Source organism: Pseudomonas neuropathica (assembly GCF_051174785.1).
Taxonomy (GTDB): domain Bacteria; phylum Pseudomonadota; class Gammaproteobacteria; order Pseudomonadales; family Pseudomonadaceae; genus Aquipseudomonas; species Aquipseudomonas neuropathica_A.
The window spans coordinates 2,536,194-2,592,598 of the sequence record NZ_CP195111.1 but is presented as its reverse complement, the minus strand read 5'-3'; the positions used below and the strand labels follow the sequence as shown (position 1 = coordinate 2,592,598).

Sequence of the window (56,405 nt, the reverse complement as noted above, 5' to 3'; positions counted from 1 at the left end):
GGCCGCGACCATTTCCGGGGTCAGGCCGGGGGCGAGGGCGCGCAGGCTGGTTTCATCGGCGGCGTCGCTGAGAAGCCAGTCGCGAAAGCCGCCCACCGTGAGGTGGCTGACCACGGTGAAGGCCTGTTTGTCGTGAGTGTCGATGATCAGTCGGGTAACTTCATCGGTCTCGTAAGGAATCAGCGCTTCCTGCAGGAAATGCGTGAGCGGGATGTCGGCCAACGCCATTTGCGCGGCCACCCGCTCGCCATCATTGAGCGCAGCAACGCCGGCGAGAAAGTCGCCGGAACGCGCCGGGCTGGCCTTGGCCATGACGTCCTTGAGGCTGTCGAAACGATAGGTCTGGGCGCCGACCGTGTGAGCGAAACTGGCCATACACAATTCTCCGTGACGGCGCAGACCGAGCCTGCGCCGGGATTGTCGGCACTCAGTGCAAGGCTTGCTCAGCCTTCTGGATCGCCGCGAACTCTTCTTCCGGCGTGCCTGCTACCAAGTGATGTCGACTGTAGAACGCAAAGTAAGCAATTAACACTCCATAGATGACGGCGGCACCGATGACCACCCGTGGATCGACCAGGAAGCCTGCGACCACGGCGATGCACGCCAGCACCAAGGCCACGCCGGAGGTGAAGATGCCGCCCGGTGTGCGGTACGGCCGGTCCATTTTGGGGCGGCGAATCCGCAAGGTGATGTGCGCGGCCATCATCAGCACGTAGGAAATGGTTGCGCCGAACACCGCCACCAGAATCAGCAGATCGCCCTGGCCGGTCAGCGACAGGCCGAAACCGATGATGCCGGGAATCACCAGCGCCAGGACCGGTGCCTTGCTTTTATTGGTTTCGGACAGTTTGCGTGGCAGGTAGCCGGCCCGTGACAGCGCGAAAATCTGCCGCGAGTACGCGTAGATGATCGAGAAGAAACTCGCGATCAGTCCGGCCAACCCTACGAGGTTGACGAAACTGCCCATCCAGGTCGAGCCGCCATAAGCTTTGCTCAACGCTTCGACCAACGGGTTACCGGAGGTCAGTAGCGAGTTGGCGCCCGCACCGCCGGGGCCGACGATCAGAATCAACAGGGCAAACATGAGCAGCACCAACATGGCGCCGATCAAGCCGCGCGGCAGATCACGTTTGGGGTTCTTGGTTTCCTCGGCGGCCAGCGGCACGCCTTCGACGGCAAGGAAGAACCAGATCGCATAGGGAATCGCCGCCCAGACGCCGACATAGCCGAATGGCAGAAACGAACTGGCGCCCGCTGCGGCGGTGACCGGAATGTCGAGCAGATTGGCGACGTCGAAGTGCGGCACCATCGCCACCAGAAACACCCCCAGCGCCAACGCGGCGACGGCGGTGATGACGAACATCAGCTTGAGCGCTTCGCCGACCCCGAATATGTGGATGGCAATGAAAATGATGTAGAAGGCCAGATAGATCATCCAGCCGCCGATGCCGAACAGCGATTCGCAGTAAGCGCCGATGAACACCGCAATAGCCGCAGGGGCAATGGCGTATTCGATAAGGATCGCGGTGCCGGTGAGAAACCCGCCCCACGGCCCGAATGCGCTGCGGGCAAAACCGTAGCCACCGCCAGCGGTGGGGATCATCGAAGACAACTCGGCCAGAGAAAAGCACATGCACAGGTACATGGTGGCCATCAGCAGCGTCGCCAGGAACATGCCGCCCCAGCCACCCTGAGCGAGGCCGAAGTTCCAGCCGGCATAGTCACCGGAAATCACGTAGGCAACGCCCAGACCCACCAGCAGTACCCAGCCGGCGGCACCTTTTTTCAGTTCGCGTTGTTGAAAGTAGTCCGATCCGACTTTTTCAAAGTCGACGGAGGCGCCGGTCGCCGGAGCGCCAGCCGGGGATTCGCTAGGCATAGGTTTCACCGTTCTTATTGTTTTATTGGCCCGATTGTTCCGTCAGGAACCATGGGGTTGAAAGGCACACCGCTTTGGCGAGCAGGCTTGCTGCCACATTGGAGTTGTGTCGAGTCGAACATTGCAGGTGCACGCAATTCCCTGTGGGAGCGAGCCTGCTCGCGAAAGCTATCTGAGGGGCGATGCAGAAACGACTGCCTCGCCCCTCATCCGCTTAGAAGAAGCCCAACGGATTGATGTCGTAGCTCACCAGCAGGTTTTTCGTCTGCTGATAATGATCGAGCATCATCTTGTGGGTCTCACGCCCAACGCCGGACTTCTTGTACCCGCCAAATGCAGCGTGCGCCGGGTACAGGTGGTAGCAGTTGGTCCACACGCGACCCGCCTTGATCGCGCGGCCCATGCGATAGGCGCGGTTGATGTCGCGAGTCCACAGACCGGCACCGAGGCCGAATTCGGTGTCGTTGGCGATCGCCAGGGCTTCGGCTTCGTCCTTGAATGTGGTGATGCTCACCACCGGCCCAAAGATCTCTTCCTGGAACACGCGCATCTTGTTGGTGCCCTTGAGCAGGGTCGGCTGGATGTAATAGCCGGTCGACAGATTGCCTTCGAGTTTTTCCACTTTGCCGCCGGTCAGCAGCTCGGCGCCTTCGCCTTTGGCGATTTCCAGGTACGAAAGAATCTTGTCGAATTGCTGCTCGGACGCCTGCGCGCCGACCATGGTGTCGGTGTCCAGAGGATCGCCACGTTTGATTTGCAGGACTTTCTTCATCACGACGGCCATGAACTCGTCGTAGATCGATTCCTGCACCAATGCGCGGGAAGGGCAGGTGCACACTTCGCCCTGGTTGAAGAACGCCAGCACCAGACCTTCAGCGGCTTTCTCAATGAACGTCGGCTCGGCCTGCATGATGTCTTCGAAGAAGATGTTCGGCGATTTGCCGCCCAGCTCCACAGTGGACGGAATGATGTTTTCGGCGGCGCATTTCATGATGTGCGAGCCAACTGGGGTCGAACCGGTGAAGGCGATCTTGGCGATGCGTTTACTGGTCGCCAGTGCTTCGCCAGCTTCTTTGCCATAGCCCTGAACAATGTTCAGTACGCCCGGTGGCAGCAGGTCGCCGATCAGCTCCAGCAACACGGTGATGCCCAGCGGAGTCTGCTCGGCAGGCTTGAGCACGACGCAGTTACCCGCCGCCAGGGCCGGCGCAAGTTTCCACGCCGCCATCAGGATCGGGAAGTTCCACGGGATGATCTGGCCGACCACGCCCAGTGGTTCATGAATGTGATAGGCCACGGTGTTGCCGTCGATTTCTGCAGCGCTGCCTTCCTGGGCGCGCAGGCAACCGGCGAAGTAGCGGAAATGGTCGGCGGCCAGCGGGATGTCGGCGTTGAGGGTTTCGCGGATGGCTTTGCCGTTGTCCCAGGTTTCGGTGATCGCCAGCAGTTCGAGGTTCTGTTCGATGCGGTCGGCGATTTTCAGCAGGATCAGCGAGCGTGCCTGCACGGAGGTCGCGCCCCACGCGTCGGCAGCGGCGTGGGCGGCGTCCAGTGCCTTGTCGATGTCTTCGGCAGTGGAACGGGGGAATTCGGCAATTGGCTGGCCATTCACTGGCGAGGTGTTGGTGAAGTACTGACCTTTGACAGGCGCGACGAACTCGCCGCCGATGTAATTACCGTACTTGGCTTTGAACGAGACTTTGGCGCCTTCAGTACCGGGGTGAGCGTAACGCATGATGATGTTCTCCTTGGCTTTGTACTTATTAGAGAAACGCGCAAGTGCGCTTGCTATAAGCGTAGAGCAAAGGTCGGGCCACTGCCGTGCAGGGCAGGTAAATCAAGGGGTTGGCAGGTTTTTGTCGGACGAGTGGATTTTGTCTGTGGCGGTTTCGGTACAGGTGGGATGACAGTTTGTACCGCTTTTGGCACAGCTGGTGACCGGGCAGTCTTGCCAGCATTGCAATGCATCGAAGGCTGGGGGATGCTGGGCGTCACCTCAGCATTGGGCCGTCGAGCCTCGGGGAGAACAATAAGAAATGCACGACAACCATTTGAGTCGCCATGCCCGACAGGTTCTCACCGCAACCCAGGGCAAACCGCACCTGCACGGGCCCGGTGCCGATCCATCGATTGCCCGTTCGTGGCTGCGCTGTCTGGAGGACTACCACCTCGACCCGGCGTTGAGCATGGCGCCAACCGTGCTCGAACACGGCCGGGTACTGGAAAGCCGCGAACGTCTGCAGCAGGTTCTACAGATCGCTGGCAATGAAATGAGCAGCCTGCATCAACAACTCTCCGGCGCCGGCCATGCAGTGCTGCTGACCGACGCGCGCGGGGTGATCCTCAACTGCGTCACCGCGCCGGCCGAACGCAAGATCTTCGAGCGCGCCGGCCTCTGGCTTGGCGCTGACTGGAGCGAAGCCTGCGAAGGCACCAACGGCATCGGTACGTGTCTGGTCGAGCGCCAGGCGCTGACGATTCATCAGGACGAACACTTTCGCGGTCGCCACACCGGCCTGACCTGTTCGGCGAGCCCGGTATTTGACCCGCACGGCGAACTGCTGGCAGTGCTCGACGTGTCTTCGGCGCGCCACGATGTCTCGCGGCAAAGCCAGTTCCACACCATGGCGCTGGTCAATCTGTCGGCGAAGATGATCGAGAGTTGCTACTTCCTGCGCTGTTTCGATAACCAATGGTTGCTGCGTTTTCATTTGCAGGCCGAATCGGTCGGGTTGTTCAGCGAAGGTTTGCTGGCGTTTGACGGTGAAGGACGGATCAGTGCGGTGAATCAGAGTGCACTGAACCTGCTTGGGCATATTCGTGGCGGCTTGCTGGGTAAACCAGTGGAGGCGTTTTTCGATTGTTCGCTGGATGAGTTGCTTGGCCGCGCCAGTGCGAATGCCAGTGCCAGTTGGCCGCTGCGCACCCGTGACGGCCGGCATTTGTTTGCCGTGCTGCGCGGTGAATCGCGCAAGCCTTTACCGATGGTATCAGCGCCGGTCGTGGCTGAAGCACCGCGCCTGTCGGGCATCTGCCTCGGTGATGAGGCGCTGCAGGCAGACTTCCGCAAAGCCTTGCGCGTATTCGAGCGGGATGTGCCCTTGTTGATCAATGGCGAAACCGGTTCGGGCAAGGAGGCCTTCGCCAAGGCTGTGCACCAGGCCAGCCAGCGTTCGAACAAAGCCTTCGTCGCGCTCAATTGCGCGGCAATCCCCGAGAGCCTGATCGAGAGCGAACTGTTCGGCTATCGCGGAGGCAGCTTCACCGGTGCGCGCAAGGACGGCATGCGCGGCAAGTTGCAGCAGGCCGATGGCGGCACGTTGTTCCTCGATGAAATCGGCGATATGCCGCTGGCCTTGCAGACTCGTCTGTTGCGAGTACTGGAGGATCGTCAGGTGGTGCCGATCGGCGGCGAGCCGGAATCGGTCAACGTGCGGATCATCAGTGCCACCCACCGCAATCTGCTGGAGCGGGTCGCGGATGGCAGCTTTCGCGAGGATTTGTATTACCGGCTCAACGGGCTGGAAGTGGCGTTGCCGGCATTACGCGCCCGCAGTGATAAATCGCAGTTGCTGGATTTTCTGCTGGCCGAAGAGGCGGGTGGCGAAGCGATCCTGATCGACGAGGCGGCGCGTCAGGCTTTGCTAGCGTTCAATTGGCCGGGCAATGTGCGGCAGTTGCGCAATGTCCTGCGCACGCTGGCGGCGTTGTGTGATGAGGGGCGGATCGGGGTTGAGGATTTGCCGGTGATGATTCGGCAGGGGAGTGCGGCAGTATTGGCGGTTAAGGAATCCGATCATCCTCTGGAAGACGCCGAAAGGTTGGCTCTACTCAATGCGCTGGAGCAAACCCGCTGGCACATGACCCATACGGCGCAGCAATTGGGTGTCAGCCGCAATACTCTTTACAGAAAGCTGCGTAAGCATGGCATTGAGCGTCGTGTCAGTTAGAAGGCCCTCACCCTAGCCCTCTCCCAAAGGGAGAGGGGACTGACCGCGGTGTTCTGCCAATTTACGCCGACCTGAAATATCGAGCCGAACTGAGGATTTGAAAGCAACCGAGATCGGCTCCCTCTCCCGCGGAAAAGTGGACTGGCCGAGTAGACTTACTGATCTACGCCGACCTGAAATATCGAGCCGAACTCAGGATTTGAAGGCAACCGAGATCGGCTTCTGATCGAAGTGTTTTGGCGATTTGCGCCGACCTGAGTTACCGAGTCGAACTCAGGATTTGAAAGCAACACAGATCGGCTCCCTCTCCCTCTGGGAGAGGGCTGGGGTGAGGGTGGCAGTCTGCAGTCGATTCGAGGTGTTAAGACCCACCCACCCGGCCCAATCACCTAAAGAGTGCGATTTCCCCCTCCCTACGCTAACCTGCGGCCATGTTTTACGAGGTCGACTATGCACATTCATATTCTGGGTATCTGCGGGACTTTCATGGGCTCGATGGCGGTGTTGGCCAAAGAGCTGGGCCATCACGTGACCGGCTCCGACGCCAACGTCTATCCACCGATGAGCACACAGCTTGAAGCCCAGGGCATTCAGCTGACGCAGGGCTATGACCCGGCGCAGCTCGATCCGGCGCCGGATCTGGTGGTGATCGGCAACGCCATGTCCCGCGGCAACCCGGCGGTGGAATATGTGCTGAACAAAGGCCTGCCGTACGTGTCCGGCCCGCAGTGGCTGGCGGATCACGTGCTGCAAGGTCGCTGGGTACTGGCGGTAGCCGGTACGCACGGCAAAACCACCACCAGCAGCATGCTCGCCTGGGTACTGGAACATGCCGGCATGAGTCCGGGCTTCCTGATCGGCGGCGTACCGCAGAATTTCTCGGTGTCGGCACGTCTGGGCGGCACGCCGTTCTTCGTGATCGAGGCCGACGAATACGACAGCGCCTTCTTCGACAAGCGCTCGAAATTCGTTCACTACCGTCCGCGCACCGCGATTCTCAACAACCTTGAGTTCGATCATGCGGATATCTTCCCGGATCTGCCGGCAATCGAGCGGCAATTTCATCACTTGGTGCGCACCATCCCGAGTGAAGGCCTGGTCATCCACCCGACCACCGAGCCAGCCTTGCAGCGGGTGATCGAAATGGGTTGCTGGACCCCGGTGCAAACCACCGGTGCTGGCGGCCAATGGCAGGTCAAACTGCTCAGCGAAGACGGCTCGGCGTTCGAAGTGATGTTCGAAGGCGTCTCGCAAGGCACCGTCGAGTGGGAGCTGACCGGTCAGCACAACGTTGCCAACGCCTTGGCGGCGCTGGCGGCTGCGCGTCATGTTGGCGTGGTGCCGTCGATGGGCATTGCCGGCCTGAGTGCATTCAAGAACGTCAAACGCCGCATGGAGAAAGTCGCCGAAGTACGCGGCATCACCATCTACGATGACTTCGCCCACCACCCGACGGCGATTGCCACCACTCTCGACGGCTTGCGCAAGCGCATCGGCGACGCACCGCTGATCGCCATCATCGAACCGCGCTCCAACTCGATGAAGCTCGGCGCGCACCGTGACGGTTTGCCGGATAGCGTGGTCGATGCCGACCAAGTGATCTGGTACGCCCCGGCCAACCTCGGCTGGGATCTCGCCGGCACCGCCGCGCTGTGCACGGTGCCGTCGATTGTCAGTGATTCGCTGGAAGGCATCATCGAACGCGTGAAGAGCCAGGCCCAGCCCGGCACGCACGTGGTGATCATGAGCAACGGCGGCTTCGGCGGTCTGCACGGCAAACTCGCCGAGGCGCTGCAATGAACACTCGTTTTGAGAGCAATGGCCCGGAACGCATCACGCTGGCCATGACCGGTGCCTCCGGCGCCCAGTACGGTCTGCGCCTGCTCGATTGCCTGGTGCGGGAAGATCGCGAGGTGCACTTCCTGATCTCCAAGGCTGCGCAACTGGTGATGGCTACCGAGACCGATGTCACGCTGCCGCCGAAGCCGCAAATGATGCAAGCCTTCCTGACCGAATACACCGGGGCTGCCGCCGGGCAGATTCGCGTGTATGGCAAGGAAGACTGGATGTCGCCGGTGGCCTCGGGGTCTGGCGCTCCGGCCGCGATGGTCGTAGTGCCGTGCTCGACGGGGACGCTGTCGGCGATTGCCACGGGTGCCTGCAACAATCTGATCGAACGCGCCGCTGACGTAACCTTGAAAGAGCGTCGGCAGTTGATTCTGGTGCCGCGTGAAGCGCCGTATTCGAGCATTCATCTGGAGCACATGCTCAAACTGTCGAACATGGGCGTGACGATTCTGCCGGCCTCGCCGGGTTTCTATCACCAGCCGCAGACCATCGATGACTTGATCGATTTCGTCGTGGCGCGGATTCTCAATCTGCTCGGCATTCCTCAGGACATGCTGCCACGTTGGGGTGAGCACCATCTGAGCAGTGATGAATAAGCTGCTGGCGATTTTGCTGGCGCTGCAACTGACCGGGTGCGCCACGGCGCGCACTCTCGACGCCGCCAAACCGGGCGCGCCGGTGGTGTATTCCGGCACGCGGCTGGACTTTTATGCACTGAATGGCGGGTGTTGCGCGATGGATCGGTTCGGGGCTGAGGCGCCGAGCTATCCGGGGCTGGATCTGCCGGCGAGTGCGTTGCTCGATACGCTGTTGTTGCCGTTGTCATTGCTGACCGTGATAGGTGTGAGTTTTCAGGCGACTGGCGGATTGTAGGGGAGTGCTGCGCACTGCCTTCGCGAGCAGGCTCGCTCCCACAGGGGGACGCGGTGCAATGGTGGGAGCGAGCCTGCTCGCGAAAGCTTTCTTCCAGGCGCTATAGATTATTTGCCCAGCTTGCGCAGCTCATCCGACTCGATCACCCGCACGCCATCCTGCTCTTCCAGCGCCAACCGCCACATCGCTCGCGCCAAATGGCAAGCTTCGATGCCACGGTATTTACCCGGAATCAGCTTCGACAACGGTCCGGCGAGCTGCTCGGCCAGACGCGGTTCAGTCCGTTCACCCAATAACAGCGATGGCCGGCAAATGGTCAGTTGTGGCCAGTCCTGCGCGCGCAAAGCCTGCTCCATTTCGCCTTTGACCCGATTGTAGAAAACCGACGATTTCGGATCCGCGCCAATTGCACTGATAACGATCAGATGCCGCGCGCCCATCTCCCGCGCGCGTTTGGCGAACGCCACGACCATGTCCAGATCAACCGCGCAAAACGCCGCTTCCGAGCCGGCCTGCTTGATCGTGGTGCCGAGGCAGCAGTAGGCGATATCGACCCGGCCACTGAGCTGCGGCAGAAATGCCTGTGGATCACCCACGGGATTTTCCAGATGCGGATGTTCGGCCAAGGGGCGACGGGAAGGGGCGAGCACGCGAGAAATTGTCGGCTCGTTGAGCAAACGGTCGAGTAGATGTTCACCGGTCAAACCGGTGGCTCCGGCAAGCAATACGTGCTGAGGCGTCAAGTACATAGTGTCTCTCCCTTGATACTGTTCAGCTTAGTTGCTCTTTATCGCTCCGTCGTTCAATGCAGCACTTTGCAAAGCTTTTCTGGCTTGCTGTTTGCGCAGCAGTTGCCAGTGCGAGAGCACGGTTTTCGGCGCCCAGATCTGCGGCTCCGAGGCTTCGAAATTGTCCGCCAGTTCCCGTTCGGCGACGGTGGCCTTGGCCAGTTTGAAGGCCTGTTCCAGATCATCGGTCTGGTTCAGCGCCTGGGCGAACAGGGCGTCGCCGAAATAGGTGAAGTTGGCTTCTTCCGAGCAGCCGAACGACACCCGATCCGCGCGCGAGGCGGTCATGATCAGCGTGCGTTCGTCTTTCAGCGCCGGGATGAAACCGCCGGAGTAGCACGAGGAAATCACGATGATCTTGTCGCGGTTTTTCAGCGGTGCCAGCACGGCAGCGAGTTCGTCGGCAGGCAGGTCGGCCAGCTCCATGCGCGGCTGGTCGAGCACCAGTTCGTGCTCGGCGGTGCCGTGGCTGGTCAGATAGATGAACAGCAGGTCTTCCGGGCCGCTGCGTTCGGCGAGGGTTTGCGCGGCGCGGCGCAGGTTTTCGCGGGTGGCCATCGGGCGGTCGCCGAGGTGATCGCGGTGGTTGACCAGACGGATCTGGCCATAGGCGCCGAAGCGCGTATGGAGCATATTGGCCACGTAGTCGGATTCGCGCAGAAACACGCTTTGCTTGCCGTCGCCACCGAGTGTCAGGGTGTACAGCTCGACCGCCGGCGTCGAAGCAGGGATGGCGGCCAAGGCGTCATCGAGCAACCGACCCTGAGCGAGCAAGCCGAGTTCGAGGGTATCGGGCAACAACTTGCCGTCGGCGTCGCGCACGCGCTGGCCGTTGATCCAGGTGCCGCTCATCACGCTGCCATCGGTCAGCACCAGGGTGCCGCGTCCGGCGTAGCTGTCGTTGTCGAAGCCGCCGATGTAGAAGCTGCCATCAGGCAGGTTCAAACGGCCCTGACCACTGAATCGCCAGTCGCTGAACGTGCCGATGTAATGGCTGCCATCGGCGCCGATCAGTTCACCCTTGCCGCTCAGCGCGCCTTCCTTGAACTGGCCGAGCCAGACATCGCCGTCGGCGTTTTCGTAGCGGCCCTTGCCGTGCAACTGATTGTTCTTGAAGCCGCCGACGTAGATATCGCCGTCAGCGCTGTTGAAGGTGCCGTTGCCTTCCAGCTGACCGTTGACGAAATGTCCGCTGAACGTGTTGCCACTGGAGTCGCCGCGCTGGCCTTCGCCGTTGGGTTTGCCGTGGGCGAACTGGCCTTGATAGGAGCTGCCGTCGTCCATTTCCAGACGACCGAGCCCGGAATACTGGTCGGCCTTGAATTCGCCACGGTAGGTCATGGCGTTTTCTTTCAGGGTGCCTTCACCTTCGCGGCGTCCCTGCTTGAAGCCGCCGGTGTAGCTGCTGGCGTTGGTGGTCAGGCTGCCCTGACCGTCGAACAGGCCTTGCTGGAACTGCCCGCGATAGATCTCGCCATTGCTGCCATGCCATTCGCCCTGCCCATGCCACTGGCCCTTGTCGAACTGCCCGGCATACCAACTGCCGTTGGGGTAGTCGACGCGGCCCTGACCTTGCAGCAAGCCATCGACCAGTTCACCGCGATAGCGTCCGCCGTCGGGCAGGCGCGCATCCGGCGGCAACAGCGATTCGCCGTCGCCGCAAGCGGTGAGCATCAGGGTCAAGGCAAGGGGTGCAAGACGTGCAATTGAGCGCATAGCGGGATCCGGGCAATTAGGCGACCGAGTATGCCGCAGCTATGCGTCGCATATATAGAGACGTGACGCGAAACAGCGTGAGCTGCTTCGCATCCGGAACCATCAGACGAAACAGAGCGACAGTGGCTCGGCAATATAGGCCGGTTTGTCCGAGCCTTCTATCTCCAGTGTTGCGGTGGCTTTGAGCAGCCACTGTCCGGGTTTTTTCTCGGTGACTTCACCCAGATCGACCTTTAGGCGAACCTTGGAATTGACCTTCACTGGCTGGATGAAACGCACGCTGTCCAGACCGTAGTTGACCACCATTTTCACGCCTTGCGGCAGGATCAGGATGTCTTCCATCAATTTCGGGATCAGCGACAACGACAGGAAACCGTGGGCAATGGTGCTGCCAAATGGTGTTTGCGCGGCTTTGACCGGGTCGACGTGAATGAACTGATAATCACCGGTGGCTTCGGCGAACAGGTTGATGCGTTCCTGATCGATGGTGAGCCATTCGGAACGTCCGAGTTCCTTGCCGACATAATCTTTGAGCTCTGCAACTGGAACATAGGGCATTGAGACTCTCCTTGGGTTCATCGGTTTTATAGTTTTTCAGGTGGGGGGATTTGACCTCCCTGCGAACCACTGTAGATCATCATGGCGATTTGCTCCGGTCAACCGACCATGCTTTTGGCGAATGCCGATCCATAGCGCGGGCATGCTTATAATGCGGGCGACTTGTGGGGGAGATGTCTGATGTTGCTACGTGGCCTGACCATGCTGGTGCTGTTTCAATTGCTCGGTACGGCGCTCAATCATTTGCTGTTGCCGGTGCTGCCGGGGCCGATCATCGGCCTGCTGCTGTTGCTGGTCTTCCTGATCATTCGCGGTGAAGTCGGCGAACCGCTGAACCTCGCGGCCGGCAGTCTGCTGCGTTATCTGCCGCTGCTGCTGGTGCCGCCGGCGGTGGGCGTGATGGTTTATGCGAGCGACATTGCCGCCGATTTCTGGGCAATTGTCGGTGCGTTGGTGCTGTCGTTGATTCTGTCGATGGCTTTTGCCGGCGTGCTGATGCAACGCCTGGTCAAACGTCACGCGCCTGCGTCGGAGGAGGAGTCCTGATGCTTTTCGACTGGCAGGGCGCCTGGGCTTCGGTCATTCATCATCCGCTGTTCGGCATCGGCATCACCCTCGGTGCCTATCAACTGGTGCTGGCGGCTTTCGAGAAAACCCGCTGGATCTTTCTGCAACCGGTGCTGGTCTCCATGTTGTTGGTGATCGGCGTACTGGTCGGCTGCGGCCTGACCTACGCCGAATACCGCAAGAGCACCGAGATCCTCAGCATTCTGCTCGGGCCGGCAACTGTAGCGCTGGCCGTGCCGCTGTATCTCAACCTGCGACGTATTCGGCAATTGTTCTGGCCGATTTTTACTACGCTGGTGATAGGCGGGGTAGTCGCCACAGGCATGGGTGTGTTGCTGGGCTGGTGGTTCGGTGCCGAGCACATGATCCTGATGACCATGGCGCCGAAGTCGGTGACCTCGCCGATAGCGATGCTGGTGGCTGAACAGATTGGCGGCGTTGCGGCGCTGGCGGCGGTATTCGTGTTGATCACCGGGGTGATTGGCGCGATCTTTGGTCCGACGCTGTTGAACCGCCTCGGTGTGCACAGCCCCGAAGCGCGCGGCATGGCGCTGGGCATGACCGCCCACGCGGTCGGCACGGCGGTGGCCATGCAGGAAAGTGATGAGTGCGGCGCCTTCGCGGCGCTGGCAATGAGTCTGATGGGCGTGGCCACGGCGGTGTTCCTGCCGTTGGCGGTGTCGATGGTGGTGTAAGGAAATGTCTATGAGTCTGCCGCTTTTCCCGCTGAACACAGTGCTGTTTCCCGGCTGCAACCTTGACTTGCAGATCTTCGAAGCGCGCTACCTGGACATGATCGGCCGCTGCATGAAGCAGGGCGGTGGCTTTGGTGTGGTGTGCATCCTTGACGGCCACGAAGTCGGGGTCGCGCCTGAGGGTTTCGCGCTGGTCGGCTGCGAAGCACGGATTACTGATTTCCAGCAGCAGGACAATGGCTTGTTGGGGATTCGCGTGCAGGGTGGGCGGCGCTTCCAGGTGTTGCGTACCGAAGTGCAGCGCGATCAATTGATCCTCGCCGACGTCGAGTGGCTGGATGACGAACCCGAGCAACCGCTGCAGGACGAAGACGCTGACCTGGTGGCGTTGCTCAAGGCCTTGGCCGAGCATCCAATGGTGGAAGCGCTGAACATGGGTACAGATGCGCTGGGTCAGCAATCGCTGGCCAATCAACTGGCCTATCTGCTGCCGTTCGCCGAAGAGGACAAGATCGACCTGCTGCAACTCGACGATCCCCAGCAGCGGCTGGATGCGATTCAGGCATTGCTTGACGAGCTACAGGGTGAATTGTTCGCCTAGTTGTACTTTGAATTAACTCACTGCATCTGCCAGCATTGTTTTGCTTTTGTCTTTGTCTTAATTTCAAGTTGTCCGCAGGAAGCGGAAGACTTGAATAAAAATAAGGATGAAAGCATGACTGTATATGAAGATGAATGGACGTTTTGGGATGATATTGCCGGCAAGTATATTTTGAAGCATGCCGAGACGGATCATAACGTTAGCCACGTTATCGAGGCAGCATCCAATTATGCGGACCGGATGGTCATAGCCCGACGTAAACGCAAATCTGAAAAAGTCCCTGTCGGCGAAGTCCCGCGGATGTCGGCAACAGCCTCAACGGTGGTGACCGCGACTGCCGTTTGATTCTTTCCCTTTTTCAGCATTGCCTGCCGTTGCAGTTCATTGACGGCGGGGTGTTTACAGGTGGGTTACCCCATGGCTTCAGCGAAAATAAACAATCAGACCTTCACGGCGCATCTTTATCTCGATGGCCGGCCAGTAGTACTTAATCAACAACGATTGCAACAGGTTCTGCGCGACCTGCGGATAACCAACGGCGAAAAGCTGGATGCCGAAGTGGGGCTGGCGGATTCGCGTGTATCCAGTTTCATCACGCTGGCTGAGCATGAGGATGATGAACCGCTGCTGTTGAAGTTCGTCCCTGAAGGTAATGAGTATGCAGTCAGTCTTGAGCTTGCCGGAACGTTTAAAGGTGCGCGGTTATTTGTAGAGGACAAGACTCATAACCTGCTGGCCAGTACCAGTGCTCCGCCGCAGTATTTTTCAATCAGTACATATGGTGCGTCGAAGGCCTCCTTCAGCAATATCGAATCCGGACCTGCTTATCTCGAGTTGATCTGCGAACCAGGCGACAGGTCCTTGTATCGTCATATCAGCAGCGCAATGAGCACCTTTGTCGATGCAGATCCTAACAGGACGGGGCATAACGCTTTCAATAACAAACCGGCAACGTTCGTGATCAAGGTGATCAAATAGTGTCCAGCCGCTTTTAATAAAAAGGCGCCATTCATTTTCGAGTGAATGGCGCCTTTTGTCAGGCTCGGTAATGCTCGGGCACTGGCCAGGTTACATCGTTGGAGTAGGTGTTTTCGCCTTTAGACAACTTCAATACGACGCCGCCGGCGCGGGCTATTCGATTGATCAAATGGTCATAAGCAGTGGCGCCATGCCGCATGAAATCGGCCCCGTTGGTACCTGCCCACGTGGCTTTCTCGATAGCTTCCGCGTTGTCACCGGCCTTGCGCAAGATATCCTCGACTCTGGCCGCTTGGCTCAAGTCCGAGCTTACCAACCAGATCCTCTCTGCACTGATACCGCGCGTAGGCATTGATATCCGGCCTTCCAGTGTGTCCCCGTCAAAATCCTTGTCGTTCAGGTAAATGTTTTCCACTCGCGGGACCACTTCGATACCACGGGTGTCAATGACATACAGAAAACCCAGCGTTTGTTTGCGACGGAGCAATGGGTAGTCGCGTGAGTTGTCCATTTCAAATGAGGTGTCCGACTCCTCAGCCGAATTGTGTCGATACCCGCTCGACGAATCGCTATCGGAAAAATGCCCTGGATAGCGGTTGGCCTGGCTGTTGTAGTGCCGAGGGTTGGAGTAGTAATCAAATCCCATGTAGCTCAAGGCATTGGCCGCACCGAATGTCGCGCTGAAAGCCGATTTGGTCGTGGAGTCGGAGGGGTTGCCGCGTAGTTTTACCAAGCGTTTGTCCCGAGCCAGTTCAAAAGGCGTACGCAAATCGGCGCGGAACATGGCCGGGATGTCTGTTCGATAAATGTAGTCATGCTGATTGCGCTTGTAGCCGGCATATTCCAGATAACTCTTCAGAAAACTTTCTTCATAGCGTTGTTCAACGGGATGTGAGTCGAAATCGTCGTTTTCGCCTTCATTTCTCATTTTTAGAATGAGTGGCTCCAGTTCGTCTGCAATCTGCTCAAAGCGTGAGTCGTCCAACGTGTTCTGAGTCAAGCGTTTGTACTGTTCGGCCCAATCGGGGAACCGTCCATGTTCCATGTCTTGTCGCAAACGATTTTGCTGAGCCATGCTCAAGTTGTAGCCGCGCAGGATTTGCGCACGTTCAGTCTCGGACTTATGTGGATAAGACCATCTCGATGAGTCGATCAAAAATTTGTGAGTATCCGGCTCGTTGAAACGCGTAGCCCAGTCAGGTGCTTTTCCAAGGGCTTCTGCTTCGATTCGAAATACCAAGGCCTGCGCGCCCTCCAGACGGTACGCGTTCCAGATATCCCCATCGCTCCAATGTGCAAGTTTCAGCGGGACAGATGTATCGCCCCGTGCCTCGTTCGGATCAACTCGAATCAAGCGTCTCTTCTCGTCGGCAAAGGCGAAACCTGCCTCTCTTTTCACCACTCTGAATTCAAACCACTTGCCATACGGGCCAGAGTGCTCAATCGCCAAGTGTTCGTGAACTGAGTAGTATCCCCGCGCATCCGCGGTATGAGACGAGGCAAAGTGCATGGGGTCGTAGTATTCGATCGGCTTCTTCAGGCTCCAGACGTTACTGTCGGCCACTCGATAAAGCGGAGGCCCTGATGGCACCCGCTCACTGGGTAACCTGGCCCGGTAGGCCTTGATCAAATCGTGGAACCCCACCATCACCGTCATCCCGCCGGCGGAACCATCATCGTTGGCGATGTCCGCGAATTTGCGCCCCTTGAACACTTTCAGCCCGTCTGCATCGTGGCGCAAAGACGCGTCGACGTTCTGTAAATAGGGTTCCAGAGGCGACGTCGCTGTACGCGGCCGGGGCGTCTGCGTCTCGGGCATCTGCGTAATCGTTATGCCCGGCTCTACTTTCGTGGTGCTGCTGTGAGGGGCGTCGGCGTTAGTCCCCGGCGACTCGTTCGAGCCATCCGGCCTGACGCGACCAGGCAATCGGGAATCCAGGTCGATGGGCCGATCGTAAGGCGCAGGACGAGAGGTCGGGGTGTCAGGTGTATCTGCTGTTGGCGATGGGCGCAGCGGCCCGGGTTTTTGACGCATAAAGGTCACTCCATGTGGTTGAGTCAGCCATCCGCTGGCTGAATGAGTTCAAGGTCGGTCATGCTCGGGAACCGGCCAGACGATGTCATCGGCGAACGTCTTGTCGCCTTTGGGCAGGTCAAGTATCAGGCCGCCTGAACCGGCAATTTCATCGATCAGGCTGTCGTAGGCGTTGCCGCCAAAGTAACCCGCCGCTCGGCTGTCGGTGCCTGCCCAGGTGGCTTGTTCGATAGCCGCGACATGCTCACCCGCCTGCGCCAGCACATCCCTGACCCGGGCGGCACGCGTCAGGTCGGAACGCACCAGCCAGAGCCGCTCGGCACTGATGCCGCGTGTGGGCGTGGAGATATGACCCTCCAGGTCGTCGAAGAAGAATTTGCCGTTAGCAGGGTTGAATGCCTTGTTCTCTGCCCCGGGAACCACTTCCAGGCCTCGGGTATCGATGGCGTAGACAAATGACGTGGTTTGCTGGCGGCGTGTGGATTCATAACCTTTCGAGTCATCGAAAACGAAAGAGCTGTCAGAGTCGGTTTCGTTGCCGGTTCGTTTACCCTCCGACACTGAGCTGCCCCCCGAATCAGAGGAGTCGCCGGTTCGCCCTTTCGAGCTTTGAGGATTCACGCCGGGAAAACGATTGGCCTGCGAGTTGTAATGCAGCTCGTGATAGAAGCCACCCTTGGTCGCCGCGTAGGCGGTGGCGTCAAGCAGTCCGAACGTTGCACTCAATGCGCGTTTGTTCGTGGTGCCTGTGGGATTGCCTTTGCGGTACATCATCCGACCATCCCTGGCCAGTTCGAATGGCAATCGGGTTTCGCCTCGAAACATCGCCGGAATGTCGGTGCGGTACAGCATGTTGTGTCTGGTTCGCTGGTAGCCGAGATGGGTGGCGTAGTCAGCTAGAAAAACATCGCTGTAGCGGGTGGCGGGCCAGTGATGGTCGAGGGCCAGCCCTTGGCTTCTCAAGTCTTTAACGTAGTGCTCCAGCTCTTCACCGATCAGTCTGAAACGCTGGTCATTGATCGGGTCGAGGGTCAGGCGTTTGTGCTGTTCAGCCCATTCCGGTATCTGGCCGTCACCCGACTCTGTACGTAGCCGACACAGTTGATCCTGGGTCAGGTTGTAGCTGCGCTGTAATTCCAGACGCTGGGCCAATGGCATTTGTGGATGCAGCCACTTCAATGACTCGGCGACAAATAGAGGGTCTTCGGTGTTCTGTGCTCGAGGTGCCCAGTCCGGCGCCTTGCCGGTCGCTTGCGCTTGCATGCGGAAGTCCGGAATCCGTGCGTCATCCACAATGTACATACGCTGGATGTCCTGGTCCGACCATTGCGCAACAGCTGAGCGTCTGTCCCTCGCTCGCGCGGGATCGATGGCAATCCAATGATGCTCCGGGTGCTTGAAGGCATAGCCGAGGATGGCCGCGCCACTGCTCGATCCGAGCGCACGAAACGCGTAGTAGCCATCAGCATCCGCTGTCGCTGAAAACGCATAGTCATCGCCGTTCAGAAAAGTGAGGTGTCGATCCAGACTCCACAGATTGCCCTGCATGGTTCGGTATATCGGTGGGCCAGGCGCCAGGCGCCTGAAGGACATTACCCGATACGCCCTGAGGTCGGCATCGTACTGAACGCAAACGTGTTGCCGGCCTTCGGTGCCAGGCAGGTGCACATCGACCCAGTCCTTGGCGAGATATCGCTTGATGCCGGATTCATTAGCCTTTGGCAGATCGCCAAAGTACGGATGCACGAAATCTTCCAGCGACGTCAGCGAGAAAGCGGGTGTGTCTGAGGTGAACCTCGGTACGACGCTCACTGCGATGGGTGAGTTTTTGGGTTGTGAGGTCCCGGGCCCTTCCACGCGAGGTCGCTTGGGTGAAGAGGGGGCCTCGATCGGTAGATGACCCGGAATGCTTTCCGGGGTGGGGAGAATCGGGTTTCGCGCTGAATGATCCACAGGCTGCGATGCTGAAGCTGCCGGTGTGTCGACTGTCGGTGATTTGGGGCGTGGGCCCGGTTTTTGGCGCATGCATAAACTCCGTTTTTGCGAGTCAGCCTGTCCGTAGGCTGAAGTGAGCAGGTGCCCGTGTGGGCGTCAGATCCACACGGGCACGTCGATGAAACCGGGTAGCGCGGTCAGGTCTTGTTGCTTGAAAAAAACAGATCTTCGGGTTTGATCCGCGCCTGTGGATCGCTATTCAGGCCCCAGTATTTGCGCACTGAGTTGTAAACCACCGTGCCGATGGTTCCTGCTTTGACGCCGATGTGGGTTACATGAACCCTGCCCGCCAGTTCGTTTCGCTGTTGGTGCGTATCGATTTCGGCCAACAGCGCTTCGACGCTGGCGTAGCCACGTGCATCAATGAGGTAAAGCTGCAGCACTTCAAACAGCAGGGAAACCTCATAAATATTGCCGGCCGAGGTCGCCACGTTGATGGACTCCACGGGGGCGTCGTCCTCGATATCGGGTAATTCAATCGTGACACTGGCGATGCGCAAGCGGTTGCCGTCCAGCTGGATGTCCGCGCGGGTGACGGATTCCTTCAGCGTGTGGGTATACAGAGTCCAGGTCGAAGCATCGGCGGTTTTGGCCGCAGCGCCTGGCGTTGAAAGGCGAATGATGGTGTTGCTGGCAAGGTGGACGTCGTAAGTCGAACTCTGCCCTTCGAGCACATAAATGCCGGTGTGCGAACCGGTATCGATCGTAATGCGGCTGGGTTCTGCTGTGATCAGCGTCTTCACGCTGGCCAACGGTCTGACAAAGCGATAATTGCCATTGCGTTGTTTGAGGCAACTGCGGGTACTGCGTACGCGGATACCGGGCTGCTTCGCATCGTCTTCATAGTCCAGCTGTGGAATTTGCAGCCGGTATGAAGTCTGGTCCTGCATGATCAGCACAACGTTTTGTTGCAGGCGTGGCGTGGTGACTTTCAGGCTGTTTCTGCCGCTGTAACCGGTGGCCGCTGCGATGGGCTGGACGACGCCTTTGAACATCACGACCTTCGAAGGCAGCCTGACCGACAGGGTAAAGTCTTTGTAATACAGGTGGGTATTGCCCGAGATGCCTTTGCGCACCTGTACTTCATAGCTGACTTGCACGTCGATGATTTCAGCGCTGTCGAACTCCAGGTAAACGCTGCGGGAGGTTTCGGCGGTGCTGCGCTGGGCAACGAATTCCACCTCACGGTCGGTGCGAGAAACAAAGTGCCGCTTCAAGCCCTGTTCGGCGATCTCGATCGTGCCGCCATTGACGATTTGCGGCGCGGCTGCCGGTTGGCCAATCACGACCACGGCGGGCTTGATATCCACAGGCGTCGCCTCGCCCGGCTGCTGAGGTAACTGAGCCAGCAGCTCGTAACCATCCTGGGTCTTGAAGCGCAATCGATCATTTTTCAGCTGACGTTTGCCATCGATCCATTGGTAGACATTTTCAACGGTCAATACATGCTCAGGGTCGTCGCCATCCTCGCCGCGCAATGAGCTGACCACCAGCGCAGTGTTGACGATCTGCCAACGCTGGATGACATCCGCCGGCCAGCCGAACTCGATCAGGCTCGACTGTTCACCGTCCTCGATAATGGTCGTTCGCGCGTTGCTGCTGGCGATGTAATAACGATCCGCGCCGCTGCCGCCTTCCACCCGACAATCCCATCCGTACAGCGCAATGGTGTCGTCGCCGCCGCCAGCGTTGATGCGGTCGTAGCCATTGGCGGAAATCTGGTTGGCCTCGTCGTTTCCGCTGACACGGCTGGTGCCTTTACGCAGTGTCGAGACGTTTTCGATCGAGGTGAGTTGCGCGACCTCAACGGCATCGACGGCAGGATCAAGACCGCGCAGCGCGACTTTGCCGCTGTGCAGGTTGATGTCGTGGCCAGTGTGGCGAGTGTCACTGAGCGGGCGGCTACCTTCGAAGGCCAGTGTGTCGGAGCCTGCACCGCCATCCAGTACATTGAGGTGCGCCGGTTTGCTGATCCGGTTCAATTCCTGCTCGGTGATGTCTTGATAAAAAGCATCGCTCCGGTCGCCCCCGGTCAGTGCCTTGTGATCTGCGCGATAGGTGAACAGATTGGGCTTGTCCCGGACCCCGATGACCCGGTCATTGCCGTCACCCAGGCGCCAGAAAATGCCTTTATCGTCACCGGGGCTGCCCGATACTTTGCCTTTGAGATTGGCGGGCAGGCCGTTGCTGGCATCGATCACGTCGTCGCCGCCGACAACCACTGCGTGGCTATCGAGTTTGAACGGGCGTTGGCCGGCGCTTTCGTCCCATTGGTAGCGCCAGATTTCAACCGGCTTCAATTCAACCCGGAAGGCGCCATTGAGCACGTGTTCGATGGAGTGTTTGTAGGCCCCCTCCAGCATGTCCTTGGCCGACAAATCGAGCTGCTGCTGGTGGTCGCGATAACCCTTGGAAAGCTTGAAGCGATCCAGTACGTCCTGATCCAGTTCCTTGTTGGTGAAGGCGAACCAGCCGGAGCGCAGGCGTTCTTCAAAGGTCAGTTCGATGTAGTCATCGATGTCGTCCACCACTCGGGCAGCCTGATAGATCATCGAAGCAGCGATGAGCAGTCCGGCAGCGACGAGCCCGACCGGCCCGGCGACGCTGCCAAAGCCGGCCAGCGCAGCAACGCCCAGCACCAGACTGATGCCCGCACCCGCTACGCTCAGACCGCCACTGACGTAGTGATCCTGAGCCACTTTGCCCTGCGTCGCGGCGGCAGCATTGAACGATTTGATAGCGTCCGCGATATCGAAGGGCAGGGTGATGGCGCTGGCGAACATCCCGGCGCCGCGGCTCATGTATTTGCCCACCGACGTCAGCGGGAAATACTTCAGCGCAGTCCCGCCATTCCTGAGCATGGCTTCACCGGTCTTGGTCAGCCCTCGCTCGATGATCAACGAACCGAATTCGGCGGCGATCGAGCCACCCTGAAAAACCGCTTCCAGTGTGTCGCCATGTTTGATCGCATCGATCATGGCCTTGTAGCCGCTGTAGATGCCGAATGCCTGCATGCCGACGCCGGCGCCACTCATCAGATAGCTTTTGTTCTTGCTGATCCAGCCGGGTGCATTTTCCAGCGCGTCGGCGCGATGGATATCCAGTTTTTGCGCAGCCTTGCCCAACTGATTCAGGCGATCCACTGCACTGCCGGAGGCGATGGTTGTATCGGCGACGAAGAGGGCCCCGGCGTTGACCGAACGCTTGCAGGCGATTTCATAGAACAGCATCGCCGCCACATTGCTGTCGGGGGTGTCCACGGACATCAAGCGCGCCTGCACCCGCTCTGCGTCGAAATTGAGCCCGTCGAGAAAGCTTTGATCCACGCGCTGCATGCCGGCATTCGCCGGGCTGATGGGCTGACCATGCACGATCGCGCCCAACGTCTGAAGTTCGACGCGGCTGGTGAGCATTTCGCCAATGCGCAGGGGGCCGAAATGTTTGTCGAGGGATTTCAGCGTGCGTCGATAGGGGGCATCAGCATCGTCTGCCGGCGTTGCGCCGTTGAGCGTGCCCGCCTGCGGTGCATGAGGGTTGGCCGAGGCGCTGAGGGGAATGACCTGGATGGGGCTGATATCGGGTATTTGCAAAGGCGGAGCGATAAGTTTTGACATGTCATTAATCCTTTAATGAAAACGCATGGCCGGTGTCCCTACCGGTGTGTCACTGATGTTGAGCGGTCGGCGTTGCCGATTCGGGCCAGCTGATGTCGTAGGCGAATTCCTCGCCGTTGCCCGACAGCCTGAGCACGGGTTTTCCCGCAGCTTCGGCTTTGTCGATCAACAAGTCGTACTCGAATTTGTTCTGGCGTCCGGCATGGGTGGCACCTTCAATGCGCTCAGCGCTCGTGCCTGCCTGCTCCTTGATGTCATCGATCCTCACCGCTTTGGTCAGGTCTGAGTTCAGCAGCCAGATGCGCTCGGCATCCAGTCCGCTGCGGCTGACCGATATCAGCCCTTCGAAGTCATCGTCGGGAAACCAGGTGGGAGGCGTGTCGCGGGCCGCTGAATTGAAACTCATGTTTTCTTCATGAGGTACGACTTCCAGGTGGCGGGTATCCAGCACATACAGAAACATTTCCTGCTGGCGTGTACGCGTTGATTCATAGCGGCGATCGTGATCCCACGGAACAGGACTTGCGGCATCGGACCATTCGGACGATGTGGTGCTTTCTGTGTCACTGGCATCGCTGCCCGAATCGCTTTCCCCAGCATCCCGGCCCGGGTGTTTGTTGGTCTGGCTGTTGAAGCGCAAGTATTCCGGATCAGGCTCTCTCGCGTACATCTGCCCTTCTTTGAGGCTGAAGGTCGCGCTCATCGGTTTATGCGTGGTGGCACCGGGTTTGTGCTTGTATCGCGGCAGCATGAAGCCGTCATTGGCGAGTTCGAATGGTGTGCGCTCATCGCCACGGAACAACCCCGGAATGTCCGTGCGGTACAGGCAATTGTTGGTGTTGCGCAGATAGCCGAGTTTGTTCAGCAGTGCTTCGCGCACTGGCGCGGTCATGCTGGTTTCAAGGCTGTACCAGTCATGCCGGGCATCGCGCTTGAGGTTGAGTTCCTCGGCGGCGTCCCGGCTCATTTGCTCGAGGCGCTGCGGATTGTCGTTGTCATCGATCAGGCGTTTGTGGGCTTGTGCCCATGGCGGCATTTTCGCGTCGTTCTTCATGTCCTGCTGCAAGCGGGTCAACTGACCGGGCAGCAGATTGTAGGACTGCAGAAATGCCTCGCGTTGCGCGAGGCTCATGGTCGGGTGCAGCCAGCGCAGGGCATCGCGCAGCAAGTCGCTGTGCGGATTCGTGACTGTGGGTTCCACCCACTGCGGGCGCGTGCCGCTGGCCACGGCATCGGTGCGAAAACGCAGGAGATCCTGGCCGTGTATATCGTACGTCTGCCAGATTTCCTGGTCGGTCCAGTGCTTCAGGTGTGTGGGCTGGGCAGCGAATCCGCCGGCCGGTGGATCGACCGGGAACCAGCGGCCGAAGTGGTCTTTGAAGGCATATTGCGTGACCGCGTTATTTACCCCGAATGCAGGTGTCAATTCGTAATAGCCTTGGGCATCCGGTGAACGCATGGAGGCCTTGTACAGATTCGAATCGAGGTGCGCAGGTCGAGGCTGTTTTGCTGCGTGAGCGATTCCGGACGGCGCAGGTCGTTTTGTCGAGGCCATGGTGGGCGCCGGATGCTCCGTCAGGCGCCAGGTCAATCGGCCTTCGTTCCGGTAAAGCACCGGCCCGGACGCTGATCGCTCAGTGACCAACTTGCAGCGATAAACCCCGGCGGCATCCTGGCCAACATGGGTAGTGCGCACGCCTGCGTCATATTCGACGTCGACAAACTGGCGTCCGACGATCCAGCGAAAACCGTCATCCTCGGCCGGTTTCATGCCGCGCAGAAAGTCGTCGCGCAGCCAATAAGTGTCCGGCGAATGATCGCTGGAGAGGCGGGCAGGACTGGTAGCGGGCATGGCCTGGATGACAACGGCAGGCGGGGTGGTATCCATGACCGGACGGCCGCCAGCGGAGTGGGCGGGGATCTGGCCACTCGGTAAACCCGGTAAGCGGAAAATGGAAGGCTCGCCTGTAGTGAACGGAGTATCGGCCCGCAGGGGCGGGAATGTGCCCGGGTCAGGTTGTTGCGTTGAAGGCAGGGGTGGTTTACGCGGTATCTTTGGACTCATGGAATACTCGAAATCAGTTGATGTATGAAACCCTCGCTTCATAAGTTGAGTGGATTGTTTTGCAGGCAAGTGCAAGCCGTGTCACTTAATAGCGAGAATTTGCCGAAAGGGTTTCAAAGGTTGCGGATTTAATCTAACTGGTTTTTCAAGTTATGGAAGGCGTTGTTGTGGTGGTTTACAGGTGATGTGTAACTTCTATTGTTTTTGTTTTCAAGTGTAGGAAGTTGCAGTTTGGTAAATAAGAAGTTTTACCTTGGATGAGTAAGTTTTGCTAAGGGAACAGCGCTGCTCATGTCGGACATTTCCTAAAAGAGCAGCGCGAAAGTAATAAGGCTTGTCTATCGCCTCATTCAATAGGCGTAACGCAACAACGTATGAGGCAAATGTCGCAGGACGAAAAAGCCGAACAGCGCCAGCATGGCCGGCAGGATCAACCACCAGATCTTGAACGGCATGGGATTGAGCGCGGTTTTGCGCTGACTCAGCCACAGCGCGGCTGCGCAGACACAGGCGGCGAGCATGGCGCCGGCCAATACGTCAGTTGGCCAGTGAGCGCCCAGATAGACCCGTGACAGCGCGATGGAAAGGGCCGGAATACAGGCGATCAGCAACCAGGTCAGGCGCATGCGTGGTGGTTGTCCGCGACCCGCCAGCACCGCCAGGGTCAGAAACAGCGCAAATGAACCTGATGCGTGGCCGCTGGGCATGCTGTAAGTGGTCAGTGGATCGGTCAGCACCTCCGGGCGCACCCGGGCGAAGAAGTACTTGGTCCCGGTATTGGCAAGTGCGGTCACCAGCAGCGTGCCGCCGGCGAAGATTGCCTGACGCCATTGCCGGCACAGCAGCAACAGACCCGTCAGCAAGACACTGAAGAGCAGCATGTTGCGGAATTCACCGATCAGGGTCAGCGTGACCGCAATTTCATCCAGCACCGGTTGGCGATGTTCCTGCACCAGCGTCATCACGCCTTGATCGAGTGCTGTCAGATACGGATAGCCGATGAACAGACCGATCAATATCAACAGGCTCATGCTGCTGATCCAGATCGTCGCGCGGCGGTGCCGGCGCAAACTGCTGTTCACGCTGAGGCCGACCATTACCGCGATGCTGCCGGCGACAATGCCGGCTTCCAGCCAGAACCCTTCAGGCAATGGCAGGCGGAAGGCCGCGCCGGTGGCCCAGCCCGGCAGCAGATAAGCCAGACTCCAGCCAGCGGCGGCCAATAGACTGACAGCGGCGAAACGCGGGAAGGGCATGTCGCACATACCGGCGACCATTGGCAGCATCGGCCGCAACGGACCGATAAAGCGACCGACCAGCAGGCTGGCGATGCCATAGCGCTGAAAGTAAGACTCGGCGCCCGCCATCCATTCCGGATGATGGCGCAGCCCAGGCAGGCGCCGGATGTTCTGGTGGAAATGGCGACCAAGGAAATACGAAACGGCATCGCCGAGAATCCCGCCGAGAAAACCCAGCAACAACGTTTCGCTCAGCGACAGTGCGCCGCTGCCGGCGAGAACGGCGACGGCAAACAGCAGCACGGTGCCCGGCACGATCAAACCGGCAATCGCCAGGCACTCCACAAAGGCAACAATGAACACCGCAGCAGTCAGCCACTGTGGATTGGCTGCCAGCCAGCCGGTCACGCTATCGAGCCATGGGCCCATACAGAAAAAACTCCAAACCGTTGATGATCCCTATTCAGGAGCTGCCGAAGGTTGCGATCCTTTGATCTTGATCCTTGACACAAAGTCAAAAGATCGCAGCCCTCGGCAGCTCCTGCACAGTTTTGTGTTTACAGCAGAAAATAATCCCGGCCTTCGACCTGACCGCGACGCAGCGGGTTCCGCGTGCACCATTGCGCATAGGTCGCGTCGACAAAGCGGTACATCAGATGCTCGTCACGGCCATGGGGAATGCCCAAACGTGTGGTTTGAATGATGTGCGAAGGCGCCGGCCCAGTGTCTTCCACCAGCAGGACTTCATGATCGAAACGCTTGGCGTCCCACATCGGCACTTTCAGCCCCAGCGCTTTACACAGCAAGGTTTGTCCGGCGCAAAGCTTTTGCGAAGGCCGCGCACGTCCTTGCGCGTCCGGATTGTTCAGCAGCATTTGCGCCAGGCTCGCCGGCCCACTGATTTCATCGATCCACGGATAGGCGGATTTGATCAACACCGCATTGCCCGGCCCTTGTGCGCTGAAGTTCAGCGAATCACCGCCACGGGCGTAATACATATAGATGTGCCCACCATCCAGAAACAAAGCCTTACGTTTTTCTGTGTAGCCCAACGAGGCGTGGCTGCCTTTTTCTGCGCAGTAATAGGCTTCGGTCTCGATGATCCGCGCGCTCAGCCACAGATCGCCAACCCGGTGACGAATGACTTTGCCGAGCAGATCCTGCGCCAGTACTTGCGCATCTCGGTCGAAAAAGGCGTCCGGCAGCCCCAGCGGCAGGCGTTCGGCGCGGTTGCGAACGGTCAGATTGGACATGGCAGGCAACGTTTATCCAGGCTCAGGAGGTCGTGATGATAACAACGCACGGCTTAATTGGGCCTGAACGCCGGTGAATCAGCGTTCATTTCGACCATCCGCCCGTCACCGCTGTTAGTCCCGGGACGCGACAGCTATAATCTGCCGCTTTCCTCTTTGCCAAGACCCCAGCAGACCATGACTGAGTCCGTTCTTGACTATATGACCCGATTGGGTCGCGCCGCCCGCGAAGCCTCCCGGGTCATCGGCCGTGCCAGCACCGCGCAGAAGAACCGCGCCTTGCAGGCCGCAGCCAATGCCCTGGACGCTGCGCGTGCCGAGCTTGCCGCAGCCAATGAACAGGATCTGGCCGCCGGTCGCGCCAATGGTCTGGAGCCGGCACTGCTGGAACGTCTGGAACTGACCCCGGCGCGCATCGACGGCATGATCGTGGGTTTGCGTCAGGTCGCTGCACTGCCGGATCCGGTCGGAGCGATCCGTGACATGAGCTTCCGTCCGTCGGGGATTCAGGTCGGCAAGATGCGTGTGCCGTTGGGCGTGATCGGGATCATCTACGAATCCCGGCCCAACGTGACCATCGATGCCGCGAGCCTGTGCCTGAAGTCCGGCAACGCGACCATCCTGCGCGGCGGCTCCGAGGCGATTCATTCCAACCGGGCGATTGCTGCGTGCATTCAACGCGGTCTGGCCGAGGCCGAGTTGCCCGCCGCCGTGGTGCAAGTGGTTGAAACCACTGACCGTGCCGCCGTGGGCGCGATGATCACCATGCCCGAGTACGTCGATGTCATCGTGCCGCGTGGTGGCCGGGGTCTGATCGAGCGCATCAGTCGTGATGCCCGTGTGCCGGTGATCAAGCATCTGGATGGCATCTGCCACGTTTACGTCAGTGCTCATGCCGATTTGCCGAAAGCCCAGCGCATTGCCTTCAATGCCAAGACTTATCGCTACGGTATCTGCGGTGCGATGGAGACCTTGCTGGTCGATCAAACGGTTGCCAAGGATTTCCTGCCGTCGATGGCGGCGCAGTTCCGCGAAAAAGGCGTCGAGCTGCGCGGTTGCGAGCGTACGCGGGCGATCATCGATGCTGTTGCCGCCAGTGAAGATGACTGGAATACCGAGTACCTGGCGCCGATCCTGTCGATCCGCGTGGTCGACGGTCTGGATCAGGCCATTGAACACATCAACCATTACGGCTCCCATCACACCGACTCGATTGTCAGCGAAAACCTCGCCGACACCCGTCGTTTCGTGGCCGAAGTCGATTCGGCGTCGGTGATGATCAACACGCCGACCTGCTTTGCCGATGGATTTGAATACGGATTGGGTGCCGAGATCGGCATTTCTACTGATAAGCTGCACGCCCGCGGCCCGGTGGGCCTCGAAGGACTGACCTGCGAGAAGTACATCGTGGTCGGTGATGGCCAGTTGCGCGGCCAGGCGCCGGTCTGACTTGACCGACCTCGACCTGACAGCGCCGCAACCCGGCAGCGAAACCCGTCCGCGGCGCATTGGCGTATTGGGCGGCACGTTCGACCCGGTGCACATCGGCCATTTGCGCGGTGGGCTGGAAGTCGCCGAAGCGCTGGCGCTCGATGAGTTGCGCTTGATGCCGAACGCGCGGCCGCCCCATCGCGGTACGCCGCAGGTATCGGCGCAGGATCGGCTGGCGATGGTCGAGTGTGCGGTGGCCGGAATGCCGCCGCTGGTGGTGGACGCCCGCGAATTGCAGCGGGACAAGCCGTCCTGGACCATTGATACCCTGGAGTCGATGCGCGCTGAAATGCCCGCCGAGACCCAGGTTTTTCTGCTTTTGGGCTGGGACGCATTTTGCGGCCTGCCCACTTGGCACCGCTGGGAAGAGTTGCTCCAGCATTGCCACATCCTGGTGCTACAGCGCCCGGACGCCGACAGCGAACCGCCGGATGCCTTGCGCAACCTGCTGGCAGCGCGTTCGGTGAGCGACCCGCTGGCCCTGAAAGGGCCGAGCGGACAGATTGCATTCGTCTGGCAGACACCGCTCGCGGTCTCCGCCACCCAGATCCGTCAACTGCTGGCCAGCGGTAAGTCGGTACGTTTCCTGGTGCCCGACGCGGTCCTGGCCTACATCGATGCGCACGGTCTGTACCGTGCGTCGAACTGAACAAGGCGTGCTTCACTGATACGAATCCACGTGTCGCCAAGCCGCCGAATATATGAGCAAAACGAGTTTTATATGACTGACAAAGACCAAACCAAAGTAAAGCGCAAAGGCACATTCAAGAGCGCCCCGCTGCCAGAGCCGGTCAACACCAACGAGCCGCTGAAAGGTGACGAACTGGTCAAGCTGGCTGTAGCCGCGCTGGAAGACGTCAAGGCGCAAGACATCCAGATCATTGATGTTCGCGACAAGCAGAGCATCACCGACTACATGATCATCGCCACCGGTACCTCCAATCGCCAGATCAACGCGATGCTCGACAAGGTTCGCGAAGAAGTCAAAAAGCAGGGCGCCAAGCCGCTGGGCGAAGAAGGCAAGGGCGACAGCGACTGGGTGCTGTTGGACCTGGACCTGGTGATCGTGCACATGATGACCGCCTCGGCACGTCAGTTCTACGATCTGGAGCGCCTGTGGGCCGGTGCCGAGCAAAGCCGTGCGGCCGACGCCAAGCACCACAGCCCGGAAAACACCCACGAGCATTTCACCAAGCTCAACAAAGACCAGCTGTAAGGGATTGCTGTGCGACTGCGCCTGATCGCCGTCGGTTCACGCATGCCCAAGTGGGTGGAAGAAGGCTGGCATGAATATGCCAAGCGTCTTCCGTCCGAGCTGGCGCTGGAACTGGTGGAAATACCGCTCAATACCCGTGGCAAGAATGCCGACGTGGCCCGTTTCATCCGCCAGGAAGGCGAAGCCATGTTGGCCAAGGTCGGGCAGAACGAACGGATTGTCACGCTGGAAGTCCACGGCAAACCCTGGAGCACCGAGCAACTGGCGGTCGAACTTGACCGTTGGCGGCTGGATTCGCGCACGGTCAATTTCATGGTCGGTGGCCCCGAAGGGCTGGCGCCGGAAGTCTGCGCTCGTGCCGATCAGCGCTGGTCGTTGTCGCCGCTGACGTTGCCGCACCCGTTGGTGCGGATCCTGATCGGCGAACAGTTGTATCGTGCCTGGACCGTGTTGTCCGGTCACCCTTACCACAAGTAATCCAGCCCTCATGTCTCAGCCGATCCGCATCAAGGACCACGAAAAGGACGCACGCCTGGTGCGTAGCCGCGTCGTGTTCGGGGCCATTGCGATCATGCTGTTGATCGGCGTGTTGATCGCGCGGCTGTATTACTTGCAGGTGATCCAGTACGAGTACCACTCGACGCTGTCGGAAAACAACCGCGTCCATGTGCAGCCGATTCCACCGACCCGTGGGTTGATTTTCGATCGCAACGGCGTGGTGGTGGCGGACAACCGCCCAAGCTTCAGCCTGAGCATGACCCGCGAGCGCTCCGGCGACTGGCAGCAAGTGCTCGACGTGATCGTCGAAGTGCTCGAGCTGACGCCCGAGGATCGGGTGATCTTCGAGAAGCGCATGCGTCAAGGGCGCCGGCCGTTCGAGCCGGTGCCAATCCTGTTCGAGCTGAGCGAAGAGCAGATTGCCCGGATCGCCGTGAACCAGTTCCGCTTGCCCGGCGTGGAAGTGGTTGCGCAGCTGGTGCGTCACTACCCGCAGGGCGCGCATTTTGCGCACTCGGTCGGGTACATGGGGCGGATCAACGAGAAAGAGCTGAAGACCCTCGACCCGGTCAACTACAGCGGCACCCATCACATTGGCAAAACCGGTATCGAGCGTTTCTACGAGCCGGAGTTGCACGGTCAGGTCGGTTACGAAGAAGTCGAGACCAACGCCCGAGGCCGCGTGCTGCGCGTGCTCAAGCGCACCGATCCGATTCCCGGCAAGGACATCGTCCTGAGCCTCGACATCAAGTTGCAGGAAGCCGCCGAAGCAGCGTTGGGCGGCCGTCGTGGTGCAGTCGTCGCGCTCGATCCAAAGACCGGCGAGGTGCTGGCGATGGTCAGTCAGCCGAGCTTCGACCCGAACCTGTTCGTCACCGGGATCAGTTTCAAGGCGTACGCCGAGTTGCGTGATTCGATCGACCGGCCATTGTTCAACCGCGTACTGCGTGGTCTGTATCCGCCGGGTTCGACGATCAAGCCTGCGGTGGCGATTGCCGGTCTCGATTCCGGTGTGGTGACAGCGTCCAGTCGAGTGTTCGACCCGGGTTACTACATGCTGCCCAATTACGATCACAAATACCGTAACTGGAACCGCACGGGTGACGGCTTCGTCGACCTCGACACGGCCATCATGCGTTCCAATGACACCTACTTCTATGACCTGGCGCACAAGCTCGGCATCGATCGGTTGTCGGCCTACATGAACAAGTTCGGCATCGGCCAGAAGGTCTCGCTGGACATGTTCGAAGAATCCCCCGGCCTGATGCCGTCCCGCGAATGGAAACGCGCGACGCGCAAACAGGCGTGGTTCCCCGGCGAAACCCTGATCCTCGGGATCGGCCAGGGCTATATGCAGTCAACGCCGCTGCAACTGGCCCAGGCGACTGCCCTGGTCGCCAACAAAGGCATCTGGAACCGTCCACATCTGGCCAAATCCCTCGAAGGGGTGAAGCCGATAGACGAAAACCCGATGCCGGATATTGTCCTGCGCGACCCGTCGGACTGGACCAAGGTCAATCACGGTATGCAGCAGGTGATGCACGGCGCTCGCGGCACCGCGCGCAAAGCCGCTATTGGTGCGCAATACCGGATTGCCGGCAAATCCGGCACGGCTCAGGTCGTCGCGATCAAGCAGGGTGAGAAGTACGACCGTTCCAAGGTTCAGGAGCGCCACCGCGACCACGCCTTGTTCGTCGGTTTTGCTCCGGCCGACGACCCGAAAATTGTTGTTTCGGTGATGGTCGAGAACGGTGAGTCCGGTTCCGGCGTTGCTGCGCCCGTGGTACGGCAGGTCATGGACGCCTGGCTGCTCGATCAGGACGGACGTTTGAAGGCCGAATACGCCAGCCCAATCAGTGCGGAGGCTACGGCCCGTGATGAATAACTTTGATCGCATGCTCTCCAGTGAGGATGTGATGCGTCGCCGCGCGACGTTGCTGCAAAGACTGCATATCGATGGTCCTTTGTTGATCTTGCTGCTGATCCTCGCCGCCGGCAGCCTGTTTGTACTGTATTCGGCCAGCGGCAAAAGCTGGGATCTGCTGGCCAAACAGGCCACTTCGTTCGGTATCGGTCTGGTCTCGATGATCATCATCGCCCAGTTCGAGCCGCGTTTCATGGCGCGCTGGGTGCCGCTCGGCTATGTGATCGGCGTGGTGTTGCTGTTGGTGGTGGACATCATGGGCCACAACGCCATGGGCGCCACACGCTGGATCAACATCCCCGGGGTGATCCGCTTCCAGCCATCGGAGTTCATGAAGATCCTGATGCCGGCGACCATTGCCTGGTATCTGTCCAAGCGCACGTTACCGCCGCAGCTCAAGCATGTCGGCATCAGCCTGATGCTGATCGGCGTGCCGTTCGCGCTGATCGTGCGCCAGCCCGATCTGGGCACTTCGCTGCTGATTCTGGCGGGCGGTGCGTTCGTCTTGTTTATGGGCGGGCTGCGCTGGCGCTGGATTCTCAGCGTGCTGGCGGCGGCGATTCCGGTGTCGGTGGCGATGTGGTTTTTCATCATGCACGACTACCAGAAGCAGCGAATCCTGACCTTCCTCGACCCGGAAAGCGATCCGTTGGGCACCGGCTGGAACATCATTCAGTCGAAAGCCGCCATCGGTTCCGGCGGCGTGTTCGGCAAAGGCTGGCTGCTCGGCACCCAGTCGCACCTGGACTTCCTGCCGGAAAGCCACACCGACTTCATCATTGCTGTACTCGGCGAAGAATTCGGCCTGGTGGGCATTTGTGCGCTGCTGCTGATTTATCTGTTGCTGATTGGCCGAGGGCTGGTGATCACCGCTCAGGCGCAAACGCTGTTCGGCAAATTGCTCGCCGGTGCGTTGACCATGACGTTTTTTGTTTACGTTTTCGTCAACATCGGTATGGTCAGTGGCCTGTTGCCAGTTGTAGGTGTGCCGTTGCCGTTCATTAGCTACGGAGGAACTTCGCTGGTGACGCTGCTGTCAGCGTTTGGGGTTTTGATGTCGATCCATACCCATCGCAAGTGGATCGCACAGGTTTGAATAAGGTGAAGAGTTCAATGCAAGTAATGCGTGGCTGGGCGACTCGATGCGCGCCGTTGGTAGGCCTGATGGGCCTGCTGGGCAGTGTGCAGGAGGCGCTGGCCGGCGAATACGAAGGCTCACCTCAGGTGGCCGAGTTCGTCGGTGAAATGACCCGCGACTACGGTTTCGCCGGTGAGCAACTGATGGCGGTGTTCCGTGAGGCGCAGCGCAAACAGGCGATTCTCGACGGCATTTCCAGACCCGCCGAGCGGGTCAAGCAGTGGAAAGAATACCGTCCGATGTTCATCACCGACGCGCGCATTGCACGCGGTGTCGACTTCTGGCGGCAGCACGAGGCGACGCTGGCCCGTGCCGAGCAAGAATATGGCGTACCGGCGCAAGTCATCGTGTCGATCATCGGCGTTGAAACCTTTTTCGGACGTAATACCGGTAATTACCGGGTGATCGATGCCTTGTCCACGCTCGGTTTCGACTATCCTCCCCGTGCCGAATTTTTCCGCAAGGAGCTGCGTGAGTTCCTGCTGCTGGCCCGTGAAGAGCAGGTCGATCCATTGACCCTCAAAGGCTCGTACGCCGGGGCCATGGGCCTGCCGCAGTTCATGCCGAGCAGCTTTCGCGCTTACGCGGTGGATTTCGACGGTGACGGCCATATCAATATCTGGAACAACCCCGATGATGCGATCGGCAGCGTCGCCAGTTATTTCAAACGTCACGGTTGGGTCGCCGGTGAGCCGGTGGTCAGCCGCGCCGATGTCCGTGGCGAGCAGGTCGATGAAGGCCTGACCACGGGCATCGAACCGACGAAAACCGTTGGAGAGTTGCGAGCGCTGGGCTGGTCAAGTCATGATGCGCTGCGCGATGATATGCCGGTTACTGCATTTCGCCTCGAAGGCGACAACGGCCCTGAATACTGGATGGGCCTGAAGAATTTTTACGCGATCACGCGTTATAACCGCAGCGTGATGTACGCCATGGCCGTACATCAACTGTCTGAACAGCTGGTACAAGCACGGGGCGTCAAGTAATGCGGGCATTGCCTAACAATAAACCCCTGAAGCTGGTGGCATTCGCTGCGTTGGCGGTATTGGTCGCCAGTTGCACGACCAGCCGTTCCCCGACGCCGAAAACCTCCAATACTGCTGTGCGAGCGCAGCCGGGCCTGGACATCAACCGCGCGCACAAAGACGGCGCGCCGTGGTGGGACGTTGACGTGTCCCGAATCCCCGATGCCACGCCGACCCTGCACACCGGTCCGTACAAGGCCAACCCTTACACCGTATTGGGCAAAACCTACTTCCCGTTGCAGGAATCCAAGACCTACGTCGCCTCCGGCACGGCGTCCTGGTATGGCACCAAGTTTCACGGTCAGAACACCGCCAATGGCGAGGTTTACGACCTGTACGGCATGAGTGCCGCTCACAAGACATTGCCACTGCCAAGTTACGTTCGGGTGACCAACCTGGATAACAACCGCACAGTGATCCTGCGGGTCAACGACCGTGGGCCGTTCTATTCCGATCGCATCATCGATTTGTCCTACGCGGCGGCAAAAAAACTCGGTTACGCCGAAACCGGTACTGCGCGGGTCAAGGTTGAAGGCATCGATCCGCAGCAATGGTGGGCCGCCAAGGGGCGTCCGGCGCCGTTGATGCTCAACGAGCCACAAGTCGCGCAGAATAGCGCCCCGGTAATCACGGCCTCGGCCGGCACTGTTGAGCAATGGACGCCACCGCCGCAGCAACATGCCTCCGACACCGTCCCCGTGCCGATGAGTGCAAAAAAAAACGCTTCTGCAACAGCGTCTGGCCAGTATCTGCAGGTGGGCGCGTTCGCCAACCCGGACGCTGCAGAACTGCTGAGGTCGAAGCTCAGCGGGATGGTGAGCGCTCCGGTGTTCATCAGCTCGATCGTGCGCAATCAGCAGACTCTGCACCGGGTACGCCTGGGGCCGATCGGCTCGCCGGGTGAAATTGCCCAGGTGCAGAACAGCGTGCGCCTGGCCAACCTTGGTTCGCCAAGTGTGGTCACCGAGTAATACGTAGAACTTGATTGACGATTCACCAGCGATTGGGGGGTGAATCAGGTTGTTGGCTCGTCGAAGAACAAAAGCCCGGCAAGGGTGACTGGAGTGAGCAACTGAACACGCGATGGCTCGTTAGAAAGTCATCTGATTAAATTTTGTCCGCAAGGACAGTTTCCATTAGCGATTTCGAGAGACGGATGAACATCACCACCTTTGCCAAACGCCTGTGTCTGCTAGTCCCGCTGCTCCTCTCGCCAGCCGCCTTCGCGGCCGAGATGATGCCGTCGCCACCGCAACTGGCCGCCAAAGCCTACGTTCTGATGGATGCCAGCAGCGGCAACGTGCTGGTCGAGAACAATGGCGACCAGCGTCTGCCACCGGCCAGCCTGACCAAGCTGATGACCGCGTACATCGCGACCCTGGAAATCCGTCGTGGCCAGATCGGTGAAAACGATCCGGTGACCGTCAGCGAAAACGCCTGGCGTACCGGCGGTTCGCGGATGTTCATCAAAGTCGGCTCGCAGGTGACGGTCAGCGACTTGCTGCACGGCATCATCATCCAGTCCGGCAACGACGCCAGCGTCGCGCTGTCCGAGCACATCGCCGGCAGCGAAGACGCGTTCGCCGACTTGATGAACAAGACCGTGACTGATCTGGGCATGACCAATTCCCACTTCATGAACCCGACCGGTCTGCCGAACCCTGAGCACTACTCGTCGGCTCACGACATGGCGATCCTGGCCCGCGCGATCATCCACGAAGACCCGGCTCACTACGCAATCTACTCGCAGAAAGAGTTCTTCTGGAACGGTATCAAACAGCCTAACCGCAACCTGCTGCTGTGGCGCGACAAGACCGTTGATGGTCTGAAAACCGGTCACACTGACGAAGCCGGCTACTGCATGGTGTCTTCGGCAGTACGTGATGGTCAGCGTCTGATCGCCGTGGTGTTTGGCACCAACAGCGAAGTGGCTCGCGCCGCTGAAACCCAGAAGCTTTTGACTTACGGCTTCCGCTTTTTCGAAACCCAGACCTTCTATCAGAAGGGCACCGAACTGGCTCAGGCCCCGGTGTGGAAAGGCACCACCAATCAAGTCAAGGCCGGCCTGGCTGAAGACCTGACCATGACCCTGCCAAAAGGCCAGCTGAAGAAGCTCGCTGCCAGCATGACCATGAACCCGCAACTGACCGCGCCAATCGCCAAGGGCGACGTGATCGGTAAAGTCGAAGTCAAACTGGAAGACAAGGTGGTGCACAGCGCTGACCTGATCGCTCTGGATGGCGTCGAGGAGGGTGGTATCTTCCGCCGCATGTGGGATAGCATCCGTCTATTCTTCTACGGCTTGTTCAACTGATTTGTGTTGACCTGCATGGCCCCGCCCCGATCCGGTGCGGGGCCATGTGCGTTACCACGGCTTGCGCTCTAGAGGCCGTTACGCCATGACCGATACCGAAGTAAAGGCGCCAAAGATCGAATTTCCCCAGACTGATTATCCGATTAAGGTGATCAGCGATACGGGCGTCGGCAACAAAGACAAGATCATCGACATCGTCAAGAAACACGCGACCATCAATGATGAGCGTATCGACGAGCGTCAAAGCACCAATGGCAAATACACCACCATTCAGTTGCATATCGTCGCGACCGATCAGGATCAGCTGTACAACATCAACAGCGAACTGCGGGCGACCGGCTTCGTGCACATGGTGTTGTGATGTCTGGCACGCTGGGCTTTCGTGAGCTCGGCCAGATGGCGTACGAGCCGGTCTGGCATGCCATGCAACGTTTTACCAACGAACGCGGCAGCGATGCCGCCGACGAAATCTGGCTCGTCGAACACCCGCCGGTGTTCACTCAGGGCCAGGCCGGCAAGGCCGAACACCTGTTGCTACCGGGCGATATCCCGGTAGTGCAGGTCGATCGCGGTGGGCAGGTGACTTATCATGGTCCCGGCCAGTTGGTGGCCTACCTGCTGCTGGACGTACGCAAGCTGGGTTTCGGCGTACGTGATCTGGTCAGCCGCATGGAGCTTTGCCTGATCGAACTGCTGGCCAGTTACGGCGTAACCGCCGCGGCCAAGCCAGACGCTCCCGGCGTGTACGTCGACGGAGCGAAAATCGCTTCTCTGGGTTTGCGGATTCGCCACGGTTGTTCCTTTCATGGCCTGGCCTTGAACGTGGATATGAACCTGGAACCGTTTCGACGGATTAATCCCTGCGGCTATGCCGGGCTGGCGATGACCCAGCTGAGCGATCACGCAGGATCGATTGAATTTGCCGAGGTAAGTGCCCGGCTGCGTGCGCAGCTCGTCAAACACCTCGACTATGCTGAGCAGACGACCCTGACGGGCGGAATCGACTGATATGACTACTGATGCAGTGCAAACCATGATCCCGACGCTCGACGTGACCGAGCGCCCGGCCCCGCGTCCCAAGGTTGAAGCCGGCGTCAAGCTGCGCGGCGCCGAGAAGGTTGCACGCATCCCGGTAAAGATCATTCCGACCACCGAATTGCCGAAAAAACCTGACTGGATTCGTGTACGCATCCCGGTTTCGCCGGAAGTCGATCGCATCAAGAGCCTGCTGCGCAAGCACAAGTTGCACAGCGTTTGCGAAGAAGCGTCCTGCCCGAACCTCGGCGAGTGCTTCTCCGGCGGTACCGCGACCTTCATGATCATGGGTGATATCTGCACCCGTCGCTGCCCGTTCTGCGACGTCGGCCACGGTCGTCCGAAGCCACTGGATGTCAACGAGCCGGAAAGTCTGGCCATCGCCATCGCCGACCTCAAGCTCAAGTACGTGGTGATCACTTCGGTTGACCGCGACGACCTGCGCGACGGCGGTGCCCAGCACTTTGCCGACTGCATCCGCGAAATCCGCAAACTGTCACCCAACGTGCAGCTGGAAACTCTTGTTCCGGACTACCGTGGCCGCATGGACGTCGCCCTGGAAATCACTGCGGCCGAGCCGCCGGATGTGTTCAACCACAACCTGGAAACCGTGCCGCGTCTGTACAAGGCTGCGCGTCCGGGTTCGGATTACCAGTGGTCGCTGACCCTGCTGCAACGCTTCAAGCAGATGATGCCGCACATTCCGACCAAATCCGGCCTGATGCTGGGTCTGGGCGAGACCGACGAAGAAGTCATCGAAGTCATGAAGCGCATGCGTGAACACGACATCGACATGCTGACCCTCGGTCAGTACTTGCAACCATCGCGCAGCCACTTGCCGGTGCAGCGTTTCGTGCATCCGGATACCTTCGCCTGGTTCGCCGAGGAAGGCTACAAGATGGGCTTCAAGAACGTTGCCTCGGGCCCGCTGGTGCGTTCTTCGTACCACGCCGACGAGCAAGCCAAGCTGGTCAAGGCCGAGCTGCTGGGTTCCTGAGCCCGCGTTGAATGAAAACATGCCCGCCGAGGCTTTAACGCCCGGCGGGCATTTTTTTGCCCGGATTACATTCGCTGCTGATTTTTCCTTCAATTCCCGGCGTGCTGACCCTCTTCTGTTTGCCGCCGTTCCTGACTACTGTGTGTGCATGACTTCACAGGGAGATCCAAGGATGACCGTTCGACCGACCCACACACTTTGCCCGCACAAAGCCGTGCCTGCGCTGCCGTCGGAAGGGCTGATCGGCGTTATTGCGCCTGCCGGCCCCGGTGCGCTGGACACCGAAAAGGCGGTGCAATGGATGCGCGCCCGTGGCTATGGGCTGAAGGTGTTTCCCGGTGTCTATGAGAAGGACGGCTATCTGGCCGGCAGTGACGATGTGCGCTTGCGCGATCTGCACGCAGCGTTCTCTGATCCCGAGGTCGACGCGATCATCTGCCTGCGCGGCGGCTATGGCACGCCGCGCCTGCTGGACCGGATCGACTACGACCTGCTCAGTCGCAACGCCAAGCCATTTGTCGGCTACAGCGATATCACCGCGCTGCACTTGGCCATCAGCCGTTATGCCGGATTCGTGACCTTTCACGGGCCGCTGCTCAACGCCGACCTGCTGGGCGACAAGGAGCCGCCGACGGTGACTTCGTTCTTCGCCATGCTGCGCGGGCAATTGAAGGCGGGTAGTGTGCTGAGCCATCCGGTGGCTTATCCGTTGACCGCAGTAGAGCCTGGCATTGCCCACGGGCGCTTGCTTGGCGGCAATCTGGCGATGATCGCTGCAACCTTGGGCACGCCTTACGAGATTGATGTCGAAGGGGTGATTCTGCTGATCGAAGACATCAACGAGCCGCTGTATCGCATTGATCGCTTGCTGACCCAGATGCGGCTGGCCGGCAAACTGGCCAAATTGCGTGGCGTGCTGGTTGGGGACATAGCAGGCGTGGATGTCGTGGCATTGAACCGCTTGCTCAAGCAGACTTTCGAGCCGTTGCGGATTCCGGTGTTGTCGGGATGGCGTAGCGGGCATTGCGATCCGAACCTGACCCTGCCGCTGGGTGCACTGGTGCGGCTGGATGCCGGGAAGAAGGAATTGATGCTGGAGCAGGATGTGGTGATCAAGGCCTGGAAATAAGTCGCCTGACAGTCAGTCTTCGCGAGCAGGCTCGCTCCCACATTTGCAATGCATTCCAATGTGGGAGCGAGCCTGCTCGCGAAAGCGATATCAGCCATACGGCTTTCGTTCTATTGGGTACGCAGGCTTTCCAGCAACTTGTGCGTCGGATAACCATCCGCCGGCCAGCCCAACGACTGCTGGGCACTGCGAATCGCCTTACGCGTATTGGCCCCGATAATCCCGTCCGCGGTGCCGGCATCGTAATTGCGCGCGCTCAACAGGGTCTGCAATTCCATGCGCTCGGTACGGCTCAGCGGCAGGTCATCCTTCGGCCAGTTGCCGTTGATCAGGCCGCCACCGCTGAAACGCTCGGACAACAAACTCACCGCCAAGGCATACGACGAAGAATTGTTGTACTTGAGGATCGCCCGGAAGTTGTCGAGGATCAGGAACGCCGGGCCGCGATAGCCGGCGGGCAGCAGCAGGGCGGCGGACAGTTGTTCTGAACCTGCCGTGTCCTGAGCGCCGTTCGGCAGCATGACGCCCAGTTGACGCCATTCGGCAACGCTCTTGCGAATCGCACCGTCGGCCAGCGTGTAATTGAAGCTGCTTGGCAGTTGTACTTCGAAGCCCCACGGCTGGCCACGTTGCCAGCCGGAGCTTTGCAGGTAATGCGCGGTCGAGGCCAGTGCGTCAGCAGGGCTGCCCCAGATATCGCGGCGGCCGTCACCGTCGAAATCCACGGCATGAGTGTTATAGGTGGTCGGAATGAACTGGGTCTGCCCCATGGCGCCGGCCCACGAGCCGAGCATCTTCTCCGGCGTGATATCACCCTGTTGCAGGATCTGCAGGGCGGCAATCAACTGCGCATGAGCAAAGCCCGGGCGGCGACCTTCATAGGCGAGGGTGGCCAGCGAGTTGATCACCGACTTGCTGCCCTGGAACTGGCCGAAGTTGCTTTCCATGCCCCACACCGAGACCAACGCCTGACGGTCAACGCCATAACGCTGTTCGATGCTTTGCAGAATGTCGGCGTACTGGCTGATCAGTGCCTGGCCCTTGCGCACGCGCAGCGGCGACAGGGCGCCGTCGAGGTATTCCCACACCGGGCGGGAGAATTCCGGCTGACTACGGTCGGCACGAATCACACTGGCGTCGAAGCAGACATCGGCAAATGCGCGATCAAACAGCTCGGCGCGAATTCCGGCGGCCAGCGCATCTTTACGAAAGCCCGCTTGCCATTCGGCAAATGTCTGGGTCGGCTGAAGATCGAGAGAGTCGGCGGACGGCACTACCGGCGGAATAATCGCTGGGGCCGTGGCGACAGGAGCAGCTTGAAGAGGTTGCGCATCGGCGGCGGTCGGTTTTTCCGCACAAGCGACAAGCAGAATGAAGCTGGAGGCAGCGATCAATTGGCGAACAGGCCAACGACGGGAAAGACTAAAGGGCATGCACGGTTCCAGGGGATACGGATCAGGTGCAGACCTTAACATGACCGAGGGGTACTGCGCTTCAAGCAGCCAGAAAGTAAGAAGCCTCCCAGCTGTCAGACTGGAAGGCTTCGCGGCGGTAGCTGCCTTTACCCTTGGTTGGTCGTTCCTGGCGACTACGGAACAGGGGTTGGGCTACGATGGATTTGGCCTTGTTGGGGCCATGTTTCGATGGCTTTTTGCTCATGAGGGTTCTCTCGAGTGAGTAGGTTTTGCGCGGCAAATAATCTGCCGATGTCGGGCATCTGTCCAGTGCCTGTTGTGTGGGAATGTTCTGACGCTTTCGCGAGCAGGCTCGCTCCCACATTTGGAATGCATTTCAATGTGGGAGCGAGCCTGCTCGCGAATAGCCGTTATACGGTAGGACAGGTTATTCAGCAGGCAGTGACAGTCGTTGGCCAGACATCAACAGCGCCAAGCGACTCAGGCTCATCCACGGCGACCCGGCAGCCTGGCCTTTGATCTGCGCGTCAATCCGCTGCGCTTCCAGCAGCAACTGCGCCCAGCGTTGCGCCGAGTAGCGTTGCAGGGCTTTGCTCATCAGCGGTTTGCGCTTGTCCCAGACTGGCGGTTTTGCTTGGCTGAAACACTTGTCCAGCGGCGTGCCCTGACTGTATTGCAACGAGATGTTGGCCAGCAGCCGCAGCTCCCGCGCCAGCGCCCAGAGAATCACCGGCGGTTCGACACCTTCGCCGCGCAAGCCTTCAAGCATGCGCAAGGCGTGGGCCGGCTCGCCGTTGAGTACGGCATCGGTCAGACCAAATACGTCGAATCGTGCACTGTCCGCCACAGCGGCCTGCACGGTTTCGACAGTGATCTGGCCGCCTTCGGCCATCAACTTGAGCTTTTCGATTTCCTGCGCGGCGGCGAGCAGGTTGCCTTCCACGCGCGCGGCGATGAGTTCGACGGCATCCTGGCTGGCCGACAGTCCGGCCTGAGACAAGCGCTGACGAATCCAGCTCGGCAGCTGATTGGCATCTACCGGCCAGATCTGAATGAACTGGGTCTGTTGGCCTTCAACCAGCGCCTTGCCCCACTTGGTCTTCTGCGCGCTGCCATCCATCTTGGGCAAGCTGATCAGCAGCACCGTGTCTTCGGCGGGACGCGAGCAGTATTCGATGAATGCAGCGGCGCCTTTGTCACCGGGTTTGCCCGAGGGCAGGCGCAGTTCCAGCAGGCGCTTTTCGGCGAACAACGACATGCTGGCGCCGGCCTGCAACAAAGTGCCCCAATCGAAATTGGCGTCCGCGGCGAAAACCTGGCGTTCATCAAAACCTTGCTGGCGCGCAGCACTGCGGATGGCGTCGGCGGCTTCCTGACACAGCAGCGGGTCATCGCCGCTGATGATGTAGACAGGCGCCAAAGCACCTTGCAGGTGTTTACCGAGTTGGGCGGGAGCGAGCTTCATAAGAAATACCGAACGGGGCGCCTGAGCGCCCCGAACGTCTTACTGCTGCGGTATTTCGAGCGGCGACTGACGCGGGGTTTCCGCTTCAGCCTTTTGCGCCGCTTGCAGCGCATCGGCTTCTGCCTTGGCGCGGTCATTGGCGGCTTGCTGCAGCTGCTGCAGTTGGCCCGGCGTCAGTTGCTGCAGACGCAGCATCATGCGCTGAACCAGTTCGCGGGTGGTTTCGCGACGGGCGTCGTTGGCTTCCTGATCGGAGCCCACGAGGTTGTTACCGTCGTGGATAAACACTTTCTGAACTTCAAGCTTGTCGCTGAGCAGTTGCAGGTTCTTGTCACCACGGATCTCATAGTTCAGAACAGTGTTGACCTGATACTCGCCCGTACGACCGGCACCGGCGTAGCTGAGGATGCGCTGGCTCTCCTGCTGGTCAGCCAGGTACAGCTTGTACGGAGCACCGCTATAAACCTTGACGCCGCTCGACTCCAGCACCTGACGCAGTTGCGTAACCGTCTCGCCGTAGGCGTTACGGGCGCTCAGGTCGAGTTCCTTGATCGACAGTTCGTTGGTGCCGGTGCCGCGCAGCTGGAAACCGCAGGCGCTCAAGAGAACGGCGAGGCCCATCACCAGCAGATTGCGTTTGATCATTGTGTTGCTCCCCTTGAAACCAGGTGGGCCGACCGTGCGGCCCGAAAGGTTTTATCTGGCGTCAGGCGAGCCTGACGCTCAATCCAATTAGCTGGCGACGATATTGACCAGTTTCCCGGGCACTACGATCACTTTACGAATAGTCAGACCATCGACGAAACGCAGGACGTTTTCGTTGGCACGTGCGGCTGCTTCGACTTCTTCGCGGGTCGCGCTGGCCGGCATTTCGATCTGGCCACGCAGCTTGCCGTTGACCTGGATAACCAGCGTCAGGCTGTCCTGAACCAGCGCGCTTTCGTCCACGGCCGGCCAGCCAGCGTCGATGACAGCGTCGGCGTGACCGAGCTGATTCCACAGTTCGTGACTGATGTGCGGGGTGATCGGCGCCAGCAGCAGTGTCACCGCTTCCAGGCCTTCGTGAATCAGCGCGCGGTCCTGTTCGGTGCCTTGCGCGGCTTTTTCCAGCACGTTCATCAGTGTCATCACCTGGGCGATGGCAGTGTTGAATTTGTGGTTCTGGCCGACGTCGTGGCTGGCTTGCTTGATGGCCAGATGGATCGCGCGGCGAACGGCTTTTTGTTCGTCGTTCAGGCTGGCGATGTCCAGTTTGCCCGGCAAGCCCTGTGTCACGTGGGCTTGCGCCAGACGCCAGACGCGCTTGAGGAAACGGTGCGAACCTTCAACGCCGGAATCGGACCACTCAGCGCTCATGTCAGGTGGCGAGGCGAACATCATGAACAGGCGGCAGGTGTCGGCGCCGAACTGGTCGATCATCGACTGTGGGTCGACGCCGTTGTTCTTCGACTTGGCCATCTTCTCGGTGCCACCGATTTCTACCGGCAGGCCGTCGGCAATCAGTTTGGCGCTGATGACCTTGGCTTTGCTGTCGCGCTCGAGTTCGACGTCCGCCGGGTTGAACCAGGTGTAGGCACCATTGGCTTCGCGACGGTAGTAAGTCTCGGCGATCACCATGCCTTGGGTCAGCAGGTTCTTGAACGGCTCGTTGGAGCTGACCAGACCTTCGTCACGCATCAGTTTGTGGAAGAAGCGCGCGTAAAGCAGGTGCAGAATTGCGTGTTCGATACCGCCGATGTACTGATCGACCGGCAGCCAGTGATCGGCTGCGGATTTCTCTACCAGACCGCCTTCAAAATGCGGCGAGGCGTAACGGGCGTAGTACCACGACGACTCGACGAAGGTGTCCATGGTGTCGGTTTCACGCTTGGCAGGCTGGCCGCATTTCGGGCAGCTGCACTCGTAAAACTCAGGCATGCGTGCCAGCGGCGAACCGGCGCCATCTGGCACCACGTCTTCCGGCAGGACGACAGGCAGTTGATCTTCCGGCACCGGCACGTCACCGCACTCATCGCAGTGGATGATCGGGATCGGGCAGCCCCAGTAGCGCTGACGGCTGATGCCCCAGTCGCGCAGGCGGAACTGGGTGCGCGAGGCGCCGAGTTCTTTTTTGATCAGCGCGACTTCCATGGCGTCGAATGCGCCAGCGAAGTCGAGACCGTCGAACTCGCCGGAGTTGATCAGCGTGCCGTGCTCGCCGTAGGCGTCTTGCCACGGGGCCGGGTTGCTGTCGCCGGAGCTGGTACGCACCACGGATTTAACCGGCAGATCGTACTTGTGAGCGAATTCGAAATCGCGCTCATCGTGCGCAGGTACCGCCATCACAGCGCCATCGCCGTAGTGCATCAGCACGTAGTTGGCGACCCAGACCGGGAGTTTTTCACCGGTCAGCGGGTGCTCGACGAACAGGCCGGTTGGCAGGCCTTTCTTCTCTTGCGTGGCAACGTCGGCTTCGGCAACGCTGCCGCCCTTGCATTCAGCGATGAACGCTTGCAGCTCAGGATTGTTTTTTGCGGCAAGGGTCGCCAGCGGGTGCTCGGCAGCCACGGCGACATAGGTCGCGCCCATCAGGGTGTCCGGACGGGTAGTGAAGACTTTGAGCGTGCCGGCTTCGCCGATCGAATCGACGTTGTACGGGAACTGTACTTCCATGCCGCGGGATTTGCCGATCCAGTTGCGCTGCATGGTCTTGACCTGTTCAGGCCAGCCCGTCAGCTCGTCGAGGCTCTCCAGCAGCTCATCCGCGTAGGCGGTGATCTTGAAGTAGTACATCGGGATTTCGCGCTTTTCGATCAGCGCGCCGGAACGCCAGCCGCGACCGTCGATCACCTGTTCGTTGGCCAAAACGGTCTGGTCGATCGGGTCCCAGTTCACGGTGCCGTTTTTACGGTAGATCACGCCTTTTTCGAACAGGCGAGTGAACAGCCATTGTTCCCAGCGGTAGTAATCCGGTTTGCAGGTGGTGACTTCGCGCGACCAGTCGACTGCCAGACCCAGGCTGCGCAGCTGGGTTTTCATGTAGGCGATGTTTTCGTAGGTCCACTTGGCCGGCGCGACGTTGTTCTTCATCGCGGCGTTTTCCGCCGGCATGCCGAAAGCGTCCCAACCCATCGGTTGCAGAACGTTTTTGCCGAGCATGCGCTGATAGCGGGAGATCACGTCGCCGATGGTGTAGTTGCGCACATGCCCCATGTGTAGCTTGCCGCTGGGGTAAGGGAACATCGACAGGCAGTAGTAAGTTTCCTTGCCTGGCTGTTCACTGACTTCAAAGGACTTTTGCTCGTCCCAGAACGACTGGGCGGCGGCTTCGATTTCACAGGGCTGATATTGTTCGTGCATGGCTACTTTTGTACTGGATAGGGGTGGCCTAATCCTCTTCAACGCAGGTTCCGGGGTTGGCCCGGACGAGCTGGAAGTGGAATTACAGGAAGCGCCGTAGCATACATGACCGCGCTTGGCCTAGGGAAACCCTGATTACAGCTGTTTGTCCCGGCAAATCCGTGGCGAGGGCCGTTGGTCGCGGCGTGCAGCCGGTTTGTGCAGCGAAGCTAAGCTCTAACTGGGGAGTGAGTCTTATCTTCAATGAGGTGAGGGATGGTGGAGCAACGGCAGAAAAAAGTGACTAAACCCGAGTTGTACGAAAGGTTGATCGACCGTCTGGGTATGGCCCTGGACGCTGTAAAAACCGCTGACCGGCTGCGCGACGAGCGCCCCCTGGAACTGGAATTGCGTGGCTTGAGCCCCGCCGAGTTCAAACTGGTCAAGGCCTATCTGGATCGCAGTGAACGTGAATCGCATGGATGCCTGTCACAAGCAGTGAAGCAGCTCGATGCAGCACATTCGGCCAAGGTCATCTGGCTCAAGGACAAGGCGCCCGGCAGAGACACTGTCAAGGTTCGCTCTGTGCAGGCCAAGTAAGCGCATGGCAGGTCAAGAACCGGAGTCTTTTTCAACAGGATCCCACCTATTGGTTGTAACGCTGTATTAACACTCTTAGGCTTCGGGCATCTCTGGAGATGCTCGATGCCTTTTCGTTATTTCATCAAACAACTTTTACTGCCGCCCGGCATTCTTTTGCTGTTGTTGCTGGCTGCATGGTGGCTGCGTCGCTCACGGCCGCGCCTGGCTGGGTTGTGCTTTGCCATTGGCTTTGGCGGAATGTGGCTGATGAGCCTGCCTGTGGTTGTGCAGTGGGGCGCAAAAACGTTGGAGCGCGAACCGCCATTGTCTCGCGAAGAGTGGGCAACGCTGGCACAACGTGCCGATGCCATTGTGGTGCTGGGCTCCGGGCGTGAGCGCGGCGACCTGGCGTGGGGCGAGGATCAGCCGACCGGCGTGGGTCTTGAGCGTCAACGTTATGCGGCACGATTGGCCAAGGCGTCGGGTTTACCGATCCTGACCACGGGCGGGCTGCACTATGGAACGCCGCCAACCGAGGCAAAACTGATGGCCGATTCGTTGCGCGACGATTTCGGCGTAGCGGTGCGTTGGCAGGAAGGGGAAAGCCGCACCACGTGGGAAAACGCCAAATTCAGCGCCGATATCTTGCTGCCGCAGGGAGTCAAGCGCGTGGTCGTGGTGACTCAGGCCTGGCACATGCCGCGCTCGGTGTGGAGTTTTCAGCAGGCGGGTTTTGAAGTGGTGCCGGCGCCGGTCGGCTTCTTGGGCACGGATAATGCGAGGCCGTTTGGTGGCTGGTTGCCGGAGTTCAAGTCGATCTGGCAGAGCGGGCAGTTGCTGAACGAGGCGGTGGGGCAGGTGGGGTATTCGTTGTTTTACCGCTGAAGATCAAAAGATCGCAGCCTGCGGCAGCTCCTACATTGGGATTTGCGTTTTCCCTGTAGGAACTGCCGCAGGCTGCGATCTTTTGCTTTAAAGGGTTTTCGACATCCGGCTGGCCATCAGTGCCCAGCCAAACAACAGCACGCACAGGATGATCAACGGCCACGAGCGCCATTGCAGATACGGCGTCAGGTTGTGCATCGGTACCACCTCACCGTACAGAATGCCCTGTTCAAACTGCGGAATCTGCTCGGTGATCTGCCCGAACGGGTTGATCAACCCGGTCACGCCGTTGTTGGTCGCGCGGATCATCCAGCGCCCGGCTTCCAGTGCGCGCATTTGCGCCATCTGCAAATGTTGCAGCGGGCCAATTGAGGTGCCGAACCAGGTATCGTTGCTGATCGTCAGCAACAGATCGCTGCGCGCCGACAGGCTGGCGGCGAATTCCGGATAGACCACCTCGTAGCAGATGAACGGCGCAATCTGATACCCCTTGGCCTGCAATAGCGCCTGATCGGCCGGGCCACGGGCGAAGTCCGACATCGGCAGGTCGAAGAAGGCGATCAGGCCACGCAATACATCCTGCAGCGGCACGTATTCACCGAATGGCACCAGTTTCTGCTTCAGGTACGTGCCATCGCCTTCGCCCACCACAGTGATGCCGTTGAAGAAGCGTTTTTCGCCGTGCACTGTCTGGCGAATCGGCACGCCAGTGATCAGCGCCGATTTACGTTCGGCGGCGAAGGTGCCCATCATGTTCAGGTAGCCCTCGGCAGACTCCTTGAGTACCGGCACGGCGGTTTCCGGCCAGATCAGCAGGTCTACCGGTTTCGAACGGAAACTCAAATCACGATACAGCGCCAGTTGCGCGTTGAGTTCGGCCGGGTCCCATTTCATGCTTTGCGCAACGTTACCCTGAATCGCGGCAACACTCAGCGGCGCGCCGGACGGACTGGTCCAGGCGTGGCCCTTGAGTGCAATACCCGCCACCCACGGCCCAACCAGCAGCACCAGACCTGCGGCAACAAAACCTTTGCGGCCGGTTTGCCACAGGCGCGGCGCGTTGTAGATCAGCGCCGCAGTCAATGCCAGTACGAACGACACCAGCCACATGCCTCCGACTGGCGCGAGTCCGGACAGCGGCCCGTCGAGCTGACTGTAACCGGAGTACAGCCAAGGGAAACCCGTGAGGAACCAGCCGCGAAACGCTTCCTGGCCGACCCACAACGCGGCGAACGCCAAGGCATCGGCCACCGGTGCTTCATTACGGCGCAACCAGCGCGCCCACAACCAGGCGGGCAGGGCGAAGAACCAGGCAATCGCCGCCGTGAACAACAGCATCAGGAATCCGGCCAGCAACACCGAAGCGCCGCCGAAATGGTGAATGCTGTAATAGATCCAGCTGGTGCCGGCGCCAAACAGGCCGAAACCGAAGCACCAGCCACGGCCCAGCGCCTGACGCGGGCTCAGCTCGCGCAGACCGGCATAGAACAAACCGACCGCCAGCAATGCCAGCGGCCAGATATTGAAAGGTGCCAGAGCGAAGGTGGTGATTGCACCGGCCACCACGGCCAGCAGGTTACCGGGCCAGCCGGGGCGGGTTGTCCAGCGCATTTCAGTCCTTAAATTTACCGGGCGATAGGTGTCAGTCGCAGCAAGTGAATCCGACGGCTGTCGGCGTTCAGGATGCGGAAACGATAGGCGCCGATTTCAGTGATTTCATTGCGTTTTGGCAAGTGCCCGAACGCGCTCATCACCAGACCGCCGACCGTGTCGAACTCGTCATTGGAGAATTCGCTGTCGAAGAACTCGTTGAAGTTCTCGATCGGCGTCAGGGCCTTGATCAGGAAGTCGCCACTTGGCAGTGGCTTGATGTAGCTGTCTTCTTCGACGTCGTGCTCGTCTTCGATGTCGCCGACGATCTGTTCCAGCACGTCTTCGATAGTCACCAGACCGGCCACACCGCCGTATTCGTCGATGACGATGGCCATGTGATTGTGGTTGGCGCGGAACTCACGCAGCAACACGTTCAGACGCTTGGACTCCGGCACGAAAGTGGCCGGGCGCAGCAGATCCTTGATGTTGAAGCTGTCGCCGTTTTCTTTGAGGATCAGCGGCAGCAGATCCTTGGCCAGCAGCACGCCCATTACATCGTCATGGCTTTCGCCGATGACCGGATAGCGCGAGTGAGCCGAGTCGACCACGGCCGGGAGGAATTCACGGGGTGTCTGGGTCGCCTTGATGCTGATCATCTGCGAGCGCGGCACCATGATGTCGCGTACTTGCAGGTCAGCCACCTGAATGGCGCCTTCGACGATGGCCAGCGCTTCGCTGTCCAGCAGTTTGTTCTGATGTGCATCACGCAGCAGCTCGAGGAGCTCCTGACGGTTTTTCGGCTCGTGGGCAAAAGCCTGGGTCAGTTTACCCAGCCATGACTTCTGCCCGTTGCTCGATCGATCTTCGCTCATAGCGATTACTCTGAATCCTTTGTTGTAACGATAGGGGATGTTTCGGTGTCGTCGTCCGCGTACGGATCGGGATAGCCCAGTTCCGCAAGCAACTCGCGTTCCAGTGCTTCCATTTCTTCGGCTTCTTCGTCATCTATATGGTCGTAACCCAGCAGATGCAAGCAGCCGTGAATGACCAGATGCGCCCAGTGGGCCTTTAGTTCCTTGCCTTGTTCGGCAGCTTCGCGCTCAACCACCGCCACGCAGATCACCAGATCGCCGAGCAACGGGATGTCGAGAAACTCGTCGGGGACTTCGGCCGGGAACGACAAGACGTTGGTCGCGTAATCCTTGTGGCGCCAGGTGTGATTGAGCTCGCGGCCTTCTTCCTCGTCGACCAGACGAATGGTCATTTCCGAGTCAGCGGTGCGCTGGCGCAGGGCCAGTTCGCACCACAGGCGGAAGTCGGCTTCACTCGGCGCGTTCGCTTCAGTCGCGATTTGCAGGTCTAGCTCAAGCATTTCGCGAGGTGTCCTTGGGTGCTTCGTCACGGTTTTCGAAGCGCTCGTAGGCTTCGACGATCCGCTGGACCAAAGGATGGCGCACGACGTCTTTGGGCTGGAAGTGCGTGAAGCTGATACCCGGCACGTCTTTGAGCACTTCGATCACATGGTGCAGACCCGACTTGGTGCCTTTCGGCAGGTCGACCTGGGTGATGTCACCGGTGATGACCGCCGTAGAGCCGAAGCCGATCCGGGTGAGGAACATCTTCATCTGTTCGACGGTGGTGTTCTGGCTTTCGTCGAGAATGATGAAGCTGTTGTTCAGCGTCCGACCGCGCATGTAGGCCAGCGGCGCAACTTCGATCACCTGACGTTCGATCAGCTTGGCGACGTATTCGAAGCCGAGCATCTCGTAGAGCGCGTCGTAGAGCGGGCGCAGATACGGGTCGATTTTCTGCGACAGGTCGCCAGGCAGGAAGCCGAGTTTTTCACCCGCTTCAACCGCCGGACGCACCAGCAGGATGCGCCGGATCTGTTCGCGCTCCAGTGCATCGACAGCGCAGGCTACAGCCAGATAGGTCTTGCCGGTACCGGCCGGGCCGATGCCGAAGTTGATGTCGTTGCCGAGGATTTCCTTCACGTAGCGCAGCTGATTCAAGCCGCGCGGGCGAATCATGCCTTTCTTGGTGCGCAGGGCGACGGAGGCTTCGGCGGGGGCGTGGTTATCCAGCTCGACGACGGCCGATTCCTGGAGGAACAGGTGAACCGTATCTGGCGACAGCTCTGAACCTTTGGTTTCCCGGTACAGGCGACGAATCAGATTTTCCGCAGACGTGGTGTGTTTGGGGTCGCCGATCAGCTCGAACTGGTTTCCGCGGTTGCGGATCTCGATGGTCAGGCGCTGTTCGATCAAGCGCAAATGCTCGTCGAATTGCCCGCACAGATTGGCGAAGCGGCGAGCCTCGAAGGGCTCGAGGATAAAGCGATGTGGTTCTATGGGTGCGTTCAAGGTCGTATTTAGCCGCCCTGGGGCAATTGAGATGAAATCAAGGATAACGCCAGAGGCGTGGGTGCGAAAGCTCTTAAATCATCGCTGTTCCTGTGGGAGCGAGCCTGCTCGCGAAAGCGGTGTGTCAGACACATTGTTGTTGAATGTGTCGCCGCCTTCGCGAGCAGGCTCGCTCCCACAGTGCCCTGTGTTGATTATTGGATCAGCGAGCCGCGCAGCGAGTGCGGCTGTGCCGCATCGATGTGCACGTCGGCGAACTGGCCGATCAGGGTTGGATTGTCGCAGCGGAAGTTGACGATACGATTATTCTCGGTGCGCCCTTGCAACTCGCCCGGGTCTTTTTTCGAATAATCGGTCACCAGAATGCGCTGGATCGAACCGACCATTTGTCGGCTGATCTCGAAGCCTTGCTGATTCAGGCGATGTTGCAGCGCGCTCAGGCGCTCCTTCTTCAACTCTTCCGGGGTGTCGTCGGCCAGATCGGCAGCCGGGGTGCCCGGGCGCTGGCTGTAGACGAACGAGTAGGAGAAGTCGAAACCGACGTCGGCAATCAGCTTCATGGTCTGTTCGAAGTCTTTCTCGGTCTCGCCGGGGAAGCCGACGATAAAGTCCGAACTGATGCAGATTCCCGGCACCGCCGCGCGCAGTTTGCGCAGCTTGGATTTGTACTCCAGCGCGGTGTGGTTGCGCTTCATCGCCGCCAGAATCCGGTCGGAACCCGATTGCACCGGCAAGTGCAGGTGCTTCACCAATTCCGGCACATCGGCGTGGGCCTGAATCAGGCTGTCGGAGAACTCCAGCGGGTGCGAAGTGGTGTAGCGGATGCGGTCGATGCCATCGATGGCGGCGACAACGCGAATCAGCTCGGCGAGATCGGCCAGGCGCCCATCATGAGTGGTGCCGCGATAGCCGTTGACGTTCTGCCCCAGCAGCGTCACTTCACGCACGCCGTTTTCGGCGAGGTGAATGACTTCGGCGACCACGTCATCGAACGGCCGGCTGACTTCTTCGCCACGGGTGTAAGGCACCACGCAGAACGTGCAGTACTTGCTGCAGCCTTCCATCACCGACACATAGGCGCTCGGGCCATCGATACGCGGCTCGGGCAAGTGGTCGAATTTTTCGATTTCCGGGAACGACACGTCGACTTGCGGCAGCTTGGTGATACGCGCGGCGTCGATCATTTCCGGCAGGCGGTGCAGGGTCTGCGGGCCGAAGACCACGTCAACGTACGGCGCGCGATCGCGAATCGCCGCGCCTTCCTGGCTAGCTACGCAACCGCCGACAGCGATCACCATTTCCGGGTTGGCCAGTTTCAGTTCGCGCCAGCGGCCCAGCTGCGAGTACACGCGATCTTGCGCGCGCTCGCGGATCGAGCAGGTATTGAGCAGAATCACGTCGGCGTCTTCCGCGCGTGCGGTGACTTCCAAGGCCTGATGTTCACCCAGCAGATCGACCATGCGCGAGCTGTCGTACTCGTTCATCTGGCAACCGTGGGTTTCGATGTAAAGCTTCTTGGCCATGGATTAGGGTCATCACGTGATTCAAAGAACCCGGCATTATAGGGAACAAGCCCTCAGGTTCCTACCGCTGCGCGTCCGGTGGCTATGCTATAGTTTGCGCCCTCATTTTTATCCCCGACGTTATCCCCCCGCCATGACCAAACGCGAAGCTCCAATCTATAAGGTGATTTTCCTCAACCAGGGCCAGGTGTTCGAAATGTACGCCAAGCAGATCTATCAAAGTGATCTGTGGGGCTTTCTGGAAGTGGAAGAGTTCGTCTTTGGCGAGCGCACGCAAGTGGTCGTCGATCCGAGCGAAGAAAAGCTCAAGGCGCAGTTCGAAGGCGTGGTGCGCAGCTTTGTGCCGATGCATTCGATTGTGCGCATCGACGAGGTTGAGCGTCTGGGCACGCCGAAAATCAGCGAAGCCCGTGGCGCGGTCGGCAATGTGATGCCGTTTCCGATGCCGATGCCTGAAAAGTAAGCCGCAAAACCGGGTCGCCCCCATTCGCGAGCAGGTCGAATCGTCGCACCGTCGCTCCCACAGGGAAATGCAATCCAATGTGGGAGCGAGCCTGCTCGCGAAGAGGCCAGAAAAATCTATAGAGAAATCAGGGAAGAGGCGAAAACGGCGTACGCCCATCGGCGCTCTGCAGTTCCATCAGGTATTTACGGAAAATTTGCCCGAGCACCTGGGTGGCGGTCTCGAGATCTTCGCGGGACATTTTTTCCGAGACTTCGTCAGCCGTATCCAGCGCATCTTCAGCGCCGTTGACCGCGGCCATCTTCAGCACGATATACGCCTGAATGTTGTTGGCCTGCACGCCTTCACCGTGGAAGAACATGGTGCCCAGTTTGAATTGCGCCTGAGCGTGGCCTTGCAATGAGGCTTTTTCGAAATAGCTCAGGGCTTGATTGAGGTCGCGCGGCGCGTTTTTGCCGTCGTAGTAGAACTCACCCAACTCGTATTGCGCTTGCGCATCCCCTTCGTCCGCCGCTTTCTGGCAGGCGGCCAGTGCCTGCGTGACGTCTTGCGGCTGAGTATTGAGGGTGCAACGACCCATCGCCGGGATCAACAACGAGTTGCCGCCTGCTTGTGCATGCGCGAGCAGGGGCTGAAGGAGCAACAGGCAGCCCAAGGCAAGGGTGCGGCCGGTGCGGTTCATGGGAATCGACTTACCTCTGAAGGGCACGCGGACCCATCGAGGGATCCAATAAGCGCGCATTATGAAATAAGCAGGGCCAACCTTACAAAGTCTTTACTCGTTTTTCTGCTGCACGGGGAATATATCGCCCACTTTAGGGGAGATTTTTAGCAGGAGCATCGAAAAAACAGCGTGGGTGTAGGTGAATGCTGACGCTGGCGATAGCCAACGTCAGCGGTACGGCGATTACTTCAGTGCAGCGAAGGCGCGCTCGGCAGCGTCCAGGGTCAGCTTCAGCTCGGCTTCGCCGTGAGCGATCGAGGTGAAACCTGCTTCGAAGGCGCTCGGTGCCAGGTACACGCCACCTTCCAGCATCAGGTGGAAGAAGCGGCCGAACAGTGCTGCATCGCTGGCCATCACGTCTTCAAAAGTGACGATATCGTCAGCGCCGCTGAAGTACAGACCGAACATGCCGCCAGCCTGGGTGGTCACGAACGGAATGCCCGCAGCGTCGGCGCGCTGTTGCAGGCCGTCGAGCAGACGGGTGGTGTAGTCGGTCAGCTCGGCATGGAAACCCGGACGGCTGATCAGACGCAGGGTGGTCAAACCAGCGGCCATGGCCAGCGGGTTACCCGACAACGTGCCGGCCTGATACACCGGACCCAACGGCGCGATGCGCTGCATGATTTCGCGCTTGCCGCCGAAGCAGCCAACCGGCATGCCGCCGCCGATGATCTTGCCGAAGGTGGTCAGGTCGGGATTGACCCCGTAGTACGCCTGGGCACCGCCGAGGGCGACGCGGAAACCGGTCATCACTTCGTCGAAAATCAACACCACACCATGCTTGTCGCACAGCGAGCGCAGGCCTTCGAGGAAGCCCGGCGCCGGTGGTACGCAGTTCATGTTGCCGGCCACCGGCTCAACGATGATGCAGGCCACTTCCTGGCCGACTTCAGCGAGCATATTTTCCACAGCGTCGATGTCGTTGAACGGCAGGGTCAGGGTGTGTTTGGCAAATGCTGCCGGCACACCGGCCGAACTTGGCACGCCTTGGGTCAGTGCGCCGGAACCGGCCTTGACCAGCAGGCTGTCGGAGTGACCGTGGTAGCAGCCTTCGAACTTGATGATGCTGTCGCGGCCGGTGTAACCACGGGCCAGACGGATCGCGCTCATGGTCGCTTCGGTGCCGGAGCTGACCATGCGCACCATGTCCATCGATGGCACCAGCGAGCAGACCAGATCGGCCATCTCGGTTTCCATCGCGGTCGGCGCGCCGTACGACAAGCCGTGTTGCAGTTGATTGCGCACCGCGTCCAGAACGTCCGGATGGCTGTGACCGAGGATCATCGGCCCCCACGAACCGACGTAATCGACATAACGCTTGTCGTCTTCGTCAGTGACGTAGGCGCCTTCGGCGTGCTTGAAAAACAGCGGCGTGCCACCAACGCTCTTGAACGCGCGCACTGGCGAGTTCACGCCACCGGGAATGTGTTTCTGAGCATTGGCAAACAGCGTTTCGGAACGAGACATGATCGGGCTCTCAAATCAGACTTTCAGTAATTCATTGAACGCGCGGGCGCGGCGGGTGACTTCGGCGGTGCTTTCGGCACCAAACAGACCGTGTACCACGGCCAGCAGGTCGACCCCGTGTGCTACCAGCGGTGCGGCGTTGTCGAGGGTGATGCCGCCAATCGCGCAGACCGGCAGGTGCAGCGTGCGTTTGGCTTGGGCGAGCAGCTCGAGGCTGCAGCTCGGCGCGCCAGGCTTGGTGTTGGAATTGAAGAAGCGGCCGAACGCGACATAGCTCGCGCCTTCTTTGGCCGCTTGTTCGGCCAGCGCGATTTGCGCGTGGCAGGTCGAACCGATGATCGCTTTTGAACCGAGCAGGGCGCGGGTCGGCGACAGTGGGCCGTCAGTCTGGCCCAGATGCACGCCGACGTTGAGGCGCGCCGCGAGTTCGGCATCATCGTTGATGATCAGTTGCGTCTTGTAGCGCTCGCACAAGTTGCGCAACGCTTCGGCCTCGCGCAAACGGCGGGCCTCGTCGCTGCTCTTGTCGCGGTATTGCAGGAGGGTGACGCCGCCTTCCAGCGCCGCCTCCACATAAGACAGAAACTTGCCGGCCAGCAATTGGCTGTCGGTAATGGCATACAGGCCACGTAGTTTCATCGGGCAGACCTCACGACGTTACGAGCAGAAATCCAGCGGCAGGCGACGCGGGACGAACTGGCCTTTGCCCAGTTGTTCGGCATCGCGCAGGGTACGCCAAGTGTAATCCAGAGCGCTGCGCACGGCGCTGGCGAGGTGTTCGCCCTGCGCCAGGCGACCGGCCAAAGCACTGGCCAACGTGCAACCGGAACCGTGATAGCTGCCCGGCAGACGCTGGCAGATAAAGGTTTCACGCAGACCGTCGCGGCTGTACACGCGGTTGTGGATTTCAGTTTCGTCGCCGTGGCCGCCGGTGATCAGCAGGTTTTTGACGAACGGCAGGAGTTTTTCAGCGCATTCGTCGGCGGTGCCTTCGGGCAGTTCGGCGAGGATGCGCGCTTCAGGAAGGTTAGGGGTGGCAATGATCGACAGCGGCAGCAGACGCTCACGCATCGCGTAACCCACCTCGTCCTTGCCCAGGCGTCCGCCGCCGCCGGCGCGCAGCACCGGGTCGCAGACCACCGGCAAGTGCGGGTGCGCGCAAAGCAGTTCGACAACGGTGTCGACCA

At 59.6% G+C, this 56,405-nt stretch carries 51 protein-coding genes (2 of these 51 cut by a window edge); 25 read left to right on the top strand and 26 right to left on the bottom strand.

Annotation, left to right across the window (positions count from 1 at the left end; genetic code table 11):
- The 3 genes from ACRRSD_RS11735 to exaC all read right to left on the bottom strand — a co-directional run.
- A protein-coding gene (locus tag ACRRSD_RS11735; RefSeq protein WP_435038157.1) for an ethanolamine ammonia-lyase subunit EutB crosses the window boundary here: on the bottom strand, positions 1-375 show its beginning. The gene continues 1,020 nt to the left of window position 1, outside the view; only the first 375 of its 1,395 coding nucleotides appear in the window; it begins with the start codon at positions 373-375; the stop codon falls past the left edge of the window.
- A 52-nt stretch (positions 376-427) separates the two neighbouring features.
- Positions 428-1,879, bottom strand: a complete 1,452-nt coding sequence (gene eat / locus ACRRSD_RS11730) for an ethanolamine permease (protein WP_095114016.1) — start codon at positions 1,877-1,879, stop codon at positions 428-430.
- A gap of 214 nt (positions 1,880-2,093) precedes the next feature.
- Entirely contained in the window at positions 2,094-3,614 is a 1,521-nt protein-coding gene (gene exaC / locus ACRRSD_RS11725) for an acetaldehyde dehydrogenase ExaC (protein WP_016984137.1), read from the bottom strand.
- A 301-nt stretch (positions 3,615-3,915) separates the two neighbouring features.
- On the opposite strand from exaC, the gene ACRRSD_RS11720 reads away from it, so the two are divergent.
- The 4 genes from ACRRSD_RS11720 to ACRRSD_RS11705 all read left to right on the top strand — a co-directional run bounded on the left by ACRRSD_RS11720 (position 3,916) and on the right by ACRRSD_RS11705 (position 8,550).
- Positions 3,916-5,829 carry a sigma-54-dependent Fis family transcriptional regulator gene (locus ACRRSD_RS11720; protein ID WP_435038156.1) on the top strand — a complete coding sequence of 638 codons (1,914 nt, stop codon included), beginning with the start codon at positions 3,916-3,918 and terminating at the stop codon, positions 5,827-5,829.
- Positions 5,830-6,279: 450 nt separating this feature from the next.
- Positions 6,280-7,629, top strand: a complete 1,350-nt coding sequence (mpl, locus tag ACRRSD_RS11715) for a UDP-N-acetylmuramate:L-alanyl-gamma-D-glutamyl-meso-diaminopimelate ligase (RefSeq protein ID WP_007909560.1) — start codon at positions 6,280-6,282, stop codon at positions 7,627-7,629.
- Positions 7,626-8,273 (top strand): flavin prenyltransferase UbiX, encoded by a 648-nt coding sequence (gene ubiX / locus ACRRSD_RS11710; RefSeq protein WP_007909567.1) that lies wholly within the window; start codon positions 7,626-7,628, stop codon positions 8,271-8,273. The genes mpl and ubiX overlap by 4 nt, the downstream gene beginning before the upstream one ends.
- The gene (locus ACRRSD_RS11705; protein ID WP_435038155.1) at positions 8,266-8,550 is read left to right on the top strand and encodes a YceK/YidQ family lipoprotein; all 285 of its coding nucleotides are present in this window, start codon (positions 8,266-8,268) and stop codon (positions 8,548-8,550) included. Before ubiX ends, ACRRSD_RS11705 begins: the two co-directional genes overlap by 8 nt.
- 107 nt (positions 8,551-8,657) lie before the next feature.
- Here the strand turns inward: ACRRSD_RS11705 and ACRRSD_RS11700 are convergent, their stop codons facing one another.
- The 3 genes from ACRRSD_RS11700 to ACRRSD_RS11690 all read right to left on the bottom strand — a co-directional run bounded on the left by ACRRSD_RS11700 (position 8,658) and on the right by ACRRSD_RS11690 (position 11,612).
- Entirely contained in the window at positions 8,658-9,299 is a 642-nt protein-coding gene (locus ACRRSD_RS11700; RefSeq protein WP_435038154.1) for an oxidoreductase, read from the bottom strand.
- Between the two features lie 27 nt (positions 9,300-9,326).
- Positions 9,327-11,054, bottom strand: a complete 1,728-nt coding sequence (locus tag ACRRSD_RS11695) for a C13 family peptidase (protein ID WP_435038153.1) — start codon at positions 11,052-11,054, stop codon at positions 9,327-9,329.
- A gap of 102 nt (positions 11,055-11,156) precedes the next feature.
- A complete protein-coding gene (locus ACRRSD_RS11690; protein ID WP_007909575.1) occupies positions 11,157-11,612 on the bottom strand; it encodes a MaoC family dehydratase in 456 nt (151 codons plus the stop codon).
- A gap of 180 nt (positions 11,613-11,792) precedes the next feature.
- Between ACRRSD_RS11690 and ACRRSD_RS11685 the strand changes: the two genes are divergently transcribed.
- From ACRRSD_RS11685 to ACRRSD_RS11665, 5 genes are all read left to right on the top strand, one after another.
- Positions 11,793-12,158, top strand: coding sequence for a CidA/LrgA family protein (locus ACRRSD_RS11685; RefSeq protein ID WP_435038152.1), 366 nt, complete (start codon positions 11,793-11,795; stop codon positions 12,156-12,158).
- A complete protein-coding gene (locus ACRRSD_RS11680; RefSeq protein ID WP_108226259.1) occupies positions 12,158-12,874 on the top strand; it encodes an LrgB family protein in 717 nt (238 codons plus the stop codon). Before ACRRSD_RS11685 ends, ACRRSD_RS11680 begins: the two co-directional genes overlap by 1 nt.
- A 10-nt stretch (positions 12,875-12,884) precedes the next feature.
- Complete coding sequence (locus ACRRSD_RS11675; protein ID WP_435038151.1) at positions 12,885-13,475, top strand: LON peptidase substrate-binding domain-containing protein; 591 nt, start codon at positions 12,885-12,887, stop codon at positions 13,473-13,475.
- 114 nt (positions 13,476-13,589) lie between these two features.
- Positions 13,590-13,820 carry a hypothetical protein gene (locus ACRRSD_RS11670; RefSeq protein WP_435038150.1) on the top strand — a complete coding sequence of 77 codons (231 nt, stop codon included), beginning with the start codon at positions 13,590-13,592 and terminating at the stop codon, positions 13,818-13,820.
- Between the two features lie 72 nt (positions 13,821-13,892).
- Positions 13,893-14,453, top strand: coding sequence for a hypothetical protein (locus tag ACRRSD_RS11665; protein WP_435038149.1), 561 nt, complete (start codon positions 13,893-13,895; stop codon positions 14,451-14,453).
- 58 nt (positions 14,454-14,511) lie between these two features.
- On the opposite strand, the gene ACRRSD_RS11660 is transcribed toward ACRRSD_RS11665, so the two are convergent.
- The 6 genes from ACRRSD_RS11660 to ACRRSD_RS11635 all read right to left on the bottom strand — a co-directional run bounded on the left by ACRRSD_RS11660 (position 14,512) and on the right by ACRRSD_RS11635 (position 26,653).
- Positions 14,512-16,488: a hypothetical protein gene (locus ACRRSD_RS11660; protein WP_435038148.1), complete on the bottom strand. Its 1,977-nt coding sequence runs from the start codon at positions 16,486-16,488 to the stop codon at positions 14,512-14,514.
- A 48-nt stretch (positions 16,489-16,536) separates the two neighbouring features.
- Positions 16,537-18,513: a hypothetical protein gene (locus ACRRSD_RS11655; protein ID WP_435038147.1), complete on the bottom strand. Its 1,977-nt coding sequence runs from the start codon at positions 18,511-18,513 to the stop codon at positions 16,537-16,539.
- A 107-nt stretch (positions 18,514-18,620) separates the two neighbouring features.
- A complete protein-coding gene (locus ACRRSD_RS11650; RefSeq protein ID WP_435038146.1) occupies positions 18,621-22,097 on the bottom strand; it encodes a calcium-binding protein in 3,477 nt (1,158 codons plus the stop codon).
- 49 nt (positions 22,098-22,146) lie between these two features.
- Entirely contained in the window at positions 22,147-23,985 is a 1,839-nt protein-coding gene (locus tag ACRRSD_RS11645; RefSeq protein WP_435038145.1) for a hypothetical protein, read from the bottom strand.
- Between the two features lie 527 nt (positions 23,986-24,512).
- A complete protein-coding gene (locus ACRRSD_RS11640) occupies positions 24,513-25,829 on the bottom strand; it encodes a bifunctional DedA family/phosphatase PAP2 family protein (RefSeq protein ID WP_435038144.1) in 1,317 nt (438 codons plus the stop codon).
- 128 nt (positions 25,830-25,957) lie between these two features.
- Positions 25,958-26,653, bottom strand: a complete 696-nt coding sequence (locus ACRRSD_RS11635; protein ID WP_435038143.1) for a DNA-3-methyladenine glycosylase — start codon at positions 26,651-26,653, stop codon at positions 25,958-25,960.
- 177 nt (positions 26,654-26,830) lie between these two features.
- Here ACRRSD_RS11635 and ACRRSD_RS11630 point away from each other — a divergent pair, with 177 nt between their 5' ends.
- The 13 genes from ACRRSD_RS11630 to ACRRSD_RS11570 all read left to right on the top strand — a co-directional run bounded on the left by ACRRSD_RS11630 (position 26,831) and on the right by ACRRSD_RS11570 (position 39,420).
- A complete protein-coding gene (locus ACRRSD_RS11630; RefSeq protein ID WP_435038142.1) occupies positions 26,831-28,102 on the top strand; it encodes a glutamate-5-semialdehyde dehydrogenase in 1,272 nt (423 codons plus the stop codon).
- Positions 28,071-28,793 carry a nicotinate-nucleotide adenylyltransferase gene (gene nadD, locus ACRRSD_RS11625; protein ID WP_435038141.1) on the top strand — a complete coding sequence of 241 codons (723 nt, stop codon included), beginning with the start codon at positions 28,071-28,073 and terminating at the stop codon, positions 28,791-28,793. The genes ACRRSD_RS11630 and nadD overlap by 32 nt, the downstream gene beginning before the upstream one ends.
- Positions 28,794-28,865: 72 nt before the next feature.
- A complete protein-coding gene (rsfS, locus tag ACRRSD_RS11620; RefSeq protein ID WP_016986117.1) occupies positions 28,866-29,360 on the top strand; it encodes a ribosome silencing factor in 495 nt (164 codons plus the stop codon).
- A gap of 9 nt (positions 29,361-29,369) precedes the next feature.
- Positions 29,370-29,837, top strand: a complete 468-nt coding sequence (gene rlmH / locus ACRRSD_RS11615; protein WP_009051038.1) for a 23S rRNA (pseudouridine(1915)-N(3))-methyltransferase RlmH — start codon at positions 29,370-29,372, stop codon at positions 29,835-29,837.
- 10 nt (positions 29,838-29,847) lie between these two features.
- The gene (gene mrdA / locus ACRRSD_RS11610; protein ID WP_435038140.1) at positions 29,848-31,743 is read left to right on the top strand and encodes a penicillin-binding protein 2; all 1,896 of its coding nucleotides are present in this window, start codon (positions 29,848-29,850) and stop codon (positions 31,741-31,743) included.
- A 31-nt stretch (positions 31,744-31,774) separates the two neighbouring features.
- On the top strand, positions 31,775-32,878 hold the full coding sequence (gene rodA, locus ACRRSD_RS11605; RefSeq protein ID WP_049802149.1) for a rod shape-determining protein RodA: 1,104 nt from the start codon (positions 31,775-31,777) through the stop codon (positions 32,876-32,878).
- Between the two features lie 17 nt (positions 32,879-32,895).
- Positions 32,896-33,906 carry a lytic murein transglycosylase B gene (mltB, locus tag ACRRSD_RS11600; RefSeq protein WP_435038139.1) on the top strand — a complete coding sequence of 337 codons (1,011 nt, stop codon included), beginning with the start codon at positions 32,896-32,898 and terminating at the stop codon, positions 33,904-33,906.
- Entirely contained in the window at positions 33,906-34,916 is a 1,011-nt protein-coding gene (locus ACRRSD_RS11595; RefSeq protein ID WP_435038138.1) for a septal ring lytic transglycosylase RlpA family protein, read from the top strand. Before mltB ends, ACRRSD_RS11595 begins: the two co-directional genes overlap by 1 nt.
- Before the next feature lie 185 nt (positions 34,917-35,101).
- Positions 35,102-36,259, top strand: a complete 1,158-nt coding sequence (locus ACRRSD_RS11590) for a D-alanyl-D-alanine carboxypeptidase family protein (RefSeq protein WP_038361911.1) — start codon at positions 35,102-35,104, stop codon at positions 36,257-36,259.
- A gap of 85 nt (positions 36,260-36,344) precedes the next feature.
- Complete coding sequence (locus tag ACRRSD_RS11585) at positions 36,345-36,620, top strand: DUF493 domain-containing protein (RefSeq protein ID WP_397484494.1); 276 nt, start codon at positions 36,345-36,347, stop codon at positions 36,618-36,620.
- Positions 36,620-37,267 carry a lipoyl(octanoyl) transferase LipB gene (gene lipB, locus ACRRSD_RS11580; protein WP_038361904.1) on the top strand — a complete coding sequence of 216 codons (648 nt, stop codon included), beginning with the start codon at positions 36,620-36,622 and terminating at the stop codon, positions 37,265-37,267. Before ACRRSD_RS11585 ends, lipB begins: the two co-directional genes overlap by 1 nt.
- Positions 37,268-37,292: 25 nt before the next feature.
- Complete coding sequence (gene lipA, locus ACRRSD_RS11575; RefSeq protein ID WP_161986515.1) at positions 37,293-38,291, top strand: lipoyl synthase; 999 nt, start codon at positions 37,293-37,295, stop codon at positions 38,289-38,291.
- Between the two features lie 172 nt (positions 38,292-38,463).
- Entirely contained in the window at positions 38,464-39,420 is a 957-nt protein-coding gene (locus ACRRSD_RS11570) for a S66 peptidase family protein (RefSeq protein ID WP_435038137.1), read from the top strand.
- Positions 39,421-39,530: 110 nt separating this feature from the next.
- On the opposite strand, the gene ACRRSD_RS11565 is transcribed toward ACRRSD_RS11570, so the two are convergent.
- From ACRRSD_RS11565 to leuS, 5 genes are all read right to left on the bottom strand, one after another.
- On the bottom strand, positions 39,531-40,853 hold the full coding sequence (locus ACRRSD_RS11565) for a lytic murein transglycosylase (RefSeq protein ID WP_435038136.1): 1,323 nt from the start codon (positions 40,851-40,853) through the stop codon (positions 39,531-39,533).
- Positions 40,854-40,914: 61 nt separating this feature from the next.
- Positions 40,915-41,079 (bottom strand): alternative ribosome rescue factor ArfA, encoded by a 165-nt coding sequence (arfA, locus tag ACRRSD_RS11560; RefSeq protein ID WP_016986126.1) that lies wholly within the window; start codon positions 41,077-41,079, stop codon positions 40,915-40,917.
- A gap of 183 nt (positions 41,080-41,262) precedes the next feature.
- Complete coding sequence (gene holA / locus ACRRSD_RS11555; RefSeq protein ID WP_435038135.1) at positions 41,263-42,300, bottom strand: DNA polymerase III subunit delta; 1,038 nt, start codon at positions 42,298-42,300, stop codon at positions 41,263-41,265.
- Positions 42,301-42,339: 39 nt separating this feature from the next.
- Complete coding sequence (gene lptE / locus ACRRSD_RS11550) at positions 42,340-42,945, bottom strand: LPS assembly lipoprotein LptE (RefSeq protein WP_242206939.1); 606 nt, start codon at positions 42,943-42,945, stop codon at positions 42,340-42,342.
- A gap of 87 nt (positions 42,946-43,032) precedes the next feature.
- Positions 43,033-45,639: a leucine--tRNA ligase gene (gene leuS, locus ACRRSD_RS11545; RefSeq protein WP_435038134.1), complete on the bottom strand. Its 2,607-nt coding sequence runs from the start codon at positions 45,637-45,639 to the stop codon at positions 43,033-43,035.
- 255 nt (positions 45,640-45,894) lie between these two features.
- On the opposite strand from leuS, the gene ACRRSD_RS11540 reads away from it, so the two are divergent.
- Both ACRRSD_RS11540 and ACRRSD_RS11535 read left to right on the top strand, forming a co-directional pair.
- Positions 45,895-46,218 carry a hypothetical protein gene (locus ACRRSD_RS11540; protein ID WP_134177208.1) on the top strand — a complete coding sequence of 108 codons (324 nt, stop codon included), beginning with the start codon at positions 45,895-45,897 and terminating at the stop codon, positions 46,216-46,218.
- A gap of 105 nt (positions 46,219-46,323) precedes the next feature.
- Positions 46,324-47,085, top strand: a complete 762-nt coding sequence (locus ACRRSD_RS11535) for a YdcF family protein (RefSeq protein ID WP_435038133.1) — start codon at positions 46,324-46,326, stop codon at positions 47,083-47,085.
- A gap of 87 nt (positions 47,086-47,172) precedes the next feature.
- On the opposite strand, the gene lnt is transcribed toward ACRRSD_RS11535, so the two are convergent.
- From lnt to miaB, 5 genes are all read right to left on the bottom strand, one after another.
- On the bottom strand, positions 47,173-48,696 hold the full coding sequence (gene lnt / locus ACRRSD_RS11530) for an apolipoprotein N-acyltransferase (RefSeq protein ID WP_435038132.1): 1,524 nt from the start codon (positions 48,694-48,696) through the stop codon (positions 47,173-47,175).
- 14 nt (positions 48,697-48,710) lie between these two features.
- Positions 48,711-49,550 (bottom strand): HlyC/CorC family transporter, encoded by an 840-nt coding sequence (locus ACRRSD_RS11525; protein ID WP_122599798.1) that lies wholly within the window; start codon positions 49,548-49,550, stop codon positions 48,711-48,713.
- Positions 49,551-49,555: 5 nt separating this feature from the next.
- Positions 49,556-50,050 carry an rRNA maturation RNase YbeY gene (gene ybeY, locus ACRRSD_RS11520; protein ID WP_435038131.1) on the bottom strand — a complete coding sequence of 165 codons (495 nt, stop codon included), beginning with the start codon at positions 50,048-50,050 and terminating at the stop codon, positions 49,556-49,558.
- The gene (locus ACRRSD_RS11515) at positions 50,043-51,041 is read right to left on the bottom strand and encodes a PhoH family protein (protein WP_038361873.1); all 999 of its coding nucleotides are present in this window, start codon (positions 51,039-51,041) and stop codon (positions 50,043-50,045) included. The genes ybeY and ACRRSD_RS11515 overlap by 8 nt, the downstream gene beginning before the upstream one ends.
- 194 nt (positions 51,042-51,235) lie before the next feature.
- The gene (gene miaB / locus ACRRSD_RS11510; protein WP_435038130.1) at positions 51,236-52,564 is read right to left on the bottom strand and encodes a tRNA (N6-isopentenyl adenosine(37)-C2)-methylthiotransferase MiaB; all 1,329 of its coding nucleotides are present in this window, start codon (positions 52,562-52,564) and stop codon (positions 51,236-51,238) included.
- A 133-nt stretch (positions 52,565-52,697) separates the two neighbouring features.
- Here miaB and ACRRSD_RS11505 point away from each other — a divergent pair, with 133 nt between their 5' ends.
- Complete coding sequence (locus tag ACRRSD_RS11505) at positions 52,698-53,027, top strand: DUF1820 family protein (protein ID WP_003185742.1); 330 nt, start codon at positions 52,698-52,700, stop codon at positions 53,025-53,027.
- Positions 53,028-53,154: 127 nt separating this feature from the next.
- On the opposite strand, the gene ACRRSD_RS11500 is transcribed toward ACRRSD_RS11505, so the two are convergent.
- The 4 genes from ACRRSD_RS11500 to ACRRSD_RS11485 all read right to left on the bottom strand — a co-directional run.
- Positions 53,155-53,709: a tetratricopeptide repeat protein gene (locus tag ACRRSD_RS11500; RefSeq protein ID WP_003228518.1), complete on the bottom strand. Its 555-nt coding sequence runs from the start codon at positions 53,707-53,709 to the stop codon at positions 53,155-53,157.
- A 225-nt stretch (positions 53,710-53,934) separates the two neighbouring features.
- Complete coding sequence (gene hemL / locus ACRRSD_RS11495; protein WP_435038129.1) at positions 53,935-55,218, bottom strand: glutamate-1-semialdehyde 2,1-aminomutase; 1,284 nt, start codon at positions 55,216-55,218, stop codon at positions 53,935-53,937.
- 15 nt (positions 55,219-55,233) lie between these two features.
- Entirely contained in the window at positions 55,234-55,857 is a 624-nt protein-coding gene (gene thiE, locus ACRRSD_RS11490) for a thiamine phosphate synthase (RefSeq protein WP_435038128.1), read from the bottom strand.
- Positions 55,858-55,875: 18 nt separating this feature from the next.
- Positions 55,876-56,405: the 3' portion of a hydroxymethylpyrimidine/phosphomethylpyrimidine kinase gene (locus tag ACRRSD_RS11485; RefSeq protein ID WP_435038127.1), read on the bottom strand. 268 nt of this gene lie beyond the right edge of the window; 530 of the gene's 798 nt are visible here — the last part of the coding sequence; its start codon lies beyond the right edge, outside the window; its stop codon occupies positions 55,876-55,878.

What these genes read in the sequence shown, in the direction of transcription:
- eat (WP_095114016.1), bottom strand. Translation starts at nt 1,879, where the DNA reads ATGCCTAGCGAATCCCCGGCTGGCGCTCCGGCGACCGGCGCCTCCGTC.
- exaC (WP_016984137.1), bottom strand. Translation starts at nt 3,614, where the DNA reads ATGCGTTACGCTCACCCCGGTACTGAAGGCGCCAAAGTCTCGTTCAAA.
- ACRRSD_RS11720 (WP_435038156.1), top strand. Translation starts at nt 3,916, where the DNA reads ATGCACGACAACCATTTGAGTCGCCATGCCCGACAGGTTCTCACCGCA.
- mpl (WP_007909560.1), top strand. Translation starts at nt 6,280, where the DNA reads ATGCACATTCATATTCTGGGTATCTGCGGGACTTTCATGGGCTCGATG.
- ubiX (WP_007909567.1), top strand. Translation starts at nt 7,626, where the DNA reads ATGAACACTCGTTTTGAGAGCAATGGCCCGGAACGCATCACGCTGGCC.
- ACRRSD_RS11705 (WP_435038155.1), top strand. Translation starts at nt 8,266, where the DNA reads ATGAATAAGCTGCTGGCGATTTTGCTGGCGCTGCAACTGACCGGGTGC.
- ACRRSD_RS11700 (WP_435038154.1), bottom strand. Translation starts at nt 9,299, where the DNA reads ATGTACTTGACGCCTCAGCACGTATTGCTTGCCGGAGCCACCGGTTTG.
- ACRRSD_RS11695 (WP_435038153.1), bottom strand. Translation starts at nt 11,054, where the DNA reads ATGCGCTCAATTGCACGTCTTGCACCCCTTGCCTTGACCCTGATGCTC.
- ACRRSD_RS11690 (WP_007909575.1), bottom strand. Translation starts at nt 11,612, where the DNA reads ATGCCCTATGTTCCAGTTGCAGAGCTCAAAGATTATGTCGGCAAGGAA.
- ACRRSD_RS11685 (WP_435038152.1), top strand. Translation starts at nt 11,793, where the DNA reads ATGTTGCTACGTGGCCTGACCATGCTGGTGCTGTTTCAATTGCTCGGT.
- ACRRSD_RS11680 (WP_108226259.1), top strand. Translation starts at nt 12,158, where the DNA reads ATGCTTTTCGACTGGCAGGGCGCCTGGGCTTCGGTCATTCATCATCCG.
- ACRRSD_RS11675 (WP_435038151.1), top strand. Translation starts at nt 12,885, where the DNA reads ATGAGTCTGCCGCTTTTCCCGCTGAACACAGTGCTGTTTCCCGGCTGC.
- ACRRSD_RS11670 (WP_435038150.1), top strand. Translation starts at nt 13,590, where the DNA reads ATGACTGTATATGAAGATGAATGGACGTTTTGGGATGATATTGCCGGC.
- ACRRSD_RS11665 (WP_435038149.1), top strand. Translation starts at nt 13,893, where the DNA reads ATGGCTTCAGCGAAAATAAACAATCAGACCTTCACGGCGCATCTTTAT.
- ACRRSD_RS11660 (WP_435038148.1), bottom strand. Translation starts at nt 16,488, where the DNA reads ATGCGTCAAAAACCCGGGCCGCTGCGCCCATCGCCAACAGCAGATACA.
- ACRRSD_RS11655 (WP_435038147.1), bottom strand. Translation starts at nt 18,513, where the DNA reads ATGCGCCAAAAACCGGGCCCACGCCCCAAATCACCGACAGTCGACACA.
- ACRRSD_RS11650 (WP_435038146.1), bottom strand. Translation starts at nt 22,097, where the DNA reads ATGTCAAAACTTATCGCTCCGCCTTTGCAAATACCCGATATCAGCCCC.
- ACRRSD_RS11645 (WP_435038145.1), bottom strand. Translation starts at nt 23,985, where the DNA reads ATGGATACCACCCCGCCTGCCGTTGTCATCCAGGCCATGCCCGCTACC.
- ACRRSD_RS11640 (WP_435038144.1), bottom strand. Translation starts at nt 25,829, where the DNA reads ATGGGCCCATGGCTCGATAGCGTGACCGGCTGGCTGGCAGCCAATCCA.
- ACRRSD_RS11635 (WP_435038143.1), bottom strand. Translation starts at nt 26,653, where the DNA reads ATGTCCAATCTGACCGTTCGCAACCGCGCCGAACGCCTGCCGCTGGGG.
- ACRRSD_RS11630 (WP_435038142.1), top strand. Translation starts at nt 26,831, where the DNA reads ATGACTGAGTCCGTTCTTGACTATATGACCCGATTGGGTCGCGCCGCC.
- nadD (WP_435038141.1), top strand. Translation starts at nt 28,071, where the DNA reads ATGGCCAGTTGCGCGGCCAGGCGCCGGTCTGACTTGACCGACCTCGAC.
- rsfS (WP_016986117.1), top strand. Translation starts at nt 28,866, where the DNA reads ATGACTGACAAAGACCAAACCAAAGTAAAGCGCAAAGGCACATTCAAG.
- mrdA (WP_435038140.1), top strand. Translation starts at nt 29,848, where the DNA reads ATGTCTCAGCCGATCCGCATCAAGGACCACGAAAAGGACGCACGCCTG.
- rodA (WP_049802149.1), top strand. Translation starts at nt 31,775, where the DNA reads ATGCGTCGCCGCGCGACGTTGCTGCAAAGACTGCATATCGATGGTCCT.
- mltB (WP_435038139.1), top strand. Translation starts at nt 32,896, where the DNA reads ATGCAAGTAATGCGTGGCTGGGCGACTCGATGCGCGCCGTTGGTAGGC.
- ACRRSD_RS11595 (WP_435038138.1), top strand. Translation starts at nt 33,906, where the DNA reads ATGCGGGCATTGCCTAACAATAAACCCCTGAAGCTGGTGGCATTCGCT.
- ACRRSD_RS11590 (WP_038361911.1), top strand. Translation starts at nt 35,102, where the DNA reads ATGAACATCACCACCTTTGCCAAACGCCTGTGTCTGCTAGTCCCGCTG.
- ACRRSD_RS11585 (WP_397484494.1), top strand. Translation starts at nt 36,345, where the DNA reads ATGACCGATACCGAAGTAAAGGCGCCAAAGATCGAATTTCCCCAGACT.
- lipB (WP_038361904.1), top strand. Translation starts at nt 36,620, where the DNA reads ATGTCTGGCACGCTGGGCTTTCGTGAGCTCGGCCAGATGGCGTACGAG.
- lipA (WP_161986515.1), top strand. Translation starts at nt 37,293, where the DNA reads ATGATCCCGACGCTCGACGTGACCGAGCGCCCGGCCCCGCGTCCCAAG.
- ACRRSD_RS11570 (WP_435038137.1), top strand. Translation starts at nt 38,464, where the DNA reads ATGACCGTTCGACCGACCCACACACTTTGCCCGCACAAAGCCGTGCCT.
- ACRRSD_RS11565 (WP_435038136.1), bottom strand. Translation starts at nt 40,853, where the DNA reads ATGCCCTTTAGTCTTTCCCGTCGTTGGCCTGTTCGCCAATTGATCGCT.
- arfA (WP_016986126.1), bottom strand. Translation starts at nt 41,079, where the DNA reads ATGAGCAAAAAGCCATCGAAACATGGCCCCAACAAGGCCAAATCCATC.
- holA (WP_435038135.1), bottom strand. Translation starts at nt 42,300, where the DNA reads ATGAAGCTCGCTCCCGCCCAACTCGGTAAACACCTGCAAGGTGCTTTG.
- lptE (WP_242206939.1), bottom strand. Translation starts at nt 42,945, where the DNA reads ATGATCAAACGCAATCTGCTGGTGATGGGCCTCGCCGTTCTCTTGAGC.
- leuS (WP_435038134.1), bottom strand. Translation starts at nt 45,639, where the DNA reads ATGCACGAACAATATCAGCCCTGTGAAATCGAAGCCGCCGCCCAGTCG.
- ACRRSD_RS11540 (WP_134177208.1), top strand. Translation starts at nt 45,895, where the DNA reads ATGGTGGAGCAACGGCAGAAAAAAGTGACTAAACCCGAGTTGTACGAA.
- ACRRSD_RS11535 (WP_435038133.1), top strand. Translation starts at nt 46,324, where the DNA reads ATGCCTTTTCGTTATTTCATCAAACAACTTTTACTGCCGCCCGGCATT.
- lnt (WP_435038132.1), bottom strand. Translation starts at nt 48,696, where the DNA reads ATGCGCTGGACAACCCGCCCCGGCTGGCCCGGTAACCTGCTGGCCGTG.
- ACRRSD_RS11525 (WP_122599798.1), bottom strand. Translation starts at nt 49,550, where the DNA reads ATGAGCGAAGATCGATCGAGCAACGGGCAGAAGTCATGGCTGGGTAAA.
- ybeY (WP_435038131.1), bottom strand. Translation starts at nt 50,050, where the DNA reads ATGCTTGAGCTAGACCTGCAAATCGCGACTGAAGCGAACGCGCCGAGT.
- miaB (WP_435038130.1), bottom strand. Translation starts at nt 52,564, where the DNA reads ATGGCCAAGAAGCTTTACATCGAAACCCACGGTTGCCAGATGAACGAG.
- ACRRSD_RS11505 (WP_003185742.1), top strand. Translation starts at nt 52,698, where the DNA reads ATGACCAAACGCGAAGCTCCAATCTATAAGGTGATTTTCCTCAACCAG.
- ACRRSD_RS11500 (WP_003228518.1), bottom strand. Translation starts at nt 53,709, where the DNA reads ATGAACCGCACCGGCCGCACCCTTGCCTTGGGCTGCCTGTTGCTCCTT.
- hemL (WP_435038129.1), bottom strand. Translation starts at nt 55,218, where the DNA reads ATGTCTCGTTCCGAAACGCTGTTTGCCAATGCTCAGAAACACATTCCC.
- thiE (WP_435038128.1), bottom strand. Translation starts at nt 55,857, where the DNA reads ATGAAACTACGTGGCCTGTATGCCATTACCGACAGCCAATTGCTGGCC.